48 protein-coding genes, 1 tRNA gene and 3 pseudogenes (2 of these 52 running past the window's edge) are annotated in these 57,456 nt (G+C 71.5%); 29 read left to right on the top strand and 23 right to left on the bottom strand.

The window, feature by feature from the left end:
* Window positions 1-2,901, top strand: partial view of a PAS domain-containing protein gene (locus tag ACH4OW_RS07750; RefSeq protein ID WP_398025769.1) — the 3' portion only. The gene continues 1,053 nt to the left of window position 1, outside the view; the window shows 2,901 of its 3,954 coding nt (coding positions 1,054-3,954); the start codon falls outside the window, past its left edge; its stop codon occupies window positions 2,899-2,901.
* A gap of 180 nt (window positions 2,902-3,081) precedes the next feature.
* Here ACH4OW_RS07750 and ACH4OW_RS07745 read toward each other — a convergent pair whose 3' ends face one another.
* Together ACH4OW_RS07745 and ACH4OW_RS07740 are read right to left on the bottom strand one after the other, a co-directional pair.
* The gene (locus ACH4OW_RS07745; protein WP_398025767.1) at window positions 3,082-4,734 is read right to left on the bottom strand and encodes a long-chain fatty acid--CoA ligase; all 1,653 of its coding nucleotides are present in this window, start codon (window positions 4,732-4,734) and stop codon (window positions 3,082-3,084) included.
* Between the two features lie 188 nt (window positions 4,735-4,922).
* Entirely contained in the window at window positions 4,923-5,396 is a 474-nt protein-coding gene (locus ACH4OW_RS07740; RefSeq protein WP_398025765.1) for an ATP-binding protein, read from the bottom strand.
* A gap of 268 nt (window positions 5,397-5,664) precedes the next feature.
* Here ACH4OW_RS07740 and ACH4OW_RS07735 point away from each other — a divergent pair, with 268 nt between their 5' ends.
* From ACH4OW_RS07735 to ACH4OW_RS07725, 3 genes are all read left to right on the top strand, one after another.
* On the top strand, window positions 5,665-6,492 hold the full coding sequence (locus ACH4OW_RS07735) for a helix-turn-helix transcriptional regulator (RefSeq protein ID WP_360125143.1): 828 nt from the start codon (window positions 5,665-5,667) through the stop codon (window positions 6,490-6,492).
* Window positions 6,493-6,503: 11 nt separating this feature from the next.
* Window positions 6,504-6,698, top strand: a complete 195-nt coding sequence (locus ACH4OW_RS07730; protein ID WP_360125144.1) for a DUF397 domain-containing protein — start codon at window positions 6,504-6,506, stop codon at window positions 6,696-6,698.
* 232 nt (window positions 6,699-6,930) lie between these two features.
* Entirely contained in the window at window positions 6,931-7,770 is an 840-nt protein-coding gene (locus ACH4OW_RS07725; protein ID WP_398025763.1) for an MOSC domain-containing protein, read from the top strand.
* A 19-nt stretch (window positions 7,771-7,789) separates the two neighbouring features.
* Here the strand turns inward: ACH4OW_RS07725 and ACH4OW_RS07720 are convergent, their stop codons facing one another.
* The 5 genes from ACH4OW_RS07720 to ACH4OW_RS07700 all read right to left on the bottom strand — a co-directional run bounded on the left by ACH4OW_RS07720 (window position 7,790) and on the right by ACH4OW_RS07700 (window position 12,069).
* On the bottom strand, window positions 7,790-8,323 hold the full coding sequence (locus ACH4OW_RS07720; RefSeq protein WP_360125147.1) for a SigE family RNA polymerase sigma factor: 534 nt from the start codon (window positions 8,321-8,323) through the stop codon (window positions 7,790-7,792).
* A 177-nt stretch (window positions 8,324-8,500) separates the two neighbouring features.
* Window positions 8,501-9,364, bottom strand: coding sequence for a DUF1906 domain-containing protein (locus ACH4OW_RS07715; protein ID WP_398025760.1), 864 nt, complete (start codon window positions 9,362-9,364; stop codon window positions 8,501-8,503).
* Between the two features lie 142 nt (window positions 9,365-9,506).
* Window positions 9,507-10,673 carry a lipid-transfer protein gene (locus ACH4OW_RS07710; protein WP_398025758.1) on the bottom strand — a complete coding sequence of 389 codons (1,167 nt, stop codon included), beginning with the start codon at window positions 10,671-10,673 and terminating at the stop codon, window positions 9,507-9,509.
* Window positions 10,670-11,104 (bottom strand): MaoC/PaaZ C-terminal domain-containing protein, encoded by a 435-nt coding sequence (locus tag ACH4OW_RS07705; protein ID WP_360125152.1) that lies wholly within the window; start codon window positions 11,102-11,104, stop codon window positions 10,670-10,672. The genes ACH4OW_RS07710 and ACH4OW_RS07705 overlap by 4 nt, the downstream gene beginning before the upstream one ends.
* Window positions 11,101-12,069, bottom strand: coding sequence for a bifunctional MaoC family dehydratase N-terminal/OB-fold nucleic acid binding domain-containing protein (locus ACH4OW_RS07700; protein ID WP_398025756.1), 969 nt, complete (start codon window positions 12,067-12,069; stop codon window positions 11,101-11,103). Before ACH4OW_RS07700 ends, ACH4OW_RS07705 begins: the two co-directional genes overlap by 4 nt.
* A gap of 133 nt (window positions 12,070-12,202) precedes the next feature.
* Between ACH4OW_RS07700 and ACH4OW_RS07695 the strand changes: the two genes are divergently transcribed.
* Entirely contained in the window at window positions 12,203-13,057 is an 855-nt protein-coding gene (locus tag ACH4OW_RS07695; RefSeq protein WP_398025754.1) for a bifunctional DNA primase/polymerase, read from the top strand.
* Window positions 13,058-13,163: 106 nt separating this feature from the next.
* Here the strand turns inward: ACH4OW_RS07695 and ACH4OW_RS07690 are convergent.
* Window positions 13,164-13,251: transfer RNA gene (locus ACH4OW_RS07690), tRNA-Ser, on the bottom strand.
* 43 nt (window positions 13,252-13,294) lie between these two features.
* A complete protein-coding gene (locus tag ACH4OW_RS07685) occupies window positions 13,295-14,962 on the bottom strand; it encodes a trypsin-like peptidase domain-containing protein (protein ID WP_398025752.1) in 1,668 nt (555 codons plus the stop codon).
* Window positions 14,963-15,250: 288 nt separating this feature from the next.
* On the opposite strand from ACH4OW_RS07685, the gene ACH4OW_RS07680 reads away from it, so the two are divergent.
* From ACH4OW_RS07680 to ACH4OW_RS07670, 3 genes are all read left to right on the top strand, one after another.
* Window positions 15,251-16,093: a glycerophosphodiester phosphodiesterase gene (locus ACH4OW_RS07680; protein WP_398025750.1), complete on the top strand. Its 843-nt coding sequence runs from the start codon at window positions 15,251-15,253 to the stop codon at window positions 16,091-16,093.
* A gap of 53 nt (window positions 16,094-16,146) precedes the next feature.
* A complete protein-coding gene (locus tag ACH4OW_RS07675; protein WP_398025748.1) occupies window positions 16,147-16,905 on the top strand; it encodes an ATP-binding protein in 759 nt (252 codons plus the stop codon).
* A gap of 446 nt (window positions 16,906-17,351) precedes the next feature.
* On the top strand, window positions 17,352-18,320 hold the full coding sequence (locus tag ACH4OW_RS07670; RefSeq protein ID WP_398025746.1) for a DUF5926 family protein: 969 nt from the start codon (window positions 17,352-17,354) through the stop codon (window positions 18,318-18,320).
* A gap of 356 nt (window positions 18,321-18,676) precedes the next feature.
* Here ACH4OW_RS07670 and ACH4OW_RS07665 read toward each other — a convergent pair whose 3' ends face one another.
* Both ACH4OW_RS07665 and ACH4OW_RS07660 read right to left on the bottom strand, forming a co-directional pair.
* A complete protein-coding gene (locus tag ACH4OW_RS07665) occupies window positions 18,677-18,988 on the bottom strand; it encodes a hypothetical protein (RefSeq protein ID WP_398025744.1) in 312 nt (103 codons plus the stop codon).
* A 651-nt stretch (window positions 18,989-19,639) separates the two neighbouring features.
* Complete coding sequence (locus tag ACH4OW_RS07660; protein WP_360125168.1) at window positions 19,640-20,362, bottom strand: bifunctional DNA primase/polymerase; 723 nt, start codon at window positions 20,360-20,362, stop codon at window positions 19,640-19,642.
* Between the two features lie 451 nt (window positions 20,363-20,813).
* Between ACH4OW_RS07660 and ACH4OW_RS07655 the strand changes: the two genes are divergently transcribed.
* Both ACH4OW_RS07655 and ACH4OW_RS07650 read left to right on the top strand, forming a co-directional pair.
* Entirely contained in the window at window positions 20,814-22,610 is a 1,797-nt protein-coding gene (locus ACH4OW_RS07655; protein WP_398025741.1) for a PP2C family protein-serine/threonine phosphatase, read from the top strand.
* A gap of 158 nt (window positions 22,611-22,768) precedes the next feature.
* Window positions 22,769-24,241, top strand: a complete 1,473-nt coding sequence (locus ACH4OW_RS07650) for an aminopeptidase P family protein (protein ID WP_360125172.1) — start codon at window positions 22,769-22,771, stop codon at window positions 24,239-24,241.
* Between the two features lie 45 nt (window positions 24,242-24,286).
* On the opposite strand, the gene ACH4OW_RS07645 is transcribed toward ACH4OW_RS07650, so the two are convergent.
* Window positions 24,287-24,952, bottom strand: coding sequence for a TetR/AcrR family transcriptional regulator (locus tag ACH4OW_RS07645; RefSeq protein ID WP_398025739.1), 666 nt, complete (start codon window positions 24,950-24,952; stop codon window positions 24,287-24,289).
* A gap of 429 nt (window positions 24,953-25,381) precedes the next feature.
* Here ACH4OW_RS07645 and ACH4OW_RS07640 point away from each other — a divergent pair, with 429 nt between their 5' ends.
* Together ACH4OW_RS07640 and ACH4OW_RS07635 are read left to right on the top strand one after the other, a co-directional pair.
* Window positions 25,382-26,317 (top strand): hypothetical protein, encoded by a 936-nt coding sequence (locus tag ACH4OW_RS07640; protein WP_398025737.1) that lies wholly within the window; start codon window positions 25,382-25,384, stop codon window positions 26,315-26,317.
* A gap of 115 nt (window positions 26,318-26,432) precedes the next feature.
* Window positions 26,433-26,837 carry a peptidase inhibitor family I36 protein gene (locus ACH4OW_RS07635; RefSeq protein ID WP_360125177.1) on the top strand — a complete coding sequence of 135 codons (405 nt, stop codon included), beginning with the start codon at window positions 26,433-26,435 and terminating at the stop codon, window positions 26,835-26,837.
* Window positions 26,838-26,919: 82 nt separating this feature from the next.
* Here the strand turns inward: ACH4OW_RS07635 and ACH4OW_RS07630 are convergent, their stop codons facing one another.
* The 5 genes from ACH4OW_RS07630 to ACH4OW_RS07610 form a co-directional block, all read right to left on the bottom strand.
* Window positions 26,920-27,543, bottom strand: a complete 624-nt coding sequence (locus tag ACH4OW_RS07630) for a DUF4291 domain-containing protein (protein ID WP_398026003.1) — start codon at window positions 27,541-27,543, stop codon at window positions 26,920-26,922.
* Between the two features lie 2 nt (window positions 27,544-27,545).
* Window positions 27,546-28,103: a hypothetical protein gene (locus tag ACH4OW_RS07625; protein ID WP_398025735.1), complete on the bottom strand. Its 558-nt coding sequence runs from the start codon at window positions 28,101-28,103 to the stop codon at window positions 27,546-27,548.
* A gap of 12 nt (window positions 28,104-28,115) precedes the next feature.
* Window positions 28,116-32,837 carry an RHS repeat-associated core domain-containing protein gene (locus tag ACH4OW_RS07620; RefSeq protein ID WP_398025733.1) on the bottom strand — a complete coding sequence of 1,574 codons (4,722 nt, stop codon included), beginning with the start codon at window positions 32,835-32,837 and terminating at the stop codon, window positions 28,116-28,118.
* Between the two features lie 358 nt (window positions 32,838-33,195).
* Entirely contained in the window at window positions 33,196-33,363 is a 168-nt protein-coding gene (locus ACH4OW_RS07615) for a hypothetical protein (protein WP_398025731.1), read from the bottom strand.
* An 86-nt stretch (window positions 33,364-33,449) separates the two neighbouring features.
* A complete protein-coding gene (locus tag ACH4OW_RS07610) occupies window positions 33,450-33,944 on the bottom strand; it encodes an ATP-binding protein (RefSeq protein WP_398025729.1) in 495 nt (164 codons plus the stop codon).
* Between the two features lie 299 nt (window positions 33,945-34,243).
* On the opposite strand from ACH4OW_RS07610, the gene ACH4OW_RS07605 reads away from it, so the two are divergent.
* The 10 genes and pseudogenes from ACH4OW_RS07605 (at window position 34,244) to ACH4OW_RS07560 (ending at window position 45,685) form a co-directional block, all read left to right on the top strand.
* Window positions 34,244-35,065 carry a hypothetical protein gene (locus ACH4OW_RS07605; protein ID WP_398025727.1) on the top strand — a complete coding sequence of 274 codons (822 nt, stop codon included), beginning with the start codon at window positions 34,244-34,246 and terminating at the stop codon, window positions 35,063-35,065.
* A 136-nt stretch (window positions 35,066-35,201) separates the two neighbouring features.
* On the top strand, window positions 35,202-35,942 hold the full coding sequence (locus ACH4OW_RS07600; RefSeq protein ID WP_360125182.1) for a YcnI family protein: 741 nt from the start codon (window positions 35,202-35,204) through the stop codon (window positions 35,940-35,942).
* Window positions 35,943-36,020: 78 nt separating this feature from the next.
* A complete protein-coding gene (locus tag ACH4OW_RS07595; protein WP_360125184.1) occupies window positions 36,021-36,668 on the top strand; it encodes an SCO family protein in 648 nt (215 codons plus the stop codon).
* Window positions 36,665-37,105: pseudogene (locus ACH4OW_RS07590) on the top strand (copper chaperone PCu(A)C); the annotation flags it as partial. The gene ACH4OW_RS07595 and the pseudogene ACH4OW_RS07590, both read left to right, overlap by 4 nt.
* A 174-nt stretch (window positions 37,106-37,279) precedes the next feature.
* Window positions 37,280-39,346: a copper resistance CopC/CopD family protein gene (locus ACH4OW_RS07585; protein ID WP_398025724.1), complete on the top strand. Its 2,067-nt coding sequence runs from the start codon at window positions 37,280-37,282 to the stop codon at window positions 39,344-39,346.
* On the top strand, window positions 39,346-40,659 hold the full coding sequence (gene efeB, locus ACH4OW_RS07580; RefSeq protein WP_398025722.1) for an iron uptake transporter deferrochelatase/peroxidase subunit: 1,314 nt from the start codon (window positions 39,346-39,348) through the stop codon (window positions 40,657-40,659). Before ACH4OW_RS07585 ends, efeB begins: the two co-directional genes overlap by 1 nt.
* 125 nt (window positions 40,660-40,784) lie before the next feature.
* Window positions 40,785-41,711, top strand: a complete 927-nt coding sequence (pheA, locus tag ACH4OW_RS07575) for a prephenate dehydratase (RefSeq protein ID WP_360125190.1) — start codon at window positions 40,785-40,787, stop codon at window positions 41,709-41,711.
* Window positions 41,712-42,481: 770 nt separating this feature from the next.
* Window positions 42,482-43,771, top strand: coding sequence for a serine--tRNA ligase (serS, locus tag ACH4OW_RS07570; protein WP_360125192.1), 1,290 nt, complete (start codon window positions 42,482-42,484; stop codon window positions 43,769-43,771).
* A complete protein-coding gene (locus tag ACH4OW_RS07565; protein WP_360125194.1) occupies window positions 43,768-44,613 on the top strand; it encodes an HAD family hydrolase in 846 nt (281 codons plus the stop codon). Before serS ends, ACH4OW_RS07565 begins: the two co-directional genes overlap by 4 nt.
* 331 nt (window positions 44,614-44,944) lie before the next feature.
* Window positions 44,945-45,685, top strand: coding sequence for a hypothetical protein (locus ACH4OW_RS07560; RefSeq protein WP_398025719.1), 741 nt, complete (start codon window positions 44,945-44,947; stop codon window positions 45,683-45,685).
* Here the strand turns inward: ACH4OW_RS07560 and ACH4OW_RS07555 are convergent.
* Both ACH4OW_RS07555 and ACH4OW_RS07550 read right to left on the bottom strand, forming a co-directional pair.
* Window positions 45,567-46,262, bottom strand: coding sequence for a rhomboid-like protein (locus ACH4OW_RS07555; protein WP_398025717.1), 696 nt, complete (start codon window positions 46,260-46,262; stop codon window positions 45,567-45,569). The genes ACH4OW_RS07560 and ACH4OW_RS07555 overlap by 119 nt on opposite strands.
* Window positions 46,259-47,311: an Lrp/AsnC family transcriptional regulator gene (locus ACH4OW_RS07550; protein ID WP_398026001.1), complete on the bottom strand. Its 1,053-nt coding sequence runs from the start codon at window positions 47,309-47,311 to the stop codon at window positions 46,259-46,261. The genes ACH4OW_RS07555 and ACH4OW_RS07550 overlap by 4 nt, the downstream gene beginning before the upstream one ends.
* A gap of 192 nt (window positions 47,312-47,503) precedes the next feature.
* On the opposite strand from ACH4OW_RS07550, the gene ACH4OW_RS07545 reads away from it, so the two are divergent.
* The gene (locus ACH4OW_RS07545; protein ID WP_398025715.1) at window positions 47,504-48,988 is read left to right on the top strand and encodes an MFS transporter; all 1,485 of its coding nucleotides are present in this window, start codon (window positions 47,504-47,506) and stop codon (window positions 48,986-48,988) included.
* 327 nt (window positions 48,989-49,315) lie between these two features.
* Here the strand turns inward: ACH4OW_RS07545 and ACH4OW_RS07540 are convergent, their stop codons facing one another.
* Window positions 49,316-50,140, bottom strand: a complete 825-nt coding sequence (locus ACH4OW_RS07540) for a MerR family transcriptional regulator (protein WP_360125202.1) — start codon at window positions 50,138-50,140, stop codon at window positions 49,316-49,318.
* Window positions 50,141-50,482: 342 nt separating this feature from the next.
* Between ACH4OW_RS07540 and ACH4OW_RS07535 the strand changes: the two genes are divergently transcribed.
* From ACH4OW_RS07535 to ACH4OW_RS07510, 6 genes and pseudogenes are all read left to right on the top strand, one after another.
* A complete protein-coding gene (locus ACH4OW_RS07535) occupies window positions 50,483-50,800 on the top strand; it encodes an SAV_915 family protein (RefSeq protein ID WP_360125204.1) in 318 nt (105 codons plus the stop codon).
* Window positions 50,801-50,818: 18 nt separating this feature from the next.
* The gene (gene lysA / locus ACH4OW_RS07530) at window positions 50,819-52,237 is read left to right on the top strand and encodes a diaminopimelate decarboxylase (protein ID WP_398025712.1); all 1,419 of its coding nucleotides are present in this window, start codon (window positions 50,819-50,821) and stop codon (window positions 52,235-52,237) included.
* A 173-nt stretch (window positions 52,238-52,410) separates the two neighbouring features.
* Window positions 52,411-53,121, top strand: a complete 711-nt coding sequence (locus tag ACH4OW_RS07525; RefSeq protein ID WP_360125208.1) for a FadR/GntR family transcriptional regulator — start codon at window positions 52,411-52,413, stop codon at window positions 53,119-53,121.
* 212 nt (window positions 53,122-53,333) lie between these two features.
* A complete protein-coding gene (locus ACH4OW_RS07520) occupies window positions 53,334-54,614 on the top strand; it encodes a CynX/NimT family MFS transporter (RefSeq protein ID WP_398025710.1) in 1,281 nt (426 codons plus the stop codon).
* Window positions 54,615-54,719: 105 nt separating this feature from the next.
* A pseudogene (locus ACH4OW_RS07515) lies at window positions 54,720-54,899 on the top strand (winged helix-turn-helix domain-containing protein); the annotation flags it as partial.
* A gap of 110 nt (window positions 54,900-55,009) precedes the next feature.
* Window positions 55,010-55,463: pseudogene (locus ACH4OW_RS07510) on the top strand (VOC family protein).
* Between the two features lie 163 nt (window positions 55,464-55,626).
* Here ACH4OW_RS07510 and ACH4OW_RS07505 read toward each other — a convergent pair.
* From ACH4OW_RS07505 to ACH4OW_RS07495, 3 genes are all read right to left on the bottom strand, one after another.
* Entirely contained in the window at window positions 55,627-56,418 is a 792-nt protein-coding gene (locus tag ACH4OW_RS07505) for an ABC transporter permease (protein WP_360125213.1), read from the bottom strand.
* A gap of 16 nt (window positions 56,419-56,434) precedes the next feature.
* The gene (locus tag ACH4OW_RS07500; protein ID WP_360125215.1) at window positions 56,435-57,346 is read right to left on the bottom strand and encodes an ABC transporter ATP-binding protein; all 912 of its coding nucleotides are present in this window, start codon (window positions 57,344-57,346) and stop codon (window positions 56,435-56,437) included.
* Window positions 57,347-57,416: 70 nt separating this feature from the next.
* On the bottom strand, window positions 57,417-57,456 hold the end of the coding sequence (locus ACH4OW_RS07495; protein WP_398025707.1) for an ABC transporter permease. 872 nt of this gene lie beyond the right edge of the window; only the last 40 of its 912 coding nucleotides appear in the window; its start codon lies off the right edge, out of view; it ends in the stop codon at window positions 57,417-57,419.

Raw genomic sequence — 57,456 nt, 5'->3', positions numbered from 1 at the left:
GAGCGCCTCGACCGGGCGAAGGTGTCGCTCGACGGGGTGGTGGCGGCCGGTGTCGAGGGTGCGATCGAGCTGATCGGCCCCGGGCGCGCGCAGTTCGCCGTGCACGCGCCGCCGATCGACGCCGAGGTGGACGCGGCCCGGCTGGCCCAGGCCCTGTCGCACCTGATCGCGGACGTGGCGGGCGTGGACGCGACGGGCAAGGCGGCGGGCGGCGCCGAGGACGGTGCGGCCGCCGCTTCCGGGGACTCGACGATCGTGGTGGCCGCCGCGCAGCGCGGCGAGGTCGTACGGATCGAGGTGCGCGGCCCGTACGGCGGCGGCAACCCGGTCCACGCGCCCATCGTGCGCGGCATCGTGCGGCAGCACGGCGGTGTGCTCCAGACGCACCAGGTGCCGGGCGCGGGCGGCAGCGCGTACGTGCTGGAGGTGCCGGTGTCGGCCGGTGGCGCGCCGGTGGCCGGTGCCGCGGGCGCCGACCGGGCGCGCGAGGCGACGGGCAACGAGACGACCGTGATGCCGGTGCCCGCCGAGCGGGCCCGGGGGACGCAGGCGCAGGGGGACGCGGGGGCGCGGCCCGCCGGTGCGCGTGCGGCGGGCGGCTCCGGTGTGCCGGGCGGCGAGACGGAGAGTGGCGGGGCCGAGGACACGCCGACCGGGCGCCGGCGTGCGCGCCGGGCGGACGTGCCGGCCCAGCAGCAGCCGGGCGGTGGCACCGCAGCCGCGGCCGGTAGCGGCGGCGGCCAGGTGCCCCGGGCCCGTAACGAAGCGGATGCGCGCGGCCCCCAGGGGCCGGGTCCCGGCGGCAGCGGCTCGGGCGGCGGGCGTCCGGGCGCGGAGCCGGGGGCGCCGGGCGCGTCCGGGATGCCGCAGGGCATGGCTGGGGCCGAGGTCGTACCGCCCGGTGGCCGGCGGCAGGACGTATCGCAGGACGTACCGGAGAACGCCGCACGGCCCGCGCTCCCCGCGCTCGCGAGCGCGGGGCAGGGGCAGGGGCAGGCTGCCCCGGGCCAGGTGGCGCCGTCCGGGCGGCGGGCGCGCCGGGCGCTGGCCGACACGGCCGAACGTCCGGTCCCGGACCAGCAGCAGGCCCCGGCGCCCAACCGGCACTCGGCCTTCGCGCTGCCGCCGGCGGCCGCGGACCAGCTTCCGCAGTCCCCCCTGCCCCCGCGGCCGGTCCTGCCGGGACAGGCGTCGGGGCAGGCCGCGGATGCCCAGGAGAGCACGGGCACGGGCCGCCGCCGGGCGCACCCGGGTACGGCGGAGGCCGCGGGCGAGGACGCGGGCGCGCACGACCCGTCCGCTCCCGGGGGCGGCTGGGGTCCCGAGCCGACCGGGCGGCGCCGTGCGCGGCGGGCCGCCGCCGAGGAGCGGGCGGCGGCCGCGATGGCCGACTCCGAGTCGACGGGGACGTTCGTGGCCGGGCCCGAGGGCCTGGTGGCGCACCCTGCCGAGGGCGGGCCCACGGCAGGCGCCGGAGCCGCTCCGGCGGCCGCCGACGCGCCGCCCGCACCGACCGGGCGGCGGCGCGGCCGCCCCAGCCCGGTGGAGGCGGAGCAGGCGCAGCAGCCCGCCGCCGGGCCAGCGGAAGCGAGCGGTGCCGGTACGGCAGCCGACGGTCTCGGCGGCGCCCAGGCGCCCGCACAGGCCCCGGCAGTCCCCCGGCAGCCGCAGCCCGCGCCCGCCGCCCCGGAGGGGGCCGAGGACGACGACACGGCGGGCGGCACCGCCGCCGGCCACTCCCACGGGCGGGCGTTCAGCGTGCGCACGCTCGGGCAGGGCGTGCCGTTCTCGCAGCAGCTCGCCGACCAGCAGCGCCAGGGCGCACCCGGCAACCAGGCCGCACCTGGCAGCCAGGCCGCACCCGGCAACCAGGCCGCCGGGGCTCCCGCGGCCGGTTCGGGCCGCCGGCGCAAGCTGGCCCAGCCGCCGCAGGAGGCGGAGCGTACGGCCGCGTCCGACGCGGCGCCCGCCGAGGCCCGCCCGCACCCGCAGCCCGGCGGCCAGGCGCCAGGCCAGGCGCAACAGCAACCGCAGCAGCACCTGTTGAACAGCTCCGAGGGGCGCGCCTTCGCGGTCTCCGCGCCCGACGAGGGCAGCGAGGGCCCCGAGCCGCTGGACGGCCCGAACGGCGCCGTCGAGGTGACGGAGCACCCGCCGCAGCCGATGGACGACGAGCTGCCGCCGGAGCCGCTGGACAACCCGCGCCGGCTGCTGGTGTGGCCCGCCCCCGACGTCTCCACCCAGCAGGCGCTGAGCGACCGCGGCTACCGCCCGGTGATCGTCAACTCCCGCGAGGAGGTGGACGCGCAGATCGCCGCGTACCCGGCGGCGCTGTTCGTCGACCCGCTGACCGGGCCGATCACCCGTACCGCCCTCCAGTCGCTGCGTATGGCGGCGGTGGCGGCCGAGGTGCCGGTCCTGGTGACCGCGGGCCTCGGGCAGGCGACCCGGGAGGCGGCGTACGGTGCCGACCCGGCCGTACTCCTGAAGGCGCTCGCCCCGCGCGACAGCGAACAGCACCCGCCGCGCGTCCTGCTGACCGAGGAGAACGACGCCGTCGCGGGCGCGCTGACGGCGTCGCTGGAGCGGCGCGGTATGCAGGTCGCGCGCGCCGCGACGGACGCGGACGCGGTCACGCTGGCCGCGCAGACCCGGCCGAACCTGGTGGTGATGGACCTGATGCAGGTACGCCGCCGCCGGGCCGGGATCGTCGACTGGCTGCGCTCGAACGGCCTGCTCAACCGCACCCCGCTGGTCGTCTACACCTCGGCCGACCTGGACCCGGCCCAGCTGCCGCGGCTCGCGGCGGGCGAGACCGTGCTCTTCCTGGCGGAGCGCTCGACGAGCGCGGAGGTGCAGTCCCGAATCGTCGACCTGCTCGCCAAGATCGGTACGAACTGAGCCGCCGAAATCCGGGCCACCGGGAACCGGGTCGCCGGGATCCGGACCACCGGGAACCGGGCCACTGGAAACCGAGCCACCGGGAACCGGGCCACTTGTAAACCGGGCCACCGGAAGGGGCCGTCCGTGCGGACGGCCCCTTCCGTACGCCCCCTTCCGTACGCCCCCGCGCCGCCGGGCTCAACCCACGCGCGTGACGGTCAGCTCCCCGTCCGCGTACTGCTTGCGCAGCACCTTCTTGTCGAACTTGCCAACGCTGGTCTTCGGTACGGCCACCACCGCCGTCCACCGCTCCGGCAGCTGCCAGCGCGCCACCCGCTCGCCGAGGAAGGCCCGCAGCTCCTCGAACCCGGCGCTCGCGCCGTCCCGCATGACCACGGCCGCCAGCGGGCGTTCGCCCCACTTGTCGTCCGGTACGGCCACCACGGCCGCCTCCGCGATCTCCGGGTGCGCCATCAGGTGGTTCTCCAGCTCCACCGAGGAGATCCACTCGCCGCCCGACTTGATGACGTCCTTGGCGCGGTCGGTCAGGGTCAGGTAGCCGTCCGGCGTGATGGTGCCGACGTCGCCGGTGCGCAGCCAGCCGTCGGGGCTGAACTTGTCCTCGGGGCGCTGGTCGGCGCCGTCCGCGCCGCCGTAGTACGCGCCCGCGATCCACGGCCCGCGCACCTCCAGCTCGCCCGCCGACTCCCCGTCCCACGGCAGGTGCTCGCCGTCGGGGCCGATCAGCCGGGCCTCCACGGAGGCCGGGAAGCGGCCCTGCGTCGCGCGGTAGGCCCACTCCTCGTCGCCGCTCACGCCGGCCGGCGGGTGCGAGACGGAGCCGAGCGGCGAGGTCTCGGTCATGCCCCAGGCGTGCACCACGCGCAGCCCGTGGCGCTCCTCGAAGGCGCGCATCAGGGTGGGCGGACACGCGGAGCCGCCGATGACGACGTTGCGCAGCGAGGTGACGTCGCGCTTGGTGGCGTCCAGCTCGCCGAGCAGGCCCTGCCAGATGGTGGGCACGGCGGCGGCGATGGTCGGCCGTACCGTCTCGATCATCTCGGCGAGCGGCGCGGGCTGCAGGAAGCGGTCCGGCATCAGCAGCGAGGCGCCCGCCATGAACGAGGCGTGCGGCAGGCCCCAGGCGTTCACGTGAAACATGGGGACCACAGGAAGCGCGATGTCCTGTGAGCCCAGTGCGAACGCCTCGGCGTTGTTGACCTGCATCGAGTGCAGGTAGAGCGAACGGTGACTGTAGGCCACGCCCTTGGGGTCGCCGGTCGTGCCGGAGGTGTAGCAGAGCGCGGCGGCCTGCCGCTCGTCGAGCTCCGGCCAGTCGTACTGCTCCGGACGGCCCGCGATCAGCTCCTCGTACTCGTGGACGCGCGGCCGGACGCCTTCCAGCAGGGAGCGGTCGCCCGCCCCGGCCACGACGACGTGCTCGACGCCCGGCAGGTGCCGCAGCAGCGGCGCCAGCAGCGGCAGCAGGGAGCCGTTGACGAGGACGACGCGGTCGGCCGCGTGGTTGACGATCCAGATCAGCTGCTCGACGGGGAGGCGCAGGTTGAGCGTGTGGAGCACGGCGCCCATGGAGGGGATGGCAAGGTACGCCTCCACGTGCTCGGCGTTGTTCCACATGAGAGTGGCGATACGTTCGTCGCCCCGGACGCCGAGTTCGTCGCGGAGCGCGTGGGCCAGCTGGGCGGCGCGGGCGCCGGTCTCCGCGTAACTGCGGCGGTGCGGCTCGCCGGCACCGGTCCAGGTGATCACCTCGGCCTTTCCGTGGATCGTCGCGCCGTGCGTCAAGATCCTCGAAACGAGCAGGGGTACGTCTTGCATCGTGCTCTGCACCGGGAGCCTCCCCATAGGGTGCGCCTGTTACGCGCGGGTAAGTTCCTGGCGATTGTGCTGGTGTTCCTCGCGGTATGTCACTACCCGGCCAGTGCGTATTCGGCCGTTGTCCCGGTACGGGGCGGCTCCGCGACACCGCCGGTGAGCGGCACGGGGAGGGGGCGGAGCCCCCGTAGGGCCGACCTCGATCAGGCCATCTTCGCCATGTCGGGCGCGGCTCCGGCCCTGCCGCCCCGGTCGAGCGCGAACCACACCCCCTTGCGACGGCGCGCGTCGATGTTGGGCCGGTAGACGCCCCACCGGGACGCCAGGGCTTCAACCAGGTGCAGGCCACGCCCCGACCCGTCGTCGAGCAGCACGGGCAGGCTGAGGAGCCGGCTGCGGGGGGCGTCGTCCCACACGGCCACGCGTACGGATGCGGGGTGCACGGTCACGTCGAGACGTACGACGGCCGTGTCGGTGTGCAGGTGTACGTTCGTGACCAGCTCGCTGACCAAAACGCGCACGTCGTCGACGAGTTCGGCGTTGCCGGTCAGGGTCATGAGGTCGGTCACGACGGCCCGGGCGATCCCCGGCGCGGTGGCCCGGTTGAGCAGGTCGAACCGGAACGCGTCCCGTGCGACGGGGAGTGTGGAGGCTGGTTTCGAGGGTGCGAGAGTCATGGCTACGTCTCCCAACGCGATGGTGCGCGCTGCCCGCTGCCGTGGCCTGGCCACTCCCCAGGTACGCACCCAATGGGCGCGCGAGTGACTGCACTTCGGCGTTCCGACGTGCGGCGCGGTGGTGCCATGACCGTAGGGCACATCCATGAGACGGCACAAGGATGAGACGGGGTCGTGACGTTGACAGGTGGACCCGTGAGACCGTGTCGCGTCAGACTGGGAACGCCGACCAGAAGAGGGGCCGATGCCACCAAGAAGCAGTCCCACCGTGCGGCAGCAACGGCTGGGCGCGGAACTGCGAAAGCTCCGCGAGGCGTCAGGGATGCCCGCACGCGAGGCCGGATCCCTGCTCGGCGGAAATCAGGCGCAGATCAGCCATCTGGAGTCGGGACGGTGGGGGATCAGCGCGGAGCGGGTTCGCCGTCTCGCCTCGCTCTACTCCGCCGGCGATTCCGCCCTGATCAACGCCCTCTGCGACATGGCCGAGGAACGGCACAAAGGGTGGTGGGAGGAGTATCGCGGCGTCCTTCCACAAGGATTCCTGGATGTCGCGGAGTTGGAACATCACGCCCGGCGCATTCTGTCACTGCAAAGCCTCACGATTCCCGGCATCTTCCAGACGGCTGACTACGCGCGAACGATCTTCGGCGGAGCATTGCCTCCACTGCCGCAGACCGAACTCGATGCCCGCGTCGAGCAGCGCGTGAGGCGCCGCATACTGTTCGAGCGCGCCACCCCTCCGCCCTTCGAGGGAGTGATCAACGAGGCGGCTCTGCGCATGAGGTACGGCGGTCGCGCCGTCGCCCGCGGCCAGCTCGAATACCTGCTGGAAGTCGCTGAATGGCCGAGCGTGACGCTACAGGTCCTTCCGTTCTCCACAGAAGAATTCATCGGGTCAGCACAATCAGTACTTTACGCCGACGGCCCCGTTCCCCAGCTCGACACCGTGCAACTCGACAGCGCCTACGGGCCAGGGTTTCTGGACGCGGAGGCTCAACTGAGCAAATATCGCGCGGTTTTCGAAGCCGCCCGGCGAGCCTCGCTCAACCCTGCCGCATCGCGGGAACTTATCCACAGCATCGCAAAGGAAATGTGAGACTCGCAGACATGACCAGTTCGACCACATGGCAGAAGTCTTCTTACTCCGAGGCGACGGGAAATTGCGTCGAGATACGGACGCATGACGGAATGATCGAAGTCCGGGAGAGCGACAGCCCGGGCACCGTCATCACGACCACTCGTACGAAGTTCGAAGCGTTGATCCTGGACGTCAAGGCCGGGGAATTCGATCACGCGAGCTAGCCCGCCCGACGACATGCGAACGGACAAGCCCATGCCTCTGCGGAGGATGGGCTTGCGCCATATGCCGTCTCATGCTTGAGACGGCACGACCCGCGACGCCACGTTCTCCTCACGTCGCCGCTCCAGGACCCCACCCGCAACCCCACCCGCATCACCCCTTACCACGCGCTCCGCGCGCCGCGCACCAAGAAATCAGGAGTCTCGGACACTACGGTCGTGGCAGCCTGGGGGTATGGGGACGATGGTGGGAACGGTGACCACGCTGTGGCGGTATCCGGTGAAATCGCTGCTGGGTGAGGAGGTTCCAGACATTTCGGCGGACGCCCGCGGGCTGGCGGGGGACCGCGCGCTCGCGTTGGTGCACCAGACGTCCGGCCAGGTCGCCAGCGCGAAGAACCCACGGCTGTGGCGCGACTTGCTGAAGTTGCGGGCCGAGATCATCGACGGTGCCGTACGGATCACGCTGCCGTCCGGCCGGACCGTACGCTCCACCGACGCGCACGTCGACAAGACCCTCTCCGCCCACCTCGGGCAGCCCGTCACCCTGACCGACACCCCGCCCGAGAAGGCCACCCTGGAACGCTCCCGCCCCGAAGAGGTGCTGGCCGCCGGTGCGGCGGCCGAGGTGGGCCACGAGACCCTGGAGATCGCCTCGCAGGCCCCGCCCGGCACCTTCTTCGACTTCGCCCCGCTGCACCTGATCACCCGCGCCACGCTGGACCGGATCACCGAACTCGGCCCGCGGGCCACCACCGTCGAGGCGGAGCGCTACCGCCCCAACATCGTCATCCGCTCCGAGGCCGCCGGCTTCGTGGAGAACGACTGGCCGGGCCGCGAACTGCGCATCGGCGACGATCTCACCCTCCGCGTCGTGGCCCGCACGCCGCGCTGCGCCGTACCGACGCTGGAGCACGGCGGGCTGCCGCGCGACCCCGACGCGCTGCGGGTGCCCGCACGGCACAACCGGGTGGTGCCGATGGAAGGCATGGGCCCGCAGCCGTGCGCGGGGGTATACGCGCAGGTCGTACGGCCGGGACGGGTCCGGCAAGGCGACGCGGTCCGGCTGGTGTGAGGCCGGCGGGCTCCGCGGCCTACGCCGCGACGGCCAGCTCCGGGTCCTCGCGGAGCTTGGCCAGGGCGCGGGAGACCGCGCTCTTGACCGTGCCGACGGAGACCCCGAGCACCTCCGCGGTCTGCGCCTCGCTCAGGTCCTCGTAGTACCGCAGCACGACCATGGCCCGCTGCCGCGCCGGCAGCCGCAGCACCGCCCGCCACATCGCGTCCCGCAGCGCCTGTGCCTCGGCCGGGTCGGGCGCCGGCAGCGGGTCCGGCTCGGGTATCTCCTCGCAGGCGAACTCGTCGACCCTGCGCTTGCGCCACTGCGAGGTGCGGGTGTTCAGCAGGGCGCGGCGCACGTAGCCGTCCAGCGCCCGGTGGTCCTCGATCCGCTCCCACGCCACGAACGTCTTGGTCAGCGCGGTCTGCAGCAGGTCCTCCGCGTCGCTCGGGTTGGCGGTGAGCGAGCGGGCGGTCCGCAGCAGCACCGGCCCGCGGGCCCGTACGTACGAAGAGAACGACGGGAACACAGCGGCGCTGGAAGCGCTGGTGCACACTGGCGTGGTCATGCTCCAACGCTAGAAGCGTGGGGCACCACCACGGATCGCCCCCAGGTGCCGAAGCCCCCTCCGTCTCAAGTTGTACAGATGGGGCTGTCCTCACCTCCTAAAGGCGGACGACCGCCCCTCCCCCGTCAGGGTCCCGCCCCGACCAAGGTCCAGGCCGGGACCCTTGCCGTCCGGTTCCTACCGGATCACCGCGACCGGCGCGTCCACCTGGTTCCGGTCGATGACCAGCCGGCGCCCGCCGTGCGTCTCGGGGACGTTGCCCGCGTACTGGTGGATCCGGCGGTGCGGGCGCCATGCCTGGCCGGACAGTTCGGGCTCGCCGTACAGGTTCGGCTTGGTGTGCCAGCGCGCGAACCACATCACCGACGGCAGGTCCCGGGTACCGGCCTGCCGCGCCCGCTCCATGTGCCGTACGCCGGAGTCGGCGCTGCTGTAGAAGCCGGGCACGTAGCCCTGGCCGGCGACCTCACGGTTCCAGGCGGTGATGTAGCTCAGCGTCCGGCCGGTGCAGGAGGCGCTGCGCAGGCTGTACGCCTCCATGTCCAGGTACAGCGCGCTGTCCGGGGCGATCCCCAGCGCTTGGGCCCGCCGCACCGCGTCCCGGCCCTCGCTCGCGCCGACCTGGTCCGGGTTGCTGCCGATGGTGACCTTGCGCTTGTGCTTGTTGACGACGCAGGGCGCCTGCGAGCCGACGTAGAGCGGCAGCATCCGCCAGCCGGCGCCGTAGGCGGAGCGCACCCAGCCGGGGGTCAGGTTCGGCTGGTTGGGGCAGGCGCGGCCGCGGCCGCCGAAGTAGATGCCGATGCCGCGGTACTTGGAGCTCTTCCACGCTTGCAGGGTGCTCAGCGAAGGCGCCTTGCAGGTGTCGAACGCCCAGCCCTGGAACACGTTGGGGCCGCGCGGCCCGGCCCGGTCGGGCTCCGCTCCGGCGGCCGGCGCGAGGAGGGTGGCCAGCAGGCCGAGCAGGGCGGTGATCAGGGCTGTGAGCAGGGCGGTGGGGCGCAGGGCGCTCCGTCGGATGATCTTCTTTGTCGATCCCATACCGCGAGTCAAAGACCGGTCAAGGGGCGCGGTCCGCCGGACACGCCCGCCGCCGCGCGCATTCAGCCGTCTGGGGGCCTCATCGGAGAGGCGTGCGAAGCGGCGGTGCGGGCCGTGGGCGCGCGGCTCCGGACGCCGGTTCTCAGCCGTCCGCCGTGAGCACCAGCCCGGACGTCGGTACGCCCGTACCGGCGGTGACCAGCACGCGGGCGGCCCCCGCCACCTGGTTGACGGAGCTGCCGCGCACCTGCCGCACCGCCTCCGCGATGCCGTTCATGCCGTGCAGGTACGCCTCGCCCAGCTGTCCGCCGTGGGTGTTGAGCGGCAGCCCGCCCTCGGCCGTGAAATCCGCTGCCTCGCCCGGCGCACAGAAGCCGAACTCCTCCAGCTGCATCAGCACGAACGGGGTGAAGTGGTCGTAGAGGATGCCGACGTCGATGTCGGCGGGGCGCAGCCCGCTCGTACGCCACAGCTGCCGCGCCACCACGGCCGACTCCGGCAGCCCGGTCAGGCCGTCCCGGTAGAAGCTGGTCATCTGCTCCTGGGCGCGGCCCGCGCCCTGCGCGGCGGCGGTGATCACCGCGGGCGCCCGCGGCAGGTCACGGGCGCGTTCGAGCGAGGTCACCACGAGGGCCTGCCCGCCGTCCGTCTCCTGGCAGCAGTCCAGCAGCCGCAGCGGCTCCACGATCCAGCGGGAGGCGGCGTGGTCGGCGAGGGTGATCGGCCTGCCGTGGAAGTACGCGGCGGGGTTGCGCGCCGCGTACCGCCGCCCCGCGACCGCGACCTGCCCGAACACCTCCGGGGTGCGCCCGTACGCGTACAGGTACCGCTGAGCGGCCATGGCGACCCAGGAGGCGGGGGTCAGCAGCCCGGCGGGCAGGTTCCAGCCGAGCGCCGCGCCCTCGGCGGACGGTTCGCGCCGCTGCACGCCGGCGCCGAAGCGGCGTCCCGAGCGCTCGTTGAACGCCCGGTAGCAGACCACCACTTCGGCGATCCCGGACGCCACCGCGAGGGCCGCCTGCTGGACGGTCGCGCAGGCCGCGCCGCCGCCGTAGTGGACGCGGGAGAAGAAGGACAGCTCGCCGATGCCGGCCGCCTGGGCGACGGTGATCTCGGGGCTGGTGTCCATCGTGAAGGTGACCATGCCGTCCACGTCGTCCGGTCCGAGGCCGGCGTCGTCGAGGGCGGCCCGTACGGATTCGACGGCCAGCTTCAGTTCGCTGCGCCCCGAGTCCTTGGAGAACTCGGTCGCCCCGATGCCGGCGATGGCGGCCCGGCCGCCGAGCGTGTCCGCGCGGCGCAGGCTCACGGCGTGGCCTCCCCGCGCTCCGGGCCCGGCGGGCTTTCCGGGCCCGGCGGGGCCGGAACGGTGACGGTCACCGTGCCGGTGACGTGGCGGCCGAGCCGGTTGGTGCCCACGACCCGCACCTCCGCCGTGCCGCCGGCCAGCGAGGTGACCGTCCCGGTCAACTCCAGCTCGTCACCCGGGTAGTTGGGGGCGCCGAGACGGATCGCGACCTTGCGCAGCACGGCATGCGGGCCGAAGTGGTCGGTGACGTAGCGGCCCACGAGGCCGTTCGTCGTCAAGATGTTCATGAAGACGTCAGGGGAGCCCTTCGCCCTGGCCGCCTCGGCGTCGTGGTGCACGTCCTGGTAGTCGCGGGAGGCGACCGCCCCGGCGACGATGAGGGTGCGGGTGACGGGCACGGTCAGCGGCGGCAGTGCGTCACCGGCCCTCATGCCCGGCTCCCGCCGCCGTTGAAGACGGGCAGCACCAGGTCCTCTTCCACGGCGCGGAACTCCAGTCGTACGGGCATTCCGATGCGCACTTTCCCGTGCGGCACACCGACCACGCCGGCCACCATCCGTACCCCTTCCGTGAGTTCGATCAGCCCGACCGCGTACGGCGGGTCGAAGGCCGGGAAGGGCGGGTGGTGCATCACGACGTACGAGAACACCGTGCCGGTACCGGCGGCCTCCACGGTGTCCCAGCCCGCGCCGCCGCAGCGGTTGCACCCCGGCAGCCAGGGGAAACGCAGCGTCGCGCAGTCCGTGCAGCGCTGGACGAGGAGCCGGTGCCGGGCGACTCCGGCCCAGAAACCGGCGTTGTCGCGATTGACCACGGGCCGGGGGCGTGCGCCCTCGGCCCTGCCCCGGGCCGCTGCCGGGCGGCCCGCCACCACCCCGTCCGGCCGCCCCGCGGGCGCGTACTTGAGGATGCGGAACCGGTGCGTCCCGGCCGGTTCGCCGTCCGCGCGTACGTCCATGCGCGTCGTGACGAAGTACCCGGCCCCCAGCTTCGTCGTCTTGCGCCGCGACACCGCCTCGATGACGGCGTCGAAGGTGATCCGGTCGCCGGGCCGCAGCGGGCACAGGTACTCCTGCTCGCAGTCGGTCGCGACGACCGCGGTGCAGCCGGCGCCGTCCAGCAGGGCGAACAGCGCGTCGTACGCGGCGGAGCGGCCCGGGTGGCCGGAGAGGCCGCCCATCGTCCACGCCTGCAACATCGTCGGCGGGGCGACGGCTCCCGGCCCCCGGTAGGCGGGGTTGGTGTCGCCCATGGCCTCGCACCAGTGGCGGATCATCGGCTCGTTGACGGGGTCCTTGCCCTCGCCCGCCGTCACTGCGGCCAGGCCCTCGAAGGTTTTCAGTCGTTCGTACAGCTCGTCGCGTCCCTCGTCCTCGCCGGCCACGTCGTCGGCCACGCCCGCTGCCCCCTTCACGGATGCCAGGAAGGTTTCTGACTGTCCGTCAGGCGCGGTCGGCTGTCAAGCGGTGGGCTCGCTCCGCCGTCGGCGCCCCCTTCCTTAATTCGAACGCCCATACGAAAATAAATCCATGGCCTCTCCCCACGCCACGGCCCTCACCCACGCCCTCGTGGCCGCCGGCCGCGGCTACTCCGTCATCCCGCTGACCCGCGCCAAACTCCCCGCCGTCCGCTCCCCGCACCACACCGACCCGTCCGCGCCCCCCTGCCACGGCGCCTGCGGCCGCCCCGGCCACGGCATCCACGACGCGACGCCGGACCCGCTCGCCGTCCGCCGCCTCTTCGCCGCCGCCCCCTGGGCCACCGCGTACGGGATCGCCTGCGGCGTGGCCCCGCACCACCTCATCGGCATCGACCTGGACACCAAACACGGCGCGGACGGCCTGACGGCTCTGCAACTCCTGGCCGGAGAGCACCACTTCACGCTGCCGCCCACCGTCACGGTCCACACCCCCAGCGGCGGCCGCCACCTCTACTTCTCGGGCCCGCCCGCACCGCCCGCCCCGCCCGTACCGAACTCCGCCGGCCGCCTCGCCCCGGGCATCGACATCCGCGGCACCGGCGGCTACCTGGTCGGCCCCGGCTCCCTGACCTCCCGCGGCCGCTACCACCTCATCCCCGGCACCCCGCGGACCCCCGCCCCGGCCCCGCCCGCACTTCTCCCCCTCCTGTACCGCCTGTCACCCACCCCTCACCAGCCCAAGCCGGCCCCCGCCCCTCCTCCTCACCCCGCCCCCGCGCTCCTCCGCTTCGTCCGCACCTCCCCCGACGGCCAGCGCAACGCCCGCCTCTTCTGGGCAGCCTGCCGCGCCTACGAATCCGGCCTGGGCCAGGAGATGGCCACCGCCCTCACCACCGCCGCCCTCGACACGGGACTCACCGAACGCGAAGCCCGCGCCACCATCGCGTCGGCCGCCCGCCGCTGACCACCACCGGCCCGCCAGCGGTGCGCAGCGACCGGGCCCCGGAAACGCCAAGAGGGGCACCCGGACGAACCGGGTGCCCCTCTCAGGCGCGCTGTCGGCGCTTCGGCGGAGGCAGTGGGATTTGAACCCACGGTGAGGGGTCACCTCACGACAGTTTTCAAGACTGTTCCCTTAGGCCGCTCGGGCATACCTCCCCGCGCCGCCGGTCACCGGTGGCGCGGGGATCAGACTAGCGCGTCACTTGTCGCCCGTGCGCTGGCCCAGGGTCACCTGGGCGGTCTGCTCCTTGCCGCCGCGCTTGAAGGTGAGCTTCACCGTGTCGCCCGGCTGGTGCCGGTAGATCGTGCTGATCAGGGTCGGGCCGCTGTCGACGATCGTGTCGTCCAGCTTGGTGATGACGTCGCCGGGCTTGAGGCCGGCCTTGGCGGCGGGGCCGTTCGGGGTGATCGCGGGCGAGCCGCCGGTGCCGTCCTGGGCGATGGTCGCGCCGTCGCCGGTGTCGCGCATCAGGACCTGGGCGCCGATCTGCGGGTACACCGGCTGGCCCTTCTTGATCAGGTCGTTCGCCACGCGCTTGGCCTGGTCGATCGGGATGGCGAAGCCGAGGCCGATGCTGCCGGACTGCTGGCTCTCGCCGCCGAAATCACCGCCGCCGTTGCCCGCCGACTGGATGGCCGAGTTGATCCCGATGACGCTGCCGGTGGCGTCCATCAGGGGGCCACCGGAGTTGCCCGGGTTGATCGAGGCGTCCGTCTGGAGGGCGCTCATGTACGAGGGGCTGGCGCCGCCGCGGTCGCTGGAGGCGACCGGGCGGTTCTTGGCGCTGATGATGCCGGTCGTGACGGTGCCGGAGAGGCCGAAGGGCGCGCCGATGGCGATCGTCGCGTCACCCACCTGGACGTTGGCGGACTTGCCGAGCGGCAGCGGTTGCAGGTTGGCGTCGGAGGGGTTCTTGAGCTTGACGACGGCGACGTCGTAGCCCTGGGCCCGGCCGATGACCTCGGCGTCGTACTTCTTGCCGTTGGAGAACGTCGCGGTCAGCTTGCCGCCCTGGGCGGCGCTGGCGACGACGTGGTTGTTGGTGAGGATGTGGCCCTGCTTGTCGTAGACGAAGCCGGTGCCGGTGCCGCCCTCGCCGGTCGCGCCCTGGGCCTCGATCGTCACGACGCTGGGCAGCGCCTTCTGCGCTATCCCGGAGACGGAGGTGGGCTTGCGGTTGAGCGCCTCGGGGTCGCCGGAGGCGGAGACCGTGGTGGAGTTCGTGTCGTTGCGGTTGGCGGCCCAGAAGCCGATGCCGCCGCCGATGCCGCCGGCCACCAGCGCGGCGACGAGGACGGCCGCGACCAGGCCGCCGTTGCGCCGCTTCTTGGGCTCGGGCGCGCCCGGGGCGCCCCACACGTCGCCGGGCCCGCCCGCGCCGCCTCCGTATCCGGGCGGCGGGGGGCCGCCCCAGCCGCCGGCGGAGGCGCCGTGCGCCGCCGTCGCGTACGGGGACGGCGCGGCCTGGTGCGGCGCACCGGTGCCGCCCGCGTGCGGCTGGGCGGGGTCCGGCTGGTGCGGGTGCGCCGCCTGGTCTGTGTGCGTCGGCTGGTCCTGGTGCGCTGCCTGGTCCGGGTGCGCCGGCTGGTCCGGCTTCGTGAGCTGCGGGCCCGCCTGTCCGGCCGTCGGGGCGAACTCCGGCGGCGGGGGCGCGGACGGAGCAGTGGCGGGGGACGGCGGCGTGGCGGCGGGCGCGGGCGCCGGGGCAGGCGCCGCGTTCGGCTCGTCCGGCGCACTCTGCGCGCCCTGCGCGCCGGGGCCGTGCGGAGTCGGCGCACCGGACTCGGGTGCGCTGTCCGACGCCTGGGGCGCAGTCGGCGGCTGGGCCTCCGGCGGGACGGCGGCGCCCTCGTTCTCGGTGCTCACGGCTCTCTCCTCAGCTTCGCGACGGTGCCGGGCCACGGCCCGGCCTCCCTTTCAGGATGCGGGTTGGTGTTCAGGTTGCGGCGTCGGACCCCGGCGTACGGGCGAGGGACAGGTGGTACCGACGACTGTCACAGGTGCCAGCCTTTCCCACCATGCGTCAGGGCGCCGTAAGCCGAGGCTGTGACTGTCTCCCCATCCTTTATGCCGGGCAAAAACGACCTATCTGATCTTATGCGGATCAGGTGGGACGCAAGGCGCCGAGCCCGCGAGCGATGGCACGATAACCCGGTGACCACCGCGCGCCCGCTCCGGGACGACACCCCGGAGCCTCCCCCCATTTCCGTCGTGGCCCATCGTGGCGCGTCCGAGGACGCGCCGGAACACACCCTGGCCGCCTACCGCCGGGCCATCGAGGACGGCGCCGACGCGCTGGAGTGCGACGTACGGCTCACCGCCGACGGCCACCTCGTCTGCGTACACGACCGCCGGGTCAACCGCACCTCCAACGGGCGCGGCGCCGTCTCCGCCCTGGAACTGGCCGATCTCACCGCCCTGGACTTCGGCTCCTGGAAGGAGGACGAGGACGCGGCGGGAGAGGCGCCGGACCGCCAGCACGAGGACCCGGAGCGCACCTCCGTCCTGACCTTGGAGCGGCTCCTCGAACTCGTCGCCGACGCGGGCCGCCGCGTCGAACTGGCCATCGAGACCAAGCACCCCACCCGCTGGGCCGGCCAGGTGGAGGAGCGATTGGTCGCGCTACTGGACAGATTCGGCCACACCAAGGCGTCGGACGCGGGTCCGCCGCCGGTCCGGGTCATGAGTTTCTCGGCCCGCTCGCTGCACCGGGTGCGGGCCGCGGCCCCCGACATCCCTGGTGTCTACCTCATGCAGTTCCTGACACCGCGCCACCGCGACGGCCGGCTGCCGCCCGGTGTGGGCATCGCCGGGCCCGGCGTCCGGATCCTGCGCGCCCACCCCGAGTACGTCGCCAGGGCGCACCGCGCGGGCCACCAGGTGCACGTCTGGACCGTTAACGACGAGGCGGATGTCGACTTGTGTCAACGCCTGGGAGTGGACGCAATCATCACCAACCGCCCCAAACAGGTACGGACCCAACTGGGGCTGATGTAGCGGCCGTCACAGGGAGTGCTCCGGCGCATTCGACCCGTATTCGATCGATACGAGTGCGTCACCGCACGGCTATTGGCCGGTTTCCGGTCCAGGCCATTGGGGCATTCATCCCGTGGCGTGGGGCAAAGGAGGTCTCGGGGGTGGCGTTGATGGTGGCACAAGAGGTGCCGACGGCGTCGGTCATGGCCGTACCCCATGGTCCGGCGGGGGTCGGGACGGCCAGGCGGCGCATGCGTGACGAGCTGATGGCAAGCGGGGTTCAGGACACAGTCGTCGACGACGCGGTGCTGATCCTCTCCGAACTGCTGAGCAACGCGTGCCGGCACGCGCGCCCGATCCGCGTACGGGAGACCCCGGGGCCCGCCCGGGACGCCGCCCGCGACGCGGCACCCGACTCGGTACGGGCGGCGTGGCGCATCGACGCGCACGGCCAGTTGACCATCTCGGTCACCGACGGCGGCGGCGCGACCCGGCCACTTCCGGCCACTCCCTCGGTCACCGCCAAGGGAGGCCGCGGGCTCGCGATCATCCGGTCCCTCGCCAAGGAGTGGGGCGTGCGGGACGCGGAGGGCGAAGTGACGGTCTGGGCCCTGCTCACCTTGCACGGCCTCCGCGACTCGTTCGCTACGCGCGTTGACCTGCCGTCGGACCTGAGCGCCGAGCTGTCCGCCGGAATGCGCGCCGGGCTGCCGAACGCCCTTGCGCCGGGGCTCGCTTCCGGCCTGGTCCGGCCCCCGCGTACGCCGGAGCCCGCCGGGGAGCCGACCCTCGTCGCCGAACGGGCCTTCGCGGACTACGACGAGCCGTTGTAGAGGCGGACACGGGCCGGGGCAGCGACGGACACGAACCGTTGTAGCGGCGGATACGGGCCGAGGCAGCGGCGGATACGGGCCGGGGCACCGGCAGGCGCCGCTGTGCGGCGGCTCTCCGGGCCTGTGGGCTCGCGCGGCGCCTCCAAGGCGCCCGCCCGCCTTCCGGGGACGCACGAGCCCGCCTACGCGCGCGGCAGGGCACCCGTGGCCCCCGCGCCGTACAGCCGCCGACCGGTGCGGTGGCCCGGGCGTACGGCAGCGAGCGGGCCGGAGGACCAAATCCGTTGGCCGGCGCGGTCGCGGGCGGTGGACGGCCCGTGCGGCCACCGCGGCCGGACGCCGCGCGGGCGAGGGCCGCAGCGCTCGGCGCGGTGCGGGGCGCAGTCGTCTAGGCTCGCGCCGGAACGCGTCCGTACGCCCAGGATCGACCAGGAGAACGCCTCGCCATGGCCAAGAAGCGCCGTCCCCAGACCAAGGCCGCAGCACCGCAGATCAAGGACGGCGAGATCCCCGTCGTCGGGGCGCGCGAGCCCTGCCCCTGTGGCTCGGGCCGCCGCTACAAGGCGTGCCACGGCCGGACCGCGGCACACGCCGCGACCGAGCTGGTCCACCGCCCCTTCGAGGGCCTTGAGGGCGAGTGCGACTGGGTGGCGCTGCGCGAGCTGGTGCCCGCGGCCACGGTCGAGTTGACGCTCAAGGACGGGCTGCCCGAGGGCGTCCCCTCAGTGACGCTGGCGACCGTCCTGCCCATGGCCTGGCCCGCGCTGCGCCGCGACAACGGCGCCGTGCTGCTCGGCCTCCAGAACGACACCGCTTCGGGTGACCTCAGCCGCGATCTCGCCGACACCCTGCGGCGCGCGCTGGCCGCCGAACCAGGCACCCCGGTCGCCGCCGAGCGCGCCGCGGCGGACGGCCCGCGCCTCCAGGACCTGCTGGACCCGGCCGCCCCCTTCGAGCCGCAGGTGCACACCGGCTTCGAGTTCTGGGTGGAGGACGCCGAGAACGCGACGGGCGAGGTCGCCGCCTCCCTGGAGCGGGCGAACGCCGCGGCCATCCCGACCGCGCGGCTGGCCGGCCTGGAGGGCGCGTACTGGTGCGAGACGCCCGAGAAGAACCACCTGCGCTGGGTGATGGCCCACCCGGAGGAGAAGCTGCTGGACGCCCTGTCGCGGCTGCACGCGGCCGGTACGTCCGCACTCGGCGAGGGCACCCGTCTGGTCGGCTCCTTCCGCGCCCACGGCCTGGTCGTGCCGGTCTGGGACCTGCCCTCCGGGATGGGCGCCGACGACGTGGCCAAGCCGGCCGCCGCCTTCGCCGAGCGGCTCGCCGCCGCGCTCGCCACGGACGCCCCGCTGACGCCGGAGGAGCGCCGTGCCCGCGGCGGCCTCACCAACCGTCAGGTGACGCTGAGCTGACCGCGGTCCGCGGGCGCGGAGCGGGGCGCCGGGCGTGACTCTGGTCACAACTCGGCGTACCGACCGGTAAATACGCGTCCGGAATTCCACGATCGAATTTGCGAACCGCGGATCTCTTGTTACGGTTCTAAAAGCCCGGTCGCTGGTGCATCCCCCGTCGCCAGCGACCGGGCGCTTCCATGCCCGCGTCCGGAGGACCGGCCGGGCGCCGCGGGAAGGCCGGCCGCGCCCCGGGAGGGCGCCGCGAGGACACCGCCCCCGCCGTCTCCCGCCGCAGCGCCCACACCTCCGTACAGGCACGTCACAGGCCCGTCGGCGCGCTCTTCCCGTGCCGCTTCCGTGCCGCTTCCGTGCCCTCACCGGTCCGAACCACTGGCGTCCGGCGCCGCGTTGCTGCCGGAGCGCAGCAGCAGCCGTTCGCCCCGCGCATCGGCGACCTCCGCCACCGCGGTGTACGGCGCGTTGCGCCCGCCCACCGCCGCCTGACGCGGGGTTTCGCAGGTCCCGGGCTCGTCGCCGGCCGGCACGGCGCAGTGCGCCTGCACGGTCCGGCCGTCCGGGCGCATGAGCGTGAGCACGGCGTACAGGGGCTCGCCGGAGGTGTTCCGGTAGTACGTACGCCCCCAGGCCCGGCCGCCTTCGGAGAGAACACACGTCTGAGCTTCCACCCCTTCGGGTGAAGCCAGTTCAGGCCCGCAGCGGGCGGCGCGACGGCCGTCGGCCGAACCCGCCGGGCCGGTGGCGGCAGCCGCCCCTCCGGCGCCCCTGTACGGGGCCGCCACGGGCCTTCCTGCGCCCGGCCCGGCCGCCGGGCCGCCACCTGCGCGCGAGTCCGGGTCCGCGGACGGCAGGCCGGAAGGCGCCGCATTGCCCGGAATGCGTACGTCCGTATGTGAAGCCGATGCGGAGCCACCCGCCGCCGACCGCTCAGATTCGGCCGGACCCGCGGTCGCGGCGGCCAGCGGCAGCGCGATCGCGAGCGCGGCCGTGCTCACCAGCGCGATCATGCGGAGATTCGGCGCACGCTCCATGGTTTCCACCTGCCGAGGTCCGGGCGGCGGGACGGCCGCCGGGTTGACCGCCGGATTGACGGTGCGCCGAACATATCGGGCCGGAACGGGCGTATGACGGGCCCAGACCCCCGGACCCCGTCCTCACGGGACAGCTCACACCCGTACGAGTGAACCGCCCGCGCGTTCTTTTCACGGCGAGCGGTTCAGTGAAGCGGTCAATGAAGCGGTTCGATGAGGAGCCGGGCGGACGCCGGGCGGGCGGCAAACGGGCGGGCGGGCCCGGCCGCCGGAGCCCCGGCGGACGCTTCAGTACGCGAGCCGGCTGCCGCCGTCCGGCGCACTGGTGCTCGCGGTGACCAGCGCGTCCACGATCGTGTCCACCTGCGGCAACCAGGGCGCCGCCGAACCGGTGCCGGGCGACCGCTCCCAACGCACCTTGCCCGCCCCGATCTGGGACGGCGGAAGCACCACGTAACCGCCCTCGCCGTGGAAGCGCAGCGAGCTGGGCACCCAGTCCCGGGAGTGCAGCAACTCGCCCAGCTCCGCGAGGGAGTACGGGGCGACCAGCAGCGACCAGCGGGTGGGTGTGGCGACGACGGGGCCGACCCGGACGCCGAAGTGGTCGAGAGCGGCCAGGGCCCGCGCGCCGGCGACGGCCGGCAGGCTGAGCGCGCAGGGCGCGCGGCCTCCGGTGGCCATGAGGAGGGGCGCGGTCGGCCGGTTGCTCCACCACCAACGCACCATGCGGGCATCGGTGGTGGCCGCGAACAGGCCGGGGTCGAAGGGGTGCGCGCCGGGCACCACGCAATCCGGATCGGGACAACTGCACGGGCGGCTGCCGCGCTCGGCCCGCCCGGGCCGGGCGCCGGTGGCCTTGCCGCCCGCCTGTTTCCCGCCGGTCTGCAACCCGACGCCCGGGAGTACGGGCCACTGCCACTCGGTGGCGCAGTGGAGCGCCGCACCGAGCAGTGCCGACCTTCCGCCGCGCCGGAGCTGGAGCTTGCGTCGCCTTCCGAGGATCTCGCGCATGAGCGCTCGTTCCTTTCCGTTAACGCCGAGGGCTATGTCCATCGCACTACATGCCGGTTCATGCCGCTGCGTGGCGTTCCACGGCCTCTGTTTCGCATACCGATAACGCCACGTGGATCACTGGTCACTGCTTGTACGGAGCAGCGCATCACGCCATACGCCGAGCGTGGAACGTGGCGGAGGGTGGCGCACGCATGGCGCTTGCTGTCCCGTGAAGCAGATCCGCCACTTGGGGGTGCGGTGCGGCGCGGTCGTCGCCGTGTTAGACGCCCGTGCCCGTCGGAGAGTTCCGGCGCGGCCCCAACTGGCCCCGCACCTTTCCGAGTACGTACCCGCCATGGTGGTGATGACGCACTGTCGAACGTCGCCAGTCGACCTCAAATTGACGTTCGGGGGGATATTTTCCAGCCAACTTCCCCGCCCCGCTGACACCACAAACCCCACGGGGACAATGCTGGACATCGCGTCACCGGGGCGTGTACATGTGGAGGCATTGATAGCGGAGCAACACGACATGGGGGTTTGCGATGCTATTGAGGAAATTGAGCATTTCCACACATCTCTCAACACCACTCAACAAAATGCCGCAATCTCTCGCTACAAGCGGCCTGACCTGGGGTTTCACCCGGCGCTACGTAAGCCGTCGGCCATGACCACCCCCCACGTTCCGAAAGTGGCTGGAATCGAACCAGCACTTCCCGCCCCCACTCACACTGCCGAGTCCGCAACCGCAACAGCCCCTGCGGACAGCCCTCCCGAAGAACGCCTCGCGGCCGTCCAGGACCGGCTCGCCGGCTGGATCTCCGACCTCACCACCCTGCACGACCTCACCGAACAGCTGGCCCGCACCCGCACCCTCGAAGACGCCCTCCGGGAACTGCTGCGGGCCGGCGCCTCCCTCGTGGGCGCGCGGCGCGGACTGGTCGTCCTCGAACCGTCCGACGGGCTGGGCCCCGACACCACCATCGGCCTCGGGGTCGGCCGGGCGGACATCGGCCACATCGAGACCGTGCCCCGCCGCGCGCTGTCCTTCGGCCGGATCCTCGACGGCCTTCCGGAGACGGACGGCACCGACCCGGCCGGCGCCGAGGCCGACGGCACCGCGGAGGGCGGATGCGCCGACGGCTCCGGCTGTGTCGCCGGCGGACGCGGCGACATCGCCCAGCCCGACATCCCCGGCCGGCCCGGCCTCGACCCCCGCCTGCGCGAGGTCGCCGCCCGCCTCGGCTACGCCGCCAGCTACGCCGTACCGCTGGACGCCGACACCGTCGGCAGGTTCGGCGCCGCGGTCTGGCTCTACGACGAACCCGCCGAGCCCACCGAACGCCAGCGCCACCTGGTCGGCCGCTACCGCGCGTACGCCACCGAGCACCTCGCCCGCCTCCTCGAACTGCACCGGCAGCGGCAGGCCGTCGCCACGCTCCGCGAGGAGCTGCTGCCCAGCCGGCTGCCGCGCGTCCCCGGCGTACGGCTCGCGGTACGGCACAGCTCCGGGCCGCTCGGCGGCGGCGACTGGTACGACGCGCTCCCGCTGCCGGACGGCGCGCTGGGCCTGGCGGTCGGGTCCGTCACCGGCACCGGGCCCGGCGCGGTGGCCGCCATGGGGCGGCTGCGCGCGTCGCTGCGGGCCTACGCGGTGATGGAGGGCGAGGACCCGGTCGCGGTCCTGTCCGACCTGGAACTGCTGCTGCGGCTGACCGAGCCGGCCCGCAGCGCGACGGCGCTGTTCGCCTTCGCCGAGGCACCGCAGGCCGGGACCGGGGACACGGGCTCCGGGGGCACGGGCTCCGGGAGCGCGGGCTCCGGGAGCGCGGGTCTGCCCGCCGGGCCGCCGGGTACCGGCGCGTACGGGGCGGTCGGCGGCGGTACGGCCGCGCGCAGGATCGTGCTGGCCGGGGCCGGGCACTGCCCGCCGTTGATCATCGGCGACCGGCGTACCGAGTACGTGGAGACCACGCTGTCCGCGCCGCTGGGCATGCTGGCGTGCTGGGAAGCGCCGAGCGTGGAGCTGGCACCGGCGCCAGGAGAAACCCTTCTGCTGTACAGCGACGGGCTGCTGCGCCGCACCGGCGAGCCGATGGACCGCGCCTTCGCGCGGCTGCACAACGCCGCCGCCGGCGTCCCCCGGGCCGCACGCCACGACCCCGACGCGCTGGCGGACCACCTGCTGCACACGCTGCTCCCGGGCGGGCTCGGCGATCCCGGTTCGCCCGAGGACGTGGTCCTGCTCGCGGCGTACTTCGAGTAGGCGGCGCGCTTCCGGGGCACGGGCCGGCCGTACGGGCCCGCCCCGCACCGGCCCGCGGCCCGTGTCCGTACTGTCTGATACCTCACCGCTTCCGGACCCTGGACCCCGTTCCCTGCGCACTTACGATGGAACGCGGTGCAGTCTTACAAGGAGGCATTGTGACCGACGAGCTCACGCCGGAAACCCCGGACGAGGACGAGCAGCCGATCAAGCAGCGCAAGAACGGCCTTTACCCGGGCGTATCGGATGAGCTTGCGGAGAACATGAAGTCGGGTTGGGCCGACACCGAGCTGCGCGACCTGACGCCCGTCGAGCAGGCGCCGAACGCGGCCCGGCGGCGCGAGGCGCTGTCCCGCCGCTTCCCCGGCGAGCGACTGGTGATCCCCGCGGGCAACCTGAAGACCCGCTCCAACGACACCGAGTACGACTTCCGCGCCTCGACGGAGTTCGTCTACCTCACGGGCGACCAGACCGACGACAGCGTGCTCGTCCTGGAGCCCCGCGAGAACGGCGAGGGCCACGACGCGACCGTCTACCGGCTGCCCCGCTCCGACCGCGAGAACGGCGAGTTCTGGCTGAACGGCATGGGCGAGCTGTGGGTCGGCCGCCGCAACAGCCTGACCGAGGCCGCCACGCTGCTCGGCGTGGCCTGCGCGGACGTGCGCGAGCTGGCCGGCGCGCTGCGTGCGGCGACCGGTCCGGTGCGTGTCGTGCGCGGCCACGACGCGGGCATCGAGGAGGCGCTGGCCGACAAGGTCACCGCCGAGCGCGACGAAGAGCTGCGGGTGTACCTCTCCGAGGCGCGTCTCGTGAAGGACGACTTCGAGATCGGCGAGCTGCAGAAGGCGGTCGACTCGACCGTGCGCGGCTTCGAGGACGTCGTGAAGGTCCTGGACAAGGCCGAGGCGACCAGCGAGCGCTACATCGAGGGAACGTTCTTCCTGCGCGCCCGCGTCGAGGGCAACGACGTCGGCTACGGCTCGATCTGCGCCGCAGGGCCGCACGCCACCACCCTGCACTGGGTCCGCAACAACGGCGAGGTGCGCTCCGGCGACCTGCTCCTGCTGGACGCCGGCGTGGAGACCACCACCCTCTACACCGCGGACGTCACCCGTACGCTGCCGATCAACGGCACGTACAACGACCTCCAGCGCAAGATCTACGACGCCGTGTACGAGGCCCAGGAGGCGGGCATCGCGGCGGTCAAGCCGGGCGCCGCGTTCCGCGACTTCCACGACGCCTCCCAGCGCGTGCTCGCCGCGAAGCTCGTCGAGTGGGGCCTGGTCGAGGGCCCGGTGGAGCGGGTGCTGGAACTGGGCCTGCAGCGCCGCTGGACGCTGCACGGCACCGGCCACATGCTCGGCCTGGACGTCCACGACTGCGCCGCCGCCCGCACGGAGACGTACGTCAACGGGACGCTGGAGGCCGGCATGGTGCTGACCGTCGAGCCCGGCCTGTACTTCCAGGCCGACGACCTGACCGTGCCGGAGGAGTACCGCGGCATCGGCGTCCGCATCGAGGACGACATCCTCGTCACCGAGGACGGCAACCGGAACCTGTCCGCCGCGCTGCCGCGCCGCTCGGACGAGGTCGAGGCGTGGATGGCGCGCCTGACCGGGGACCGGGCCTGATCGCAGCCGCTTCCGCTGGAAGGCGGCCGGTGACCCCGCGCGGGGTCACCGGCCGCCTTCGCCGTTCTCGTCACCCTCGGCGTGCCTCTCGGTGTGCCCCTCGGTGTGTGTGAACACCCCGGCAAGGGCCGCCGTCCAGGCGGCGTCGGCGGCACAGTCCGCCAGGCGGAGGTCGACGGGCCTGCGGGAGATCAGCAGCCGGTAGTAGAAGGGCGCCCCCAGGGCGGCCATGATCGCGTCGGCGTCGGCCTCGGCGGGCAGTTCGCCGCGGTCCACGGCACGGTGCACCATCCGGCCGGCCAGCCGCAGCCGGTCGTCGAAGAACTCCCGCAGCACGTCGGCCGCCGCCGGCTCGCGGGCGGCGGCCGAGACCACGGCCTCCAGGAGCCCGCGGTAGCGCGGTTCCGAGTAGAAGGCGGCGATGGCGCGGGCCAGCGCGCGCAGGTCGCCCGCGAGCGTCCCGGTGTCCGGGAGCGGCACCTCGGCACTGAGGTCGGTCATCAGCTCGCAGACGAGCCCCTCGACGGAGCGCCAGCGGCGGTAGATGGTCGCGACGTGGACCCCGGACCGCTGGGCGATCCGCTCCATGGTGAGCGCGGCGTACCCGCCCTCCCCCAGTTCGTCGAAGACCGCTTCCAGTACGGCTTGTCTCGTACGCGCGGTACGTCCTCCCGGCCGGGCGCCCCCGGGCGGAGGTTGCGCTGTGTTCACGGCGTCTCCGTATTGCAGTGCGGGTTCAGGCCACGTATCGTCCAGAACAAGCTAACGCGAGTCGCTTCGCGTTAGAGCGGGTGCGCGCGGGTCTCGCAGCTTTTCGGGGACGCGGCGGGGGACGTCCTTCCCCTGCGAGACCGCGCAAACCACCCTCGGTGGCGCGCCGCCCCCTCTTCCCGCCTCCGGAACTTCTTCGGCATGTCGAGGGCACCAGCCACGGCCAACCCCCTTTCAGCCAAGCGGGCCCCAAAAACCGGGACATGCCAGAATTGCAGTGAACCAATTGCCCTACGTGGCGGATACATGCTTGGATGATCACAAGCCGCGGCACACGGGGACAAAACGCCGGACGGCTCGGCGGAATCGCAAGCATCGCGACACGAACGGAAGCGGGGGCCGGCTTCCAGTGGGGAATCGGGGTCGGACGTGAGGCATCATTTAGCGGGCAGAAAACTGCGCACCGGCACGTCCGTACTGGCCGGCGCCCTGCTCCTTTCCCTGACCGGCTGCTCGTCGGAACAACCGGCCCCTGAAAAGGCGCAGGAAACGCCCGCACCGGCCATCCTGAAGAGCGTCGACCTGCATCTCCCCGTAGAGACCTACCTCTTTTCCGACGCGGAACTCGAAAAGCTGTCCAGGGCCAGAGCCGTACTGCACAAGAAGTGCCTCAAACGATTCGACCTGGACTACGAGATCCGCCCCGCGGGCCCGCCGGTGGGGCCCCGCAGCCTCATGGACCGCCGGTACGGGGTGACGGACAAGGCGGAGGCCGAGGCCGACGGATACCACCTCGGCGACCGCGACCCGCGCACACACCCGGCACACCCGCCGCAGCTGTCCGACGCCCAGCAGGAAGCGCTCACCGGGCGCGCCCAGGGGAAGGACGCGGCCGCGGCCGACGGCGACAGCGCGATCCGGGTCAACGGAGTGCCGGTACCGCCCGGCGGCTGTAGCGCGGAAGCGGCCAAGGAGCTGGCCGGTTCGGGACAGCTGGGCCCCGGCGACGTGCCCCGCAAGGCCAACCTCGACAGTTTCACGGCCACCAAGTCCGACCCGCGCGTACAAAAGGCGTTCAAGGCGTGGTCCGACTGCATGAAGAGCCGAGGCCACTCCTATCCCGACCCTTTGACAGCCATCAGCGACCCCCGTTTCCAGGGGAATTCACCCACGCAGCAGGAACGCGAAACGGCAACGGCCGACGTGGCCTGCAAGAAACAAGTGAACCTGGTCGGCATCTGGTTCACGGTCGAAACTTCCTTACAAAAGGAAATGATCGCCCGGCAGCAAGCGGCTTTCGCCGCGGCGCTCAAGTCGAAAAACGAGCAACTCGCCAAGGTGAACGCCACGCTGCGCGATCAGTGAAGCGGTGGGCCCAACTTTTATCCGTCCTGGCACGCCCACCCTTCCTTCCCCGGCGTTTCCGGGGACCTGCACCACGCACGCCATGGACATCCGTAAAAGAGAGGACTGGAAAGAAATGAAGCGCATTTCCAAGCTCGCCGCCGCGGCCCTCGGTGCCGCCCTGCTCGTCCCCGCAGTCGCCACCACGGCACAGGCGGGCAGCATCCACGGCTGTCCGGACAGCTCGTTCTGCTTCTACTACAACTCGAACATGCAGGGCTCGCACGACTCCCTGCGGGCGCCCGACAACTACGGCGACCTCGCCGGCTACAAGTTCACCAGCTCCGGCAAGGGCCAGGGGATGAGCGTCAAGAACAACGCCGCGTCGGTCGTGAACAACACGTCCTGCACGGCCAGGGTCTACGTGAACTCCGGGTACAGCGGCGCCTACGACGCCTACATGAACCTGCAGCGCGGCAACCTGGACGTCACCTACAACAACAACGCCTCGCTGTACTACAGGGACGGCGAGTGCGGCTGACCTCCGCAACACGACTGGGCCCCGGCACAGCCTCCACCAACCGGGGCCCAGCCCGTCCCACCGACCGGCACGCCCGCTTCACTCACCCAGATGCGCCCAATCGGGTGCGGATGTCCGCGGGAATGGGGTAGCGCTCTTCCGCAGGAATAGCGGCATCGGCTCTCTCCCATCTGCCCGCTCGGACATCGTCATGGATGGCACGTACGAGAGGCGTGATGTCGCGGAGTTCAATGATCCACTCATTGACGTACAGATCGACAGCCTCGCCGGACAGGCCGATCTGAATCGCACGATGACGCAAATCCGAGAGATCGGTGGCACGCTCGGGATCCCACTGCACGCGAACAGGGCTGGTCAGCTTCGACTCCTGCCACGCGGACTGCGTGTCGTGAACCCCTCGCTCGAAGTGGCTCAGACAGGCATGCCGCAGAGCCCACTCGAAGCCCGTTCGAGAGATGCGAATCGCCAGCACTCGTTCCTGGCCGGGTTTCGTTGCCCAGCCGGACCGGTACATCATCCACCGGAACGACGGCTTGATCCAGGTCATACGGTCGCGTTTGAACGGGGCGACGAACGTACCGGCAGCGACTGCCGGTTCAGCAATGTGCGGGGAGTACGCCTGGTACACGGTGATCGTCTCATCGGTGTACTGGGCACGAATCAAGCGGTGGTCGACGGCCTTTCCGGGCTCCTCTGTCGACTCCACCTTCACGAACCTGAGACTTCTCGAATCCACTCTGACGCATCCGTCAGAAATGGACCGGATACTTCGTCCGCACCAGCCGTGTGAAGCAGCCAGCGCAATTCGTTACAGGCGAAGAACGACTCCCCCCAGCTATCGGTCCAGATGCGAACCTTCCGGTCGCCAACCTGTGTGACGTCCCACCACGCCCACCCCCTGGCCTCGTTTTCCGGGTCAAATTCGAACAGCCACCACTGTAGATCCCAGGACTTTTCCTCGATTTTCTCGTGGTAGCGCTCTTTACCGCGTCGAGCAAACTCTGCGATACCCCCCTCGGATGCGCTGCTCACTTCCGAGAACCATTGCGGTACTCTCTCGGTCGGTAGTTCTTCGTCATCAAACGACTCGGTGACGGCAAGGTCGAGCGCAACGGACATGACGTCTCGAACACGGCGGACGTATTCCCGGGAGTCAACCGACAGCACAGCATCAAATACGGCGAGCACCGGCGGCACCTCCTCGGTTGCAGGCCGGACGTCCACTCGGTGTCGCTCTTGACGCAGGTCATCAATTTCGTGAAGCATTCAGCACTCCCGCTATACAGTCTTGATCATCCTACCAGAGCCCGGTTTGATGTTGGCGTGAAATTCATCGAGCAATTTCGTGGGGATACCATAAAGATCATCCCCCATGGTCGGGTCAGATATCTCCGGCTTGTCACTCTTGTACTTCTTCCAGTCTTGCTTGGTCCCCTCCCAACCATCCGGCGCCCCCTGATTGACGGCAGTGGCGCGCACTTTCTCAAGGTAGGACTTGGGCATATCGAACGCGACAATTTCATACTCCCCGGACTGCCCCGCCCGGTAATCTACAGTATGCCGAATATCATTACTCATGTTCACATACAAATACCCCTTCCCATTGATGCTCACCTCGCCATTGGGTCCAATTTTGATCCGCTGGCTCGCGGGGTAATTGCTCTGCTTCCGGTAAACAGTGATGTAGTCCGGCGAAAGGCCGAGGGGATCAGCCCAGGTGTGCGGGTTGTGAACGTAGGTGGAGGGGTTGAGTGCCGGGGCCAGGCCGAGGGGATCGGGCGCGGTGTAGCGCGCTGTCTCGGGGTCGTAGTAGCGGTGCAGGTTGTAGTGCAGTTGAGTCTCTGCATCGAAGTACTGGCCGGGGAAGCGCAACGGTGTGTAAGCCGTGTCCTCGTTGCGCCACGTTGTGGCACCCCAGAGGGTTGACCGAGCGCGCCAGGCGACGTCTCCGGTCTCGTCGACGAGTTCACGCGGCGCGCCGATCAGGTCGGTAACGATGGCGTAGAACCGCTGGTCGATCTCATCTTGGTGTGCAGCGTCTGCCGGAATCTTGCGCTCACACTGCGCCAACGGGCGTCGCCCGTCATAGTCCCAGGTAAGGACGATGCTCTCGGGGCGCCCTGGTGCCTGCCGCATTTCCTCCACCAGCGTGGAGCCATCCCAGGTGAAACCTGTTCGCTCAAGGACGGTGCAACCGTCGACGCCTATCCGTTCTTTGGCTATTCGGCGACCAAGGGGGTCGTAGCGGTACCTCCACCGAGTGCCATCAGGAGTGACTACCGCGACGAGCCGGTCCTGGACGTCCCACTCGTAGGACCAGACGTCAGGCTTCCGCGACAGCCGGCTCTTGACGCGGGAGGTGACACGCCCCTGAGAGTCGTATGCGTAGCGCACACGCCCGGCTGCGGTCAGACGGTTCCCGTCGTAGGTTCGTTCGCCCTGCGCATCCTTGCCGGGGTGCCTGTCAGGCCACTGCGCGTCGGTCTGGTTGCCTGCTTCGTCATAGACGTAGCGTTCCGACCATCCCTGAGCCCGTACGGACACCACTCGGCCACCGGCGTCCAGTCCGTAGGCACGGGCCCCGTTCAATTGGTCGGTGACCGCGGTGAGGTGGTCATCTGGGCCATAGGTGTAGGCGCGTTGCTGCAACTGTCGGCCGCGTCCCGTGAGGGTCTGGGAGGCGAGCCTGCCCCGAGGGTCCCAATCCTGAGTGAGGGACACCGCGTTTCCGAAGTGCCGCCCTGTCTCTTGGCCGGCCGGGTCGAAGTCGAAGGTGAAGGAGTGGCCGGCAGCGGCCATGGCAGTCCGGTTGCCGGCCGCGTCGTACGCCCAGGTGCTGACTGCGCCCGACGGTGTCGTCCGCTGGATTCGGCGGCCCAGGACGTCGTACACCGATGAAACAGTGCGACCGTCGCAGTCCTCCGACACCACACGACCCAGCGAGTCGCGTCGGTACGTCACTGTCGACTCCCGGCCCACCGCTCTCAGCAGGTGGCCGGCCGGGTCGTACAGGAACTGAACGGTGTCATCCGCCGTGCGCTTCTCGGCGATTCTGCCGAGGGCGTCACGTGTGTAGTCCACCGTCTGGCCCAGACCGTTGGTGCGCGAGACCAGCCTCCCCGCGGCGTCATAGGAATAGCGCAGGGTACGCCCGTCAAAGTCGGTCTCCGCGACGGTCCGCCCTGCCGGGTCGTACTCGTACGTCCAGCACAGCCCACGTGGGTCGGTGACTTCCGTCAGACGCAGGTGCGCGTCGTGGGTGTACTCGTAGCGTGCTCCGTCGGGGGCGATGCGGGCGGCCAGCAGATCGAAGTGGGTCCACTCGTACCGGGTCGTGTGGCCTGCCTGGTCGGTGTAGCTGGTGCAGTTGCCTTCGCCGTCGTAGGCCCAGCTCTCCGCGGACCCGTCCGGGTGGACGCGTGCCGCGAGCCTTCCGTCCACCGTCCATGTCATGCGTGTGGCCTCGCCGAGAGGATCGGTCACGGCAATGACGCGGCCGAACGGGTCGCGCTGGTAGCTGGTCTCAGCTCCCAGCGGGTCGGTGACGCTCAGGACCCGGCCTGCTTCATCAGAGGACACCCGCGTGACGTGGCCCAACGCATCGCGCACCGAAACGAGGTGGCCGCGGCCGTCATAGGCGTAGTGCGTGGTGGCACCGGTGGGGTCGACGACAGCGGTGAGGTTGCCGGACCCGTCGTACTCCTGCCGCCACACCGCACCGTCCGGGGCGCATACCTCTACGGGAAGGTTGAGATCAGAGTAGGTGACCCTGGTCTGCGTGCCGTCCGGCCGGTATATGGCTGTCGTTCGTCCATGCTCATCGTGATCGAAGGATGTCCGGTGGCCAAGGGCATCAGTGACCGCGGTGATCCGGTCGTGTGCGTCATGCTCGGTTCGGATGGTGTTGCCGAGCGGATCCGTCTCCGCGACGATCTGGAGCCGGTCGTTGACCATGTAGATCGTGGTGTTTCCGGCAGCGTCGGCGGCGGCGGTGATGCTCAGCCCGGTGTCGCAGTCGACGGCACCATAGGTGAAGCGGAGGCTGACGTGCCCGTCCTCGCCGCCTTCGGCGATGCATCGGTCCTGATCGTCGTACTGGTAGTCGTAGCGGCGATGGTTGCTGTCCGTCCACGACGTGACACGGCCTCGCGTGTCGTACGTGAACGTCAGCGGCTGTCCGTCTGCATTGGTGACGGTCGTGAGGTGACCATCTGTGTACCGGTACTCCCGTATCAGCTGGTCGCCACCGTCGGGCGCCGCTCCGGCGAGGTGGAGAGCGGTGATCCTTTCGTCCTCTGTGGTGAGGATGAGGTGATGGCCGGCCCCATGGCGTATGGCCAGGGGAGCTCCGGTCCGCTCGTCGTAGTCCAACGTGATCCGGTTTCCGTTGCGGTCGCTGATCTCGTCAAGCAGCGCAAGTCGGGGATCGTGGAGGGACGGAGTGAAGTACCGCGTATGCCCGGTATCGGGCCGGTACAGCGCCCAGTCTCCTTGCTCGGTGTGTCGCAGGGGCCATTGCGGCCCGCGGGCGGGCAGCACCGGCTCACTCGCTACCGGGCGGGGGTAGGACAGGACAAGGCCGTCCTCGGCGAGGAAGATGATTCCGCGCTCGTCGAATTCCAGCCGCTGGTCAGCTGTCGATGACCAAGAGGGGCCGAACCAGCGGCCCGCCCGGTATCCCGACTCGACGCGGCGAGTGAAGTCAAGGGGAAAGCTCCCCTCCAGGGCGACATCGCGTTGCGGCAGGAACATTTTGCCGCTCGCCATGTCCACCGGGTCACTGCCACCGGAGTTGACCGTGTCCGGTGGGCGCGTATGGCTGTTCGGGTGCCCGCTGTCCACCTGCTCACGGCCCCGGCCCTTGCCTCCTTTACCCCCAAGGGAATTCAGAGACGTGCCAGGGCTGCTGTTGGGTGCCTTCGGGTCCTTCTTGCCGTCCTTGCCGATGCCGCCGAAGTGATCGGACAACGCACGGTCGTTTTCATGGTGGTTCTTGGCCATCTGCTTGATGCCGCGGGTCATGTTGTCGTCGAGGTGCTTGGCAGTCTTCTTGACGCCTTCCTCGATCCCTTCGATGACCTTGTCAAGCATCGTGTTGGCAGCATCTGCGATGGCGTCCTTGCCACGGGTACGGCCATGGTGGCTCTTGGCCCGGCCGATCTTGCCGCCGGCCTTGTTTCGGAATGTTCCGCCAGCGCTCTGCAGACCGGTCACGGCCCGGTCATGCTCGTCGGGGTCAAAGCTGAACCCTCCACTGGCACCAGCGCCGCCCCCTCCGCCACCACTGCTCCCACCGGCGCTAAGGAGTTCCATCGGGTTGTCGGCGGCAGACTTCGCAGTGGCCTTAGCATCCTTGACACCCTGATTGAAGCCTTCCTTGCCGGCTTGGGCGGCATGGCTCAGATCGATGCCGTCTTGCACGCCGAGGGCATTCGCACCGAGCTGGACGACCAAATCTCCCACCATGGCCCCCAGCGCCTCCTCGACGGGCGTGAGGGCGATGCTGATGACCTGCTCGGCAACCTGCTGACAGACCTCCTTGAAGATCCGGCGCACCGCGAGGCGGGTGACCTGGGTACCGGCCAGCGCCCCGAGCTCGGACAGCCCGAATGTGAAGGGCGCAGCTGCCTGGGCAGCTATCACCTCCGCGGCGAGGATTCCGAGCTGGACGATGGCCCCTATCTTGGCGCCCTCGATGAGGACGGCGACGCCGTCCATGGCCGTCGCCGCCATGCGGCCGCACTCGGACAGGTTCTTCAGGTGAGTGCCGTTGATATTTCCCCAGTGGGCGTTGAGCGCCTCCACCGCCAACGAGCCGCCCGCCGACCCCACCAGCCCCTGTACCGCCTGATGCGCTTCATTCGCGCCGCCGTCGATGTCGTCGGCGAATTCCCTCATGGCGTCGGCCATGTCCCGGTAGTCGTCCTCATCGACGTTGGGCCATGACACACCGATGATGTCGAGAATCTCGTCCGCCCACCCAGGCAGCACTACACCCACGAGAAACACCCCCGCTGATCAACACACGTCAGGGGGGATGCTTTCAGCTGGCAAACGGTTCCTCCAGGCACAGATGAGCCGTCTTGACGGCCGACCCCCCGAAGAGGGCTGGAGAGCACTGTCGGAGGACCGCCCCGGCGATCCCTTGCCTCCGCAGAGCGTTACAGCCCGTGCGACTGCACGGAAAATTCGGAGTCGGAGACGTAATGTGCTCTGAGTTGCGTGCCTCCGGCGACGAGATGGGTGAAGCCGAGTCGCCGAACGCCGTTGCCGTCGGCATGGTTGCGAGAACCGGATCCAAGCGGCCTCGCAGCCCTCTGCCACAGAACAGTTCGCCGGAAGTGGCCTACTCGGATGCTCAAGCCTGGCCGGTCTGCCGGTAATGCTCCACCGGAATCGGTTCGATACCGGTCCGCCTGCAGACGGTGTAGAGCAGGCCGTCGAGGGGAGATCTCGTGGTGGATGAGGCGGGCAGGGCCGAAGTCATGACAAAGAAGCTCAGGCAGCCCTCGTATTGCTCGTCCACCTCGGGCGCCTCTGATGGGGTTCAAGAGCCCTCGAAGAGGCCCGAGTGCCTGCCTCCGCAGCAGCTCAGAGGCTCGGACATCCTTCTCACGACGCCATCAGCGGCACCCCTTCCTTCCATTTGAGGATCTTGTCGAAGCTGACCACCGCGCCGCAGCGGCCGGAGCGGTTGCGGTAGCGGACGTGGTCGGTCAGGGCCTCGATAAGGAAGAGCCCCCGTCCGTGTTCGGCGTGGGCCGGGGCGGGGGCTGTCGTGCTCGGGGGCGGCGCGGCGGGATCGTGCGTTGCGCTCCGGCCGGGGCGCTTGGGCCTGCGGGCGCGTTCCCGGAAGCCGGGTCCTGAGTCGGTGACTTCGATACGGCAGGTGTCGCCGTTGATGAAGGCAGTGACCCGGTAGTCCTCCGTGGCGGCGTCGCCGCCGTGTTCGACGGCGTTCGCACAGGCTTCGGAGAGGGCGACGGACAGGTCGTGGGAGACATCCGGGTCCACCCCGGCCGTCTCCATCGTGCCCAGCAGGAGCCGCCGGGCGAGCGGCACGCTCGCAGCCTCGCGCCGCAGGTGCAGGGACCACCAGATGCTCATTGCTGCAGCCTCCTGGTCGCGGCTCGACATATCGATACGTATTGCCGGGGCGCATGGTCCGTAAGCGTGCTCGGGACGTGACTCCGCTCATTCGGCGGATGCGTCCGCGGCGTCCGCCGGTGTAACGGGGCCGAGTGTGCGCCCGCGTGCGCCCCGGCGTTCGCCGTCGGGTGTACCGGCGCCGCCCCCGCCGCGCTCCGCCCCCCACCTGCCGAAGGCCGGAATCGCGCGGTCCGCCGTGGCGGTGCTGCGGACCTGCCGTACGGGAGCCGGGGGCGCAGTGGGATGATGGCGCGGCCATGACTGCCCCGTACGCCCCAGAAGAGCGCGCCGCCGCGGACCTGCGGCTGCTGAGGGCCGCGGTGTTCACCGCGGTCTGCGTCGCGCTGTCCGCGGCCGGGCACATGATCGGGTCCTGCGCCGCGGTCCCCCTGTGGACGCTGGGCGTGGGCTGCGCTGCGGTGTTCGCGGTCGCGGCGCCGCTGGCCGGGCGGGAGCGCTCGATGCCCGGCATCGCGGTGGCCCTGGCCGTCGGCCAGCTCGCGCTGCACACCGTGTTCGCGCTGGGGCAGCACCGGATGGCCGCGGCGCCCGCGACGGGCGGCGGGCTCTCCGACCAGGCGGCGGTCACCATGGCGCGGCACGTCACCTGCGGCCTGGGGGCCGGGCAGCTGGACGGCGCCGAGGCGCGCCGCATTCTGGGCATTTCGGCGTCCGGCCCGGGCGGCACGGGTACGCCGGCTGCCGGGCACGACGCCATGGGCCAGGCGGCCGCCGAAGCGCACGGGCTGCTGCCCTCGTTGCCGATGCTGCTGGCGCACCTGCTCGCGGCGCTCGCCGCCGGGTGGCTGCTGCGCCGCGGCGAGGCCGCGCTGTGGCGGCTGGTACGGCTTTCGGCACCCACGGCACGTCAGGCCGCGGTCGTCGCCGAAACGCTCGTGGGCGCACTGCACGGCGCGCTCGCGCTCGTACGCGCCCTGTGCGCCGGGCTGCCGGACGCGGCCGGCGCCCGTCCCGCGGCCTGTTTTTCGTACCGGAATGACCAAGCGCGCCCGAAGGAACCCGCGCTCCAGCACAGTGTCGTCAGGCGGGGGCCGCCCGCCCTGGCCCTCGCGGTCTGACGTCACGCACAGCACTTCCCGCAGCGGAACCGGGCACGCCCCGGCGCACGGGAGGGACCGTCGCGCGCCGTCGTCGCCGCACGCGCGCCAGCCGTCCCCTTCCCTCTTCCCTCCTGCCTGTGGAGTGTTTTCCGCCATGTTCCAGAACCGTGTCGTGCCCGCACGCCTCGCCCGCCGCCTGCCCGTCGTGGGCGGCCTCGCCGCAGGCAGCGTGCTGCTGCTCGCCGTCCCCGCCTTCGCGCACGTCAGCGTGCAGCCGGGCCAGGCCGAGCAGGGCAGCTACGCGACGATCAACTTCAAGGTCCCCAACGAGCGCGATAACGCCTCGACCGTGAAGCTCGAAGTGACGCTGCCGACCGATCACCCGCTGGCCTCCGCCATGCCGCAGCCGGTGCCGGGGTGGCAGATCGACATCACCAGGTCCAAGCTCGACAAGCCCATCGAGACGCACGGCAAAAAGCTCACCGAGGCCGTCTCGAAGATCACCTGGACGTCGGACGGCAGCAAGATCGAGCCGGGCCAGTTCCAGCAGTTCCCGGTCTCCGTCGGCCAGTTGCCCAAGACCGACCAGCTCGTCTTCAAGGCCCTCCAGACGTACGACAACAAGGAGGTCGTACGGTGGATCGAGATGCCCAAGAAGGGCGAGCCGGAGCCGAACAACCCGGCGCCGGTGCTCAAGCTGACGCCCGCGTCCGGTGACGGCCACGGCTCGGCCGGGGCCGACGCGAAGAACGGCGGTGGCGGGGACGAGGCCGAGCAGGCCGCCGCCGCGGACGGCAGCGACACCACGGCCCGCGTACTGGGCGGTGTCGGCATCCTCGTCGGCATCATCGGTGTCGGGTTCGGCGTGCTCGCCGGCCGGCGCCGCGGCGCCTGATCCGCCCCCGTGCCCGCACCCGGCGCCCCCGTGGCGCCGGGACGGCACCACCATTTGCGAAATACGGGACATATTGCAATGCGTAGTAGGAATCTGATCGCGGCCGCCGTCGTAGTGGCCTCGGCCCTGACGCTGACCGCCTGCGGCCCCGGCGACGACAGCGACGGGCCCGCCGCCAGCGTCTCCGGCGCCACCTCCAAGCCGATCGTCTCGCTCGACTCGCCCCTGGAGAAGCCGGACCTGGTCCTGACCGACACCGAGGGCAAGAAGTACGACCTGATCGAGCAGACCAAGGGCCACCCGACCCTGGTCTACTTCGGCTACACCCACTGCCCCGACGTCTGCCCGCTGACGATGAACAACATCGACGTGGCGATGCGGCAGCTGCCCAAGGCCGAACAGGACGACCTGCGCGTCGTCTTCGTCACCTCGGACCCCGAGCGGGACGACTCCGCCGCGCTCAAGAAGTGGCTCGGCGGCATCAACAAGAAGTTCGTCGGCCTGACCGGCTCCTTCGACACCATTCAAGCCGGCGCGCGCAGCGTGAACATCGGCATCGAGAAGCCCGTCAAGAAGAAGAACGGCGACGTCGTCTCCACCCACGGCGCGCAGGTCCTGATGAGCTCCCCCAAGGACGACAAGATCCACTGGATGGGGATGCAGGACGCGAGCGTCGACAACTACAGCCAGGCACTGCCGAAGATCGTCAAGGGACAGAACCCGTGAACCGCCGCACCGCACTCGCCGCCGCCCTCGCCCTGACCGCCGGATTCGCCCTCGCGGGCTGCGGCGGCGACAGCGCGCCCGAGCTGAAGGTCTCCGGCGCGTACATGCCGCAGCCGGTCACCCAGAGCATGGCCGGCGCTTTCATGGTCATCAAGAACTCCGGCGGTACGGCCGACAAGCTCACCTCCGTGACCAGCGACCTGTCGGAGAACGTGACCATCCACGAGACCGCCGGCAACAAGATGCAGGAGGTCAAGTCGCTGGACATCCCCGCTGGCGGCGAGCTCGAACTCGCCCGGGGCGGCAACCACCTGATGTTCATGGGCCTGAAGAACAAGCCGACCGAGGGCCAGAAGGTGACCATCGAGCTGCACTTCGACAAGTCCGACCCGGTCACGGTCGAGGTACCGGTCAAGTCCGGCACCTACACCCCGAAGAACGGCGGAAACGGCGGCGAGAAGGCGGGGTCCGGCGGCGGAGGAGCGGCCGACCACGGTTCGATGCAACACGACGGGTCCGGGCACGACGGGTCCGGGCACGACGGCTCGAAGCACGAGGGCTCCATGGACGACCACTCGCAGCACGACGCCAAGAAGTAGGGGGCGCCCGCCATGACCACCACCACCGTCCCCTGCGCACCGGGCTCCGGCGCCCGCGCCCCGGGCACGCGCCCGCGAAGCGCCCCGCGCACCCGACGGTCGCACGCGCTGCGCCTGCTGGTGCTCGCCGCGGCCCTGCTCGGCGCGCTGTTCGGCGGCGCTGCCCCGGCCTCCGCGCACGCCGCGCTGACCGGCAGCACCCCGGCGCAGGGGTCGGTGGTGCAGAGCGCCCCCGAACAGGTCACCCTCACCTTCTCCGAAGGCGTCGCCATGGGCGACGACTCGATCCGGGTCCTGGACCCGAAGGGCAAGCGGGTCGACCGCGGCAAGCTGCGTGACCTGTGCAGCGGCGAGACGGTCAAGTACGGCGCGGGGCTGCCTCCGGGGCTGCCGGACGGCACGTACACCGTCGCCTGGCAGGCCGTCTCCGCCGACAGCCACCCGGTCTCCGGCGCCTTCACCTTCTCCGTCGGCGCGCCCTCCGAGACGAGCGCGCCGCTGCCCCAGCAGCAGGTCGGCGGCGGAGTGGTCGGCGCCCTGTACGGGATCGCCCGCTACATCGCGTACGCAGGCTTCGTCGTCCTGGTGGGCGGGGCGGCGTTCGTGCTGGTCTGCCGCCCGGCCGCCGCGCGCGTACGGTCCGTACAGCGCCTGGTCTCCCAGGGCTGGGCCGCACTGACCGCCGCGACGATCGCGATGCTGCTGCTGCGCACCCCGTACACGACGTCAGGGGACCTCGCCGACGTCTTCGACCTGGGCGGGCTCAAGCAGGTCATCGAGACCAAGCCGGGGGCCGCGCTGGTCTCCCGGCTGCTGCTGCTCGCCGCCGCGGCACTGTTCGTGGCCGTCCTCTTCGGCGCGTACGCCCGCGCGCAGGGCGGCGAGGGTGGTGCGGGCGCCAAGGACCGTGAGAGCGGCAAGGGCGGCGAGGTCGCCAAGCGGCGCAAGGACCTCACCTTCGGCCTCGCCGTGGGCGGCGTCATCGTCGCCGTGGGGCTCGCCGCGACCTGGGCGATGGCCGAGCACGCCTCGACCGGCCTGCAAACCGGCATCGCCATGCCCGTGGACGTCCTGCACCTGCTGGCCGTGGCCACCTGGCTCGGCGGCCTGACCGCACTGCTGGTCTCCCTCTACAGGGGCCCGTCCGTGGCCCGCTCCGGTGTCCGGCGCTTCTCACGGCTCGCCTTCGGCTCCGTCCTGGTGGTGGTGGCCACCGGCGTCTACCAGTCGTGGCGGCAGGTCGGCACGTGGAAGGCGCTGACCGACACGTCGTACGGGCGGCTCTTGCTGATCAAGGTGGCGCTGGTCGTCGTCCTCGTCGGCGTCGCCTGGTTCTCGCGCCGGTGGACGGCGCGGCTCGGCGAGGGGCCGGCGCCCGAGGCGGAGGCCGCCGCCGTACTGGAGCGGTCGGCGGAAGACACGGCGCCGGCGGAGGAAGCGGAGCCGGTCACCGTGGGCGCGGCCCCGGCGGACGCCGAAGGCCCGCAGCGGCCCGTCGACGCCGCGCGGGCCGAGCAACTGGCCCGGCAGCGCGCAGCGCTGGCCACCGCCCGCACCAAGCGCATCCGCGACGCCGACCCGGAGCGCTCCGGGCTGCGCCGCACCGTCCTGGCCGAGGCGTCGGTCGCCGTGGTCCTGCTCGCCGTCACCACCGTGCTCACCGCCACCGAACCGGCCCGCACCGAAGAGGCGGTGAAGGCGGCCGGCGGGGCCGGGCAGTCGGCCGAGGCCAACCAGCCGCAGGTGCTGAACATCCCGTTCGACACCGGCGGCGCGCGCGGCAAGGGCACCGCGCGCATCGACCTGGACCCAGGGCGCAGCGGCAGCGCCAACGCCCTGCACCTGCGCATCGCAGACCAGAACGGCAAGACGATGGACATCCCCGAGGTGCAGGTCTCCTTCACCCTCAAGGACAAGAACCTCGGGCCGCTGCCGGTCACCCTCGACCACGTCAGCGAGGGCCACTGGAGCGCGCGCGACGTCCAGTTGCCGGTGCCCGGACAGTGGCAGCTCTCCCTGGTCGTACGGACGTCCGACATCGACCAGGTCACCGAGACCAGGAACGTGAAGATCAACTGATGACGACCACCGCTTCTCCGTCCGGCGACACCGCCGGCTCCGCCGACCGCAACGGATCCGAGCGCACGGAAACCCTCGAACTGTCCCGCCGCCGCCTGCTCGGCACGGTCGGCGCCGCGGGCGCGGCGGGCCTCGTCGCCGGGGCCGCGGGCGGCGCCATCGGCGTCGCCGCAGCCCAGGACGACCCGCCCACCGCGCTGAGCACCGTCGGCTCGACCGCGGTCGCCTTCCGCGACGAGCACGCCAAGCACCAGGCCGGCATCACCACGCCGCTCCAGGCGCGCGGCCACCTCCTGGCGTTCGACCTCGCGCCGGGCGCCGACCGCAAGGCCGCCGCCGCGCTGCTGCGCCGCTGGTCCCGTACGGCCGAGGAGCTGATGGCCGGGCGGACGCCGGCCGCGGACACCGGCGTCGCGCTGGACGCGGGCCCCTCCTCGCTCACCGTCACCTTCGGCCTCGGCAGCACCTTCTTCGACCGTACGGGGCTGACCGCGCGGCGCCCCCGCCAGCTCGAACCGCTGCCGGACTTCTCTGCGGACGAGCTGGACGCCGGGCGCAGCAACGGCGACCTGTGGGTCCAGATCGGCTCGGACGACGCACTGGTCGCCTTCCACGCTTTGCGCGCCCTCCAGAAGGAGGCCGGGGGCACCGCGCGGCTGCGCTGGCAGATGAACGGCTTCAACCGCACGCCGGGCGCGACCGCGGGCCCGATGACCACCCGCAACCTGATGGGCCAGGTGGACGGCACCAACAACCCCAAGCCGTCCGAACCCGACTTCGACGAGCGGATCTTCGTGGGCCGGGACGCCGGCAGCGGGGAGTACGCGTGGATGCGCGGCGGGTCGTACGCCGTCGTCCGCCGTATCCGGATGCTGCTGGACGACTGGGAGAAGCAGCCGCTCGCCAAGCAGGAGAAGGTCATCGGCCGGCGCAAGGCCGACGGGGCGCCGCTGACCGGGGGCGGCGAGCACACGAAGATGGACCTGGACAAGAACGGCGCCGACGGGCTGCCGGTCGTCCCCGCCGACGCGCACGCCCGGATCGCGGCCCCTGAGTCCAACCAGGGTGCCGCGCTGCTGCGGCGGCCCTTCTCGTACCACGACGGCTTCCGCGACGACGGCGCGCCGGACGCCGGGCTGCTCTTCGTCTGCTGGCAGGCCGACCCCTCGCGGTCCTTCATCCCGATCCAGCGCAAGCTGGACCGCGGTGACGCGCTCTCGCCCTTCTTGCGGCACGAGGCGAGCGGGCTGTTCGCCGTGCCGCCGGCCGCGGTGGCGGGGGGTTACGTGGGGCAGCCGTTGCTGGAGGGGTGACCGTGGCCCGCGGGCCGTCGGACCGGTCGCGGCTTCCCGGCCGGGGCGGCGGCCCGGGCGGGTAACGTGGCGAGCGGGTGATCGGCGAGGCGGTCCCCACCGCAACGTGAGGGAGTCAAAGGGACATGTCGGTCAGCCGCTATACGTACCTGGGGCCCGAAGGAACGTTCACGGAGGCGGCCCTGCGCACGCTGCCGGAGTCCGCCACCCGCGAGCTGGTGCCGATGGTGTCCGTGCCGGCCGCGCTGGACGCCGTACGGGCCGGGGAGGCCGCGGGCGCCCTGGTGCCGATCGAGAACTCCGTCGAGGGCGGGGTGACCACGACCCTGGACGAACTGGCCGCCGGCGAACCGCTGATGATCTACCGCGAGGTGCTGCTGCCGATCGCCTTCGCGCTGCTCGTACGGCCCGGCACGGACCTGTCGGACGTCAAGACGGTCACCGGGCACCCGGTCGCCCAGCCGCAGGTGCGCAAGTGGCTCGCGGCGCACCTGCCCGAGGCGGTGTGGGAGTCGGCCGCCTCCAACGCGGACGGCGCGCGCCTGGTGCAGGAAGGCCGCTACGACGGCGCCTTCGCCGGTGAGTTCGCGGCGGCGACGTACGGGCTCGAACCGCTGGTCACCGACATCCACGACGCGCAGAACGCCGCCACCCGCTTCGTCCTGGTGGGCCGGCCGGCCCGGCCGGCGGCGCGTACCGGCGCGGACAAGACCTCGGTCGTGCTGTGGCTGCGCGAGGACCACCCCGGCGCCCTGCTGGAACTCCTCCAGGAGTACGCGGCCCGCGGCGTCAGCATGATGCGCATCGAGTCGCGGCCGACCGGCGAGGGCATCGGCCGCTACTGCTTCTCGGTGGACTGCGAGGGGCACCTCACGGACCGCCGGGTCGGCGAGGTCCTGATGGCGCTCAAGCGGGTCTGCCGGGAGGTGCGCTACCTCGGGTCGTACCCGCGCGCCGACCAGGTGCGGGCGAACGTACGGCCGGACACGGTCGACGCGGCGTTCACGGACGCGGCGGACTGGCTGACGCGTTGCCTCGACGGCCGGGCCTGACACCACGACGATGGCCGGGGCGGGTGGCGAAGCGCCTGTGGAACAACCGGAGGGACCCGCCGGGGAGCTGGTCTGGGGCGTTGGAGTTGTCCACAAAGTTATCCACAGGCCCCGTTCTCGACCTGGGGATAAGTCGACACGAAGGGCGCGGCAACCCGGGCAGGGTCGACAAATTGCTCTACCGACCCCCACGTCCCTCCACAGCGCCTCCACCGGCTCGCGTCAGCGCAATTCGCCCGATCAATCCTTTAGGGCGAGGAAATCCCACACGAAAGAGCGTCCACGAGGGGTTTCCTCGGTGAATCCACGGCAACGCATTCTTGATACGGAACCACCGCTTCCGACTTCCACAGATCCCACACACAGCCTGTGGATAAGATTCCGGAACTCCCCCACCCCTGTGGACAACCCTGGGTACAACCGCCGTCGCCCTCCGCTCCGGCCCACCCCTCCAACTCCGGCCAACCGCAAGGGAAGCGGGTCAGCACGGACGCGGCGAATACCCTCGTACCGGCGACGGCGCAAGGTTTTCTTGACGATTTTTTCCGCCACTTTTCGCGCAAGCACCCGATGATCTTCGCCGCGCCACTCCCGCCTCACCCTCGCCCCCTCCGCCCCTTATGCACCCCTTATCCATCCGTTGCGCAAAGCCTTACCGTGCCGTTTCGCACGGAATAACCAAACCCATTAAATAGCCCCAAACCGGACAAAGCGCCACGCGGGGGAATATGGCGTCGAGCGCCGGCGCCGTGCCCCGGTAGCCTGGTGGGGTGATTGACCTTCGCCTGCTCCGTGAGGACCCCGACCGTGTGCGCGCGTCCCAGCGCGCCCGTGGAGAGGACGTCGCGCTCGTCGACGCGCTGCTCTCCGCCGACGAGCGGCGCAGGACCTCAAGTCTCCGCTTCGACGAGCTGCGCAACGAGCAGAAGTCGCTCGGCAAGCTCATCCCCAAGGCCACCGGCGACGAAAAGGCCGCGCTGCTCAAGAAGGCCGGGGAGCTGTCCGCCGCCGTCAAGGCCGCCGACGCCGAGCAGGACGAGGCCAAGGAGGAGACCCAGTCCCTCCTGCTCAAGCTGGGCAACCTCGTCCACCCCGACGTGCCCGTCGGCGGCGAGGAGGACTTCACGGTCCTGGAGACGCACGGCACGATCCGCGACTTCGCCGCCGAGGGCTTCGAGCCCAAGGACCACCTGGAGATCGGCCAGGCGCTGGCCGCGATCGACGTCGAGCGCGGCGCCAAGGTCTCCGGCTCGCGCTTCTACTACCTGACCGGCATCGGCGCGCTCCTGGAGCTCGCGCTGGTCAACGCGGCCATCGCCCAGGCCACCGAGGCCGGCTTCACGCCGATGCTCACCCCGGCCCTGGTGCGCCCGCACGCCATGGAGGGCACCGGATTCCTCGGCCAGGCCGCGGAGAACGTGTACCACCTGGAGAAGGACGACTTCTACCTCGTCGGCACCTCCGAGGTCCCGCTCGCCGCGTACCACATGGACGAGATCCTCGACGCGGACAAGCTGCCCCTGCGTTACGCGGGCTTCTCCCCGTGCTTCCGCCGCGAGGCCGGTACGTACGGCAAGGACACCCGCGGCATCTTCCGCGTCCACCAGTTCGACAAGGTCGAGATGTTCTCGTACGTCGACCCCGAGGATGCGCAGGCCGAGCACCAGCGCCTGCTGGACTGGGAAAAGCAGTGGCTGACCGGCCTCGAACTGCCCTTCCAGGTGATCGACGTGGCCACCGGCGACCTGGGCGCCTCCGCCTCCCGCAAGTACGACTGCGAAGCGTGGATCCCCACCCAGGGCAAGTACCGCGAGCTCACCAGCGCCTCGAACTGCAACGAGTTCCAGGCCCGCCGCCTGTCGGTCAGGATGCGCACGAACAAGGACGGCAAGCAGCAGGTCAAGCCGCTCGCCACGCTCAACGGCACGCTCTGCGCGGTGCCCCGCACCATCGTGGCGATCTTCGAGAACCACCAGCAGGCGGACGGCTCCGTACGCGTCCCCGAGATGCTGCGCCCCTACCTGGGCGGCCGGGAGATCCTGGAGCCCGTCAACCGGTGACCACCGCCCCCGAACCCGCACACCGGGCCACCCAGGCCCGACCGCTGCCGTACAAGCTCGTCGCGACCGACCTCGACGGAACGCTGCTGCGGCACGACGACACGATCTCCGAGCGCACCCGCGCCGCCCTGGCCACGGCCACGGCGGCCGGGGCCGCGCACATCGTCGTCACGGGCCGCGCGGTGCCGTGGACCCGGCACATCCTCGATGCGCTGGACTACGACGGCATAGCGGTGTGCGGGCAGGGGGCGCAGGTCTACCACGCCGGCGAGCACCGGCTGCTGACCTCCGTGACCCTGGACCGGCAGCTCGCCGGGCTGGCCCTCGCCAAGATCGAGGCGGAGACCGGACCGCTGTTCCTGGCCGCGAGCCGGGACGGCCTGGACGGCGAGGTGCTGGTCACCCCCGGCTACCGCATCCAGGAAGGCCCGCTGCCGAACCTGGAGATCCAGGACCCCGGCGACCTGTGGGCAGCCCCCATCAACAAGATCTACATCCAGCACCCGACCCTGGGCGACGACGAACTGGCCCGCGCCGCGCGCGAGGTCGCCGGCGACCTGGTCGGCGTGATGATGGCCGGCGAGGGCGTCGTCGAACTCCTCCCCCTCGGCCTCTCCAAGGCCACCGGCCTCTCCCTGGCCGCCCGCCGCCTGGGCGTGAAGGCCGCGGACACCATCGCCTTCGGCGACATGCCCAACGACATCCCGATGTTCGGCTGGGCCCGGCACGGAGTGGCCATGGCCAACGCCCACGACGAACTCAAGGCCGTCGCGGACGAGACGACGGCCTCCAACGAGGAAGACGGCATCGCCGTCGTCCTGGAGCGGTTGTACGGCGCCTGAGCCCCTCTCCGACCCGGCCCCGGCGGCCGGGTCGGTCTTCTTTTCGGAACGTACGCACGAAGTCATGCCCGAGACGGGGTAACTGTACGTTTATCGACTCGTTGTCCCCCGTGCGTGGAGGCAACTGGAGTTCGAGGCGTCGAGAGTGCGTGAAGTGCTGGGGATTGCCGGCGACGGTCGTGAAGCGGTGTAGCCGTACGGCTGAGAACCGGACATAGAGGTAGTGGCATCCGTGAGCAGCCTCCGCTCCTGGGCCCTGGATACGGGCGTTCAGTTGAAAGGGACAACCTGTCCCTTTCAAACCGTTCCGGTTTGAGTGGAGGGCATACACATGCCACCCGAAGCTGTACTGCTGGAGTCGCGGGCGATGCGCGACAGTGTGATCGGACGCGTCGGCGTCCTGGACAAGGTGAAAGCGCTGGTGCTGCTGCCCGACGGGCTGCATGTCACGACGCGGATGGTCGCCGACTACTTCGAGGTGGGCGATCGCGCTGTCAACAGCCTGATGCGGAGGCATCGAGCGGAGCTGTCCGAGAACGGCATGCGCGTTCTCAAGGGCTCTGACCTGCGGGTCTTTGAAAGCTCCAACTTGAAGCTTTCAGCGGCAAGTTATCCACAGGGCCGCGCCCACCTCACCCTCTACACCCGTCGGACCATCCTCAACATCGCCATGCTCCTCCGCGACAGCGAGGTCGCGCGGGCGGTCCGTACGTACCTCCTCGACGTCGAGGAAGGCGCGCGGGCGCGGGTCGAGGTGCCCCGGCAGGCCCGGCCGGCGCCGACGGTCGAGTCGCTCGACCACCGGCTCACGCGCGTCGAGTCGTCGCTTGCCGACATCGGCCCCGTCCTACGCGATCTCGGACCGGTGATCGGGCGGATCTCCGTGCGGCTGGACCGGCTCGACCGGCGGCTGGATGCGACCAACCGGGTCGTGTGCGCGATGAGTGAGCGGCTCAGTGATCTGTCGGAGGATGTCCGGGAGTTGCGTGCGGGTCCGCGTCCGCTGCCCCGCCCTCAGCCCCGTCCGAGCCGGCGCCCGGGGTCAAGGGCCAGGCGGCCAGACCGAGGGTGAGCGCGACGGCGTGGCCGAAGTCGGTGAATGTGGCGCCTGACAGGAGCGGGACGCCGAAGAAGCCGAGGACGGCCGCGAGGTAGAGGTAGCGCCAGGGTGGCGGCAGCCGGTAGGTGAGCAGGCCGGCTGCCGCTGCCAGGCCGTACGAGACGCCGATGTCGACGACGTGTGTCATGGAGCGCGGCAGCCGGTGGCCTTCGATGGCGAGGAGGACCAGTTCCTGGCTGAGGAGCGTGGCGACGATGTGCGCGACGCCGACGGTCAGCAGCCAGCGCCAAGTGCCCAGCCAGCGTTCGACGTTGGCGTGCACCAGCTCGAAGAGGACCGTGTAGAGGAGGAAGGAGGCCGGTTTCTCGATCCAGAAGCCGCTGATGAGAAGGGAGGAGACGGGGTGCCGGTTGAGTTCGTGGATGTTGCTGCTGGTGCGGTGGAGGAGGAAGTGCTCCAGTCCCTCGCTGGCTCCGGCGATGACGAGGCTGGTCACGCCGATGATCAGCAGCCAGATGTGGGTGCCGGGGGCGGAGCGTACCCAGGCCGCCACGCGGTCGGCGGGCGAGGAAGGAAGCACCGGCCTCATCGCACGCGGCCCGCCGGTGCGGGGGCGGCCGGGCCGGGGACGGGCCGGCCTGAGCCGTGTGGTCCGGCGCCTTTGAGGCGCCGGATCAACGGCGAGGACTCCATGTGCCGGACGGCGGGCAGTGCCGCGATCCGGGTGGTCAGGTACGTGTAGAGGGAGCGTACGTCGGGGCACAGGACGGACGCGAAGAGGTTGCTGGGGCCGGTGGTCGCGCAAGCGAAGGCCACTTCGGGGTGCAGGGCCAGCGCCGCCCCGGTGGCGGCAAGTTCGCTCGGGGCGACGGAGAGCCAGAGGGAGACCATGACGCCGAGGCCGAAGTGCCGGGCGTCGTAGTCGACGTCGAAGTAGAGGATGCCGTCGGCGCGCAGTTCGGTCAGCCGGCGGCGGACGGTGGACTGGGACCAGCCGGTGACCGCGGCCAGCTCGGCGAGACCGGTGCGGCCGTCCTCGGCGAGGGCCGCCAGCAAGCGGCGGTCGGCGTCGGCGAGCGTGACGGGCGCGGATGGTGCGGACAGGCCGGCGGCCCGGCGGTGGGCCGCGTCGAACGAGGGGTGGCGCAGCTGCGCGGCCTGTTCCTCGGTCAGCGCACCCGATTTGTTGACCAGTCCCAGCGGGCCGCCGTAGAACTCGTGCAGCAGGCAGTGCGCGGTGACGCCGACCACGCTCGGGGTACGCGGCAGCTTCTGGAGGAGGAGCGCGTCGCTGTCCCGGCTGCTCGCGGCGCGGCAGACGGCGCCGATCTCGGTGCCGCCGGACATCAGGCTCACCCAGGAGGTGTCGGTGCGCCGGGCGAGTGCCTCGGCGACCGCGACGGCCGCGTCGGGCGTGCACTGGACCCGTACGAGCCATTCGGTCTGGCCGAGGGCGGCCGGGTCGGGGAGCCCCAGGACTTTGATCATGTTGGCGCCGCGCAGCCGGGTGTAGCGGCGGGCGACGGTCTGGTCGGAGACGCCGAGGACCTCGGCGATCCGGCTGAAGGGCGCCCGGCCGTCGAGCTGGAGAGCTTGGACCAGGCTTCGGTCCAGCTCGTCGAAACCGTCGGTTTTCACCATGGAAGGCTAACGCTTGTCGGATTGTGCCGCATGGGACGCCGTGGTTGGGAGTGACGGGGGTCGAGGCCGGACCTTGTAGGGACCGAATGAAGAACGACCACAGCACGACCACAGCACGACCACAGAACGACCGCAGAACGATCCAGAACGAACGACCACAGAACGACCCACACCGACACAGAGGTTTTGATGCACAACGGGCGGAGCAAATGGTGGCCACTGGTCGCCATCACCCTGGGCAACTTCATGTTGCTCGTCGACGTCACGATCGTGAACACCGCGCTGCCGCGGATAGCCGACGGTCTCGGCGCCTCCTTCACCTCCTTGCAGTGGGTGATGGACATCTACGCGCTGGCGCTGGCCGCGCTCCTGATGGCGGCGGGCTCGGCGGCCGACCTGTACGGGCGGCGCCGGCTGTACGTGGCGGGGCTCGGCGTCTTCGCGCTGGCCTCGCTGGCCTGCGGTCTCGCTCCCGACGAGGGCGTACTGATCGCCGCGCGGGCCGTGCAGGGCGCGGGCGCCGCGGCCATGTTCGCCACCAACACGCCGCTGCTGATGGCGGCCTACCAGGGCCGCGACCGCGGTGTGGCGTTCGGCATCTGGGGCGGTACGAGCGGTGCGGCGGCCGCGGTCGGTCCGGTGCTGGGCGGGGTGCTGACCCAGTACGTCGACTGGCGGGCGATCTTCCTGGTCAACCTGCCGCTGACGGCGGTGGCGGTGTGGATCACCCTGCGCTCGGTGCAGGAGTCGCACGGTGACCGTACGGCGCGCATCGACTGGCCGGGCGCCGGGGCGTTCACGCTGTGCGCGGGCGCACTGACGTACGGGCTGATGCGCGGTGGCGAGGAGGGCTGGACGGAGTCCGGCACGCTGTCGTCGCTGGCGGTGGCCGTGGTGGCGCTGCTCGCCTTCGTCGTCGTCGAGCGCCGCGCGCGCAAACCGCTGCTGGACCTCGGGCTGCTGCGGCGCCCGACCTTCGCCGTCCTGATGGCGGCCGCGCTGCTGCTCCAGGCCGCGGCGTTCCCGTACCTGACGTACGTGGGCCTGTGGGTGCAGAACATCCTGGGCCTGAGCCCGGTGATGGCGGGTGTCGCGGTGCTGCCGATGGCGGTGGCGTCGATGGCCGTTGGCATGCTGGGCGGCCGGTTCCTGCACCGTCTGGCTCCGCAACTGCCCATCGGTATCGGTCTGCTGCTGATCGGTGCGGGACCGCTGCTGCACGTTCTGCTGCTGAACGACGACTCCAACTGGCCGGTCCTCGTGCCGGGTCTGCTCGTCAGCGGCCTCGGCATCGGCATGTCCATGCCGGTACTGGTCTCGGCGGCGCTCGGCGCGGCCCCGCCGCAGCGCGCCGGCATGGCCAGCGGCGCGGTCAACACCTTCCGGCAGCTCGGCTACGCGCTCGGCATCGCGGTCCTCGGCACGGTCTTCGCGCAGGGCCTGCGGTCCGCGGGCGCGCACGCCGCGCCCGGCACCGCATACGTGCACGGCCTGGCCCGGGTGTCCCTGGTCGCGGGCGTGGTGGCGGTGGCCGCCGGCCTGCTGGTTCTGGCCGTCGTACGCAACCGGGCCGCGGACCGGGCGGCTCCGGTCGCCGCCGGTGCGGCGGGCACCGGGGCGGCTGCCGGTGACGGCACCGCCGCCAGGACGCCGGTCGGCGCGGACCACGGCTGACGGCAGCGCCGTACGACAGCTTCGTACGACAGCTCTGTACGGCAGTTCCCGGGGGCCGGGCCCATGGCGGGTCGGCCCCCGGATCCGTACGGCGCCGTAGCCGGTTCCGGGTGGCCGCCCTGGGCCCGGTACCGATCCTCCTCGCGGCCAACCCCCAAGTCAATCTTCGGATTTGCTTCCCTACCCCTTAGCTATGGCTTGGGTTCACGACTCCGGTGCGTGCCGGTTCTCGCCTGTTCGGCAGTCGGACGCACACGTACAACCGAGCGCCTCTTGTGCGCCGGCGCACGATGTGGCCGCACATGCGCCCCCGTCCGGGCGCCGGGCTCAGCCCTCGGTGATCGGCTCCTGCAGCTCCGTCACCCACCCTTCCCGGTCCTCCGGGCACTCCAACGTCACCTCACGCGGGTACCCGGTGGAGCGGTAGGAGCTGTCGCCGAGCCAGCGGGCAAGCGTCTGCGCGGTGGGCAGCACCCGCTCCATGGGGCCGCGGTGCACCACCGTGGCGGCCCGCTCGACCGCCGGGAGGTCCACGATCGCGAAGCCGTGGGACGGCCGGGGCGCGGCCGCGACCACGACCGCCGCGTGCACCGTGATCCGGTCCCCGCCCTCCGGCGCGTCCTCGTAGTACGCGATCCCCGGCCCCGCCGGTTCGATGCCGGCGGCGGCCAGCCGCCGGAACAGCTCCTCGTACAGCGGCTGGACGACCGGCCCGATGTCCTCGGGCCCGAAGCTCGCCGCGACCCCGGTCAGTTCGGCGACCCGTACCGCTTCGACGCGCTTGACCACGACCTCGTCGGCGGGCATCCGTCCCTCGCTCTCGATCGTCCGGAGCCGCGCCTCGACCCGCGCCAGCCGGGCGCCGGCGGCCGTGACCGCCGCCGCCAGCTCGGCCCGGCGCAGCCGCAGCATGCCGCGCAGTTCCGCCGCGCTCACCTGCTCGTCCAGGATGGCCGCCACCTGCTGGAGGCTGAAGCCGAGATCCTTGAGGGCGATGATGCGGTTGAGGCGGGTGAGCTGGCTCGCCTCGTAGTAGCGGTAGCCGGTGACCGGGTCGGTACGGGCCGGGCGCAGCAGTCCGATGGTGTCGTAGTGGCGCAGCATGCGCGCCGATACGCGGCCGTGGCCTGCGAAGTCTCCGATGGTGAACATGACGTCTCCCAGTGCAGGGCTTGCCACGGTGTGAAGGTCAAGGGGCAGGGCCGGCCGGCGGTCGGTGCGGTCCTCGTATCCTCGTGGAAGCCCGGGCGGACCGCCCTGGATACCGGCAGCTGCCGAGGCGCGCGTAGCCGCCCGCGCCGTGGCGTGCGAGTCGGCTGTGCGCCGGAGCGTGCGCCGGAGCACCAGCATCGCGTCAAGGGGCGTCCACGAACCGTCAACGATGCGTCAGTACGCCGCGGAGCGGGCGGCGGTACGGGCATAGCGTCGAGGAGGAGCCCCGGCGCTTCTCTTCTCACCGGTCCGGGGCCACTGTCCTGTGCGAGGAGCATCGCCGTGTCCCAGCAGCACCTGTACGCGGAAGACCCCGAACCTGCCGAACGCGTCCCGGCCGGGCCTCTTTTCGTCCCCGTCCGGCCGGGCCCCGCGGGCTGTACCGCCCGCCTGTTCCGCACCCCGCTCGGCGGCCGTACCGCCGTGGGCTTCACCTCTCCGCAGCGGCTCGCCGCGGCGCTCGGCGCCGACCAGCCGTGGATCCGCCTCGCCGAACCCGCGCTGCGCGCCCTCGCCGAACCGCTCGGCGCCGCCGTCCTGACCGTGGACCCGCGGCTCGCTCCCGGCACTCCCCGCATGCCGCTCCTGCGGGCCGTCTGAGAAGGGGCGTACGACGACATGACCGTGACGACCACGTCCCAGCAGCGCACGGCGCAGCCGGACACACCCGCGCAGCACACCACCGCCACCCCCGACACCGGCACTCACGACACCACCACCCGCGACACCGGCTCCCGCGACCCCGGACTCTCCGTCTGGCCCGCCTCGACGACCCGGCTGCCGCACGACGACCTCGCCGTCGGCGGCGTCCCGCTCACCGAACTCGCCGAACGTTTCGGCACCCCCGCGTACGTCCTGGACGAGGCCGAGGTCCGCGACCGCTGCCGCGGCTACCTGCGCGCCTTCCCCGACGCGGACGTGATCTACGCGGCCAAGGCGTTCCTGTGCCGCGCGATGGCCCACTGGGTGCGGGAGGAGGGCCTCGGCCTCGACGTCTGCTCGGCGGGCGAGCTCCAACTCGCCGTCACCACCGGCTTCCCGCCGGAGCGCATCGTGCTGCACGGCAACGCCAAGAGCCCCGAGGACCTGCGCACCGCGCTGCGCCTCGGCGTCGGCCGCATCGTCATCGACAGCACCTCCGAGATCGCCCGGCTCGCCGCCGCGGTCCCCGCCGGCGCCCGGCAGAAGGTACTCATACGGGTGGTGCCCGGCATCGCGGCGGGCGGCCACGCCAAGATCCGTACCGGTACGGACGACCAGAAGTTCGGACTGTCGCTGGCGGACGGTTCGGCCCAGCACGCGATCACCCGGGTCCTCGGGCAGCCGCGCCTGGAACTGGTCGGGCTGCACTGCCACCTGGGGTCGCAGATCACCACCGTCAAGCCGTTCCTGTCGGCCGTGCGGCGGCTGGTCGGACTGCTGGCCCGCGTCCACGAGCAGCACGGCGTCACGCTGCCGCAGCTGGACATCGGCGGCGGGCACGGCGTCGCCTACCGGCCGGGCGAGGACACCCTGGACGTCGCGGCGCTCGGCGCCAAGGTGCGGGCCGAGCTGGCCGGCAGCTGCGCGGCGGCCGGGTTGCCGGTGCCCCGCCTGACCGTCGAACCGGGCCGCGCCATCGCGGGTCCGGCGGGCGTCGCCCTCTACCGGGTGCTGTCCGTCAAGCGGACCGGGGAGCACACGTTCGTCGCCGTGGACGGCGGGATGAGCGACAACCCGCGGCCGGCGCTCTACGGGGTGCGGTACGCGCCCCGACTGATCGGGCGCCGGTCGGCCGCCGCGCCCGCGCCGGTGACCGTGGTGGGCCGGCACTGCGAGGCGGGCGACGTGCTCGCCGCCGACGTACGGCTGCCCGGTGACGTACGGCCCGGCGACCTGCTCGGCGTGCCGGTGGCGGGCGCGTACCACCTGTCCATGGCCTCCGGGTACAACCTGGTGGGCCGCCCGCCGGTGATCGCCGTGACGGGCGGGCAGGCGCGGATTCTCGTACGGCGGGAGTCACTGGCCGACATCCAGGAGCGCGACATCGGGCTGTGAGCCCCGCCCGAAGGGCGTAGGGCGAGCGTCCTGATGGGTGCAATGGGCACGGAGTCACAGACTCCGTGCACATTGCACCCATCAGTTGTAGGATGACTGGGCAACCGGGCCAATGGGCCGGGTCGGCGAGACCTGCGACCGGACGGCCACATACCGCAACCGAGGAGACGCGCATGGCGCTACAGGCAGCGGGACGGCAGTCCCTCGTGGACACCGTCGTCGACGCCCTGCGGGCCCAGCTGGCCGCCGGCACCTGGCCGGTGGGCGGGCGCATCCCCACCGAACACGCCCTGGCCGAACAGCTCCAGGTCGGACGCAACACCGTGCGCGAGGCCGTACGGGTCCTCGTGCACGCGGGCATGCTGCGGTCCCGGCAGGGCGAGGGCACCTTCGTCCTCTCCCAGGCCGACCCCGGCGACATCATGCGCGGCGTCCGGCGGGCCACGATCCGGGACGTCCTGGAATTGCGCATCGCCCTGGAGGCGGAGGCCGCCCGGCTGGCGGCCCAGCGGCACCGGCCCGCCGACCTGGAACGGATGCGGGCCGCCCTGGACGCGCAGGCCGCGCTGGAAGCCGACGGCGAGCCGCCCCGGGGCGGCGACCTGGAGCTGTACGCCGACCACGACATCGCCTTCCACCGGGCGGTCGTGGAGGCCGCGCACAACACCGCGCTGACCGCCACGTACGCCTGGTTCAGCAGCTCCGTACGCGAGGCGCTGCTCTCCGCGCTCGGCGACGACCAGATGCCGCGCATCGTGCACGGCGACCACCTGGCGGTCCTGGAGGCGATCGCGTCCGGCGACCCCGAGGCCGCGGAGAAAGCCACCCGGGCGCTGCTGGAACCGCCGAAACGAGCCGTGGAGAAGCTGCTCGCGGAGCGCTGAACGGAGCAGGCCGTTTCCTCGGGGATCGGACACGTCCCGCCGCGGAGAGCGGCAGCCACGGGCGCAGTGCCACAGCAGGTGCGATGCCGGGCCGGCGCCGCTGCCACAACCGGTGCCGGTGCAGAAACGTTCCTTCCGCCTCCCCCACCCCGGCCTTCGGCCACCCCCGTACGACCGCACACCACCCCCCACGCAAGGAGAGGTACGCACCCATGTCAGGGACCCGGTCCGAAGCACCACTGATCGACGCCGAGGAGGACCTGACCCCGGCGCCGCCGGTCGCCGCGGCCCGCCGCCGGCTGCGCGCGCACCCCGCCCTGCTCCTGCTCGGCATCGTGCTCGCCTCGCTGAACATGCGCGCCGCGCTGGCCGGCGTATCGCCGCTGGTGAGCGAGATCGGCGAGCACTACCACCTGGCCGCGACCGCCAGCAGCCTCGTGACGACCATCCCGCTCGTCTTCATGGGCCTCGGGTCGATCGCCGCGCCCAAGCTGGCCCGCCGCTGGGGCACCGAGACGGTGCTGTGCGGCGCGCTGGTGCTGCTGTGCGGCGGCATCCTGCTGCGCGTCGCGCCGCCGGTGGTCGCCCTGTTCGTGGGCTGCGCGGTGGTCGGCACGTCCATCGCCCTGCTGAACGTGCTGATGCCCGGCCTGATCAAGCGCGACTTCCCCGAGAAGGCCGCGGGCATGACCGCCCTGTACTCGACGGCGATGATCCTGGGCGCCACGGTGTCGGCCGCCTCCGCCGTACCGCTGGAGAACGCGCTCGGCGCCTGGCAGGGTTCGCTGGCCTCCTGGGCACTACTGGCCGCGGTCGCCGCCGCCGTCTGGATTCCGCAGGCCGTGATGGCGCGGCGCGGAACGCGCCACGGCCAGGCCGCCGCGACACCGGCGCACGCCACCGAGGACGGCCCGAACCTGAGCCGTTCCCCGCTGGCCTGGCAGGTCACGCTCTTCATGGGGTCGCAGTCGCTGATCGCGTACGTGATGATCGCCTGGATGCCGACCGTCTTCACCGACCACGGCATGAGCAAGGCCACGGCCGGGCTCGTCTTCGCGTTCAGCACGCTGGTGCAGATGGCCGGTTCGTTCGTGGTGCCGATGCTCGCCGGGCGGATGCGGCGGCAGCGGCTGCTGGCCGTCGCCGTCACCGCCCTGATGGCCTGCGGCATCGTCGGCCTGCTCGTGGCCCCGGTGGCGGGCGCCTGGGTCTGGGCCGTACTCCTGGGCATCGGCCAGGGCGGCGCGCTCGGCCTGGCGCTGACGATGATGGTGCTCCGCTCCGGCGACGCGCACACCGCGGCCCGCCTCTCGGGCATGGCCCAGACCTGGGGCTACCTCCTCGCCGCCGCCGGCCCGTTGGTGCTCGGCGCGGTACACCAGGCCACGCACGGCTGGACGGTGCCGATCGTGCTGCTGCTGTTCGTCTGCGCGGGCCTGGTCCTGCTGGGCCTGGGCGCGGGCCGCGACCGCCGGATCGGGGCGGGCGCGTAGCGGGGACGGCCCACCCGCCATTGCGAGCGCTGTCAGAGATCCTGTGATCTCTGACAGCGCTCGCCGCGTTCTGCGGCGTTACGGCATTGGCCACAAGTCGCAGCGGAGATCCGGCGGCGCATTCAGGACGGCACCTATCGCGCCGGGGAACGCCTGCCAGGCACGGTGGCGCTCGCCGCCGAGTTCGATGTGTCCCAGTCGACAGCTACCCGCGCTGTGGCCAGCCTTCGCACCGAGGGGCTCGTGTACGTGGTGAGCGGTCGAGGTTACTTCGTCGCCGACTGAGCAACCTGGATGGAGACCGGGGCCCGGCGCACGGCCACGGCGATAACCCCCGCGCCCAACCCCGCCCTCGATACCGCCCGTTGTCAGTGGCAGTAGGTATAACTGCCCCCATGGCACTGACGTGGAAGTTGGTCATCGACAGCAGTAACGCCCCCGCTCTCGCGGACTTCTGGGCCGCGGCCCTGGAGTACGGAGGTGGAGGATCCCAGCGCTCTCATCGAGCAGTTGCTGGCCGCCGGGCACATAGGTGACGAGGCGGTTGCCGAGCACCGGGGCCGTAAGACCTTCCGGGGGTATGCCGCGATCCGCCATCCGGAGGACCCGTTCGACGCGGACAGCGGTGTCGGCCGCGGGCGGCGAGTGCTCTTTCAGGAGGTGCCGGAGGGAAAGGCGGGCAAGAACCGTCTGCACATCGACGTCCACAGCGAGCCCGGCGGGCGCGATGCGTTGGTGGCCCGGCTGGAGAAGCTGGGGGCGACCCGCGTCCGCGAGGTCGACCAGGGACTTGCCGGGCACTGGTGGCTCATGCGGGACCCGGAGGGGAACGAGTTCTGCGCGGAGTAGCGGAATAGCGGAGTAGTCGCGGGTCAAGGTCGCGGCGTGGGCAGCGGGCACGGGCTGCGGGCATGGGAAACGGCCCGCGCCCGCAGCCCGCGCCCCCGTATCCGTGTCCGTGTCCGTGAGAGGCCCGGCCGCCCCGTGAGACGGCAGCGGCCGGGCCGCCCCCCTACTCCTCCCCCGCCAGCGTCAGCGACCGCAGCTTGCGTGCCGCGTACCACGTGGCCAGGCCGGTCACGGCTACCAGGAGGACGACGGCCAGCGGCAGGCCCACCTCTGAGGTGATCGCGCCCTCCGCGCCGATCTTCTGGCCGATCGCGAGCGCCCACTGCTGCACGCTCAGTGTGCGCGCGCCCGGCACCAGGTTGCCGAAGAGGGACTCCCACACAAGGGCGTAGACCAGGCCGAAGACGACGGCGTGCCTGCTGACCGTGCCGAAGAAGAGGAACAGCGCGCTGTACGCGACGGAGGCCACGGCCGCGGCGACCGCGTACGCCACGGCCATCTGCTGGCTGTTGCCGTTCAGGACGAAGCCGGCGATCAGCACCGGGATCGCCGAGAAGGCGGCCGTCACACCGATCGCCACGAGCAGCTTGGTGAAAATGATCGACGAGCGGCGCAGGGGCTTGGCCAGCAGGTAGACGACCGAGCCGTCGTCGATCTCCGGGCCGATCGCGCCCGTACCGGCGATCACGCCGATCAGCGGCACCATCGTGGCGAGCGCGAACGTGCCCAGGACGCCGCCGGCGGTCGAGTCGTCGGCGCCGGCCAGCACCCGTACGGCGAGGGAGATGACGATCAGGAGGGCGGGCAGCGCGAAGAGGATGAGCGCGCGGCGCCGGCCGAGGAGGGCCCGGTAGGTGAGCCGGGCGACGGTGGGGTTGAAGACCGACGGGACCGGCGAGGGGCCCGGAGCGGGCGCCGCGGTCGGGTCCGGCCGGACCGATGAGGTCGCTGACATCGCTTTCAGGCTCCTTTCAGGCCGCGACGAGGTAGGAGAAGACCGATTCCAGGGACTCGTCGGAGGGCGAGACCGTCAGGAGGCGGATGCCGTGGTCGCGGGCGACGCGCGGCAGCAGGGCGGTGAAGCGGGGGAAGTCGACGGCCTGGACGCGCAGTGCGCCCTCCTGGAGGTCGACTTCGATACCGGCGGTGGAGGGGTCGGCGATCAGGGCCGCGGCGAGCGCCCGGTCGTCGTCGGAGCGTACGAGGTAGCGGTGCGGGCGGTCCGTCATCAGGCGGCGGATCTTGCGGAAGTCGCCGGACGCGGCGTGCCGGCCGGCCACCACCACCTCGATGTGCGAGGCGAGTTGTTCGACCTCTTCGAGGATGTGGGACGAGAACAAAACCGTACGGCCGTCGGCGCCCATCCGCCGCAGCAGGTCCATCAGCTGCATGCGCTGCCGCGGGTCCATGCCGTTGAACGGCTCGTCCAGCAGCAGTACGGACGGCTCGTGCACCAGCGCCGACGCCATCTTCACGCGCTGCCGCATGCCCTTGCTGTACGTGGAGATCTTGCGGTCCTGCGCGTACTCCATCTCCACGGTGGCCAGCGCCCGCTGGGCCGCCTGCCGCCCCAGGCCGTGCAGTTCGGCGTTGGCGACGACGAACTCGCGGCCGGTGAGGAAGTCGTACATCGCCTCGCGCTCGGGCACGATGCCGATCTCGCGGTAGATGCTCTCGTTGCGCCAGATGGTGCGGCCGTCGAGGGTGACGGTCCCGCCGGAGGGCGCGAGGAAGCCGCCCATCATGTTGATGAGGGTGGACTTGCCCGCCCCGTTGGGGCCGAGGAGGCCGGTGACGCCAGGGCCGATGGTCATGGTGATGTCGTTGACGGCAACGACGTTGCCGAACCAGCGGGAGACGTGGTCGATCTGGATGGTCGTCATGGGCGCGGCCCGTTCCTTCGGGGGCTGGTGGCGGGCGTCGGACGCGCCTTCAAGGGCGCGGGGCGGGCGGTCACAGGCCGGCCTTGCGGTAGCGGCGCATCAGGAGGGCG

The sequence above is a fragment of the Streptomyces sp. NPDC017056 genome, from assembly GCF_044332485.1.
GTDB lineage: Bacteria > Actinomycetota > Actinomycetes > Streptomycetales > Streptomycetaceae > Streptomyces.
This window is presented reverse-complemented; position numbering and strand designations above follow the sequence as displayed.

Bases quoted from the DNA above. Each gene is read 5' to 3' on its own strand.
- ACH4OW_RS07740 (WP_398025765.1), bottom strand. From the start codon at position 5,396: ATGACTCTCGCACCCTCGAAACCAGCCTCCACACTCCCCGTCGCACGG.
- ACH4OW_RS07730 (WP_360125144.1), top strand. From the start codon at position 6,504: ATGACCAGTTCGACCACATGGCAGAAGTCTTCTTACTCCGAGGCGACG.
- ACH4OW_RS07725 (WP_398025763.1), top strand. From the start codon at position 6,931: ATGGGGACGATGGTGGGAACGGTGACCACGCTGTGGCGGTATCCGGTG.
- ACH4OW_RS07720 (WP_360125147.1), bottom strand. From the start codon at position 8,323: ATGACCACGCCAGTGTGCACCAGCGCTTCCAGCGCCGCTGTGTTCCCG.
- ACH4OW_RS07715 (WP_398025760.1), bottom strand. From the start codon at position 9,364: ATGGGATCGACAAAGAAGATCATCCGACGGAGCGCCCTGCGCCCCACC.
- ACH4OW_RS07705 (WP_360125152.1), bottom strand. From the start codon at position 11,104: ATGAGGGCCGGTGACGCACTGCCGCCGCTGACCGTGCCCGTCACCCGC.
- ACH4OW_RS07695 (WP_398025754.1), top strand. From the start codon at position 12,203: ATGGCCTCTCCCCACGCCACGGCCCTCACCCACGCCCTCGTGGCCGCC.
- ACH4OW_RS07670 (WP_398025746.1), top strand. From the start codon at position 17,352: ATGGCCAAGAAGCGCCGTCCCCAGACCAAGGCCGCAGCACCGCAGATC.
- ACH4OW_RS07660 (WP_360125168.1), bottom strand. From the start codon at position 20,362: ATGCGCGAGATCCTCGGAAGGCGACGCAAGCTCCAGCTCCGGCGCGGC.
- ACH4OW_RS07655 (WP_398025741.1), top strand. From the start codon at position 20,814: ATGCTGGACATCGCGTCACCGGGGCGTGTACATGTGGAGGCATTGATA.
- ACH4OW_RS07635 (WP_360125177.1), top strand. From the start codon at position 26,433: ATGAAGCGCATTTCCAAGCTCGCCGCCGCGGCCCTCGGTGCCGCCCTG.
- ACH4OW_RS07625 (WP_398025735.1), bottom strand. From the start codon at position 28,103: ATGCTTCACGAAATTGATGACCTGCGTCAAGAGCGACACCGAGTGGAC.
- ACH4OW_RS07610 (WP_398025729.1), bottom strand. From the start codon at position 33,944: ATGAGCATCTGGTGGTCCCTGCACCTGCGGCGCGAGGCTGCGAGCGTG.
- ACH4OW_RS07605 (WP_398025727.1), top strand. From the start codon at position 34,244: ATGACTGCCCCGTACGCCCCAGAAGAGCGCGCCGCCGCGGACCTGCGG.
- ACH4OW_RS07600 (WP_360125182.1), top strand. From the start codon at position 35,202: ATGTTCCAGAACCGTGTCGTGCCCGCACGCCTCGCCCGCCGCCTGCCC.
- ACH4OW_RS07595 (WP_360125184.1), top strand. From the start codon at position 36,021: ATGCGTAGTAGGAATCTGATCGCGGCCGCCGTCGTAGTGGCCTCGGCC.
- ACH4OW_RS07585 (WP_398025724.1), top strand. From the start codon at position 37,280: ATGACCACCACCACCGTCCCCTGCGCACCGGGCTCCGGCGCCCGCGCC.
- efeB (WP_398025722.1), top strand. From the start codon at position 39,346: ATGACGACCACCGCTTCTCCGTCCGGCGACACCGCCGGCTCCGCCGAC.
- pheA (WP_360125190.1), top strand. From the start codon at position 40,785: ATGTCGGTCAGCCGCTATACGTACCTGGGGCCCGAAGGAACGTTCACG.
- ACH4OW_RS07560 (WP_398025719.1), top strand. From the start codon at position 44,945: ATGCCACCCGAAGCTGTACTGCTGGAGTCGCGGGCGATGCGCGACAGT.
- ACH4OW_RS07555 (WP_398025717.1), bottom strand. From the start codon at position 46,262: ATGAGGCCGGTGCTTCCTTCCTCGCCCGCCGACCGCGTGGCGGCCTGG.
- ACH4OW_RS07545 (WP_398025715.1), top strand. From the start codon at position 47,504: ATGCACAACGGGCGGAGCAAATGGTGGCCACTGGTCGCCATCACCCTG.
- ACH4OW_RS07540 (WP_360125202.1), bottom strand. From the start codon at position 50,140: ATGTTCACCATCGGAGACTTCGCAGGCCACGGCCGCGTATCGGCGCGC.
- lysA (WP_398025712.1), top strand. From the start codon at position 50,819: ATGACCGTGACGACCACGTCCCAGCAGCGCACGGCGCAGCCGGACACA.
- ACH4OW_RS07525 (WP_360125208.1), top strand. From the start codon at position 52,411: ATGGCGCTACAGGCAGCGGGACGGCAGTCCCTCGTGGACACCGTCGTC.
- ACH4OW_RS07520 (WP_398025710.1), top strand. From the start codon at position 53,334: ATGTCAGGGACCCGGTCCGAAGCACCACTGATCGACGCCGAGGAGGAC.
- ACH4OW_RS07505 (WP_360125213.1), bottom strand. From the start codon at position 56,418: ATGTCAGCGACCTCATCGGTCCGGCCGGACCCGACCGCGGCGCCCGCT.
- ACH4OW_RS07500 (WP_360125215.1), bottom strand. From the start codon at position 57,346: ATGACGACCATCCAGATCGACCACGTCTCCCGCTGGTTCGGCAACGTC.